This is a genomic window from Bradyrhizobium sp. 157 (assembly GCF_023073815.1).
GTDB lineage: Bacteria > Pseudomonadota > Alphaproteobacteria > Rhizobiales > Xanthobacteraceae > Bradyrhizobium.
This window is the reverse complement of record NZ_JADPKF010000090.1, coordinates 109,084-165,295: the sequence shown is the minus strand read 5'-3', so window position 1 is coordinate 165,295 and position 56,212 is coordinate 109,084. Positions and strand designations below refer to the sequence as shown.

Genomic DNA, 56,212 nt, shown 5'->3' with positions numbered 1-56,212 from the left:
ATTCGCTTTGGAATCGGCGGACATGCGTATTTGATATTACAGCCATGTGATTGCGCCGGGCATTTTGCGCGGCGAGGTGCAAAATTGATGCATCGTTGCGAGGTATTTGGTCTCGCATTTGTTGGTACCAATATCTATCTCTGAACCAGGGAAGGAGATTCGCCCAAGGACAACTCCGATAAAGGAGCCATCCATGGCGAACATACTCACCGCTGGGGGCTGGTTTTCTGCCCCGACCAGAAAAGCCTCGTTTTTAACCCGATTGTTGCGCGTTCAAATCGAAGCCCGTCAGCGACGGGCCGACCGTGTCGTCGAGCGGTACCTTGCCGCCCGCGGACTTAAACTGCCTGACGACGCCGAGCGTCAGACCGGGCGTCTGCTTGTTAAGGCGGGCCGGCAGCCATGATCACACTCATCCTCGTGCACTCCGCAACCAGGCTCGCTCGCTTTGGCAAGGCAGTTCTTGCGACATGGCAAGAAGCTCAGCGCCTGCGTCGTCTCCTTCCGGGACCGACCGAGGAGTAGCCCGGTTCGCTCGGACAGGCGCGCCAAAACAAAAATCTCGAGCTTCGGTTCGATCAGAACCGAAGCTCGAGCGACCCTCTTGACGCAAATACGCTTCAGGCCAGAATGGTGGCCAGCTTGCCGCGGGGAGCCGGTCATATGAGGTTTTTGATTACAGGGCAGGATACGGCGGGGAACGTAACTCTTAACCGGGAGTCGGTTCCAGCCGCGTTGAAAAAGGCCGAGGAGCTGATGTCGGACGGTTGCTGGAACGTCGAGATTGTGACGCCCGATGGGGCCATCTATCATCCCGGCGAGTTCGATCAGTTGAGAGAGGCGGGACACGATATGCGCCCTTCGTGATGTCCGCTGCTTCCAGAGCGGACATCACGCTGAGGCCCGGGGCGTGATCGTGGGTTGCGATCTCCGAAGCACCGGGTTTCGCGGAGATCGGAGAGCCCGTACTACCTTACCGCGATCGGTGACACCGTGGAGCCCGAGCCGCCCTGAATCTTGAGCGGCTGCATCACAAAGGCGAATTCGCCGACGCCCTTTTGCGCGAGCTCGTCGAGCTTGAGGTTCTCCAGCAGATGGATGCCGTTCACCACGAGCGCAATCTGGTGCACCGGAAGCGACAATTGCTTGTCGGGGTTGGGTGCGACCTCGACCGGCCAGTTGTCGGCGCCGAGCAGCATCGGGTCCTTTGCGGCTAACCAGAGCGCGGCCGGCACGCCGATACCCGGGCAGGATTTCACGTAGCGCGGGTTGTCCTTGCCGTAGAGCTTGCCCCAGCCGGTATGAATGATCACCGCATCGCCGGGCTGCAGCGTCAGGTTTTGCTTCTTCAGGGCGCCCTCAAGATCTTCCACCGTGATTTCGTAATTGTCGCCCAGAATGTCGACGCCCTTGAAGCCTGCGACGTCGATCAGGACGCCGCGCGTGAACAGCGTTCCCACATTATGGATGCCGAACTTCTTGAAGCCAGAGCGATCGGCGTTCTCGTCGACCTTCTGGCAATTGTACCAGCTATTGAGATGGGTCTGGTGCGCAAAGCCGTCGAACTGCGTGCCGACCTGGCCAAGCTCGGTGATGATGATCTCCTCATTCGAGCCGCGCATGTTGGAGAACTGGTTCATGAACGTGCGCTTGGTATGCATGTCGAAGCGCCGCGTTCCGAAGAACGCCATGCTCGGACCGAGCACGTGAGCCAGCTCGATCACCTCGCCGGTCTTGATCAATTTCGCGGCGTTCAACACGGCCGCCGGCTTCTGGTGATTGGCCGAACCGCGCTCGTCGGCCGCGCCCCATTTCGACGGACAGCGCTGGCTTTCGGACGGAACGGTCCATGTTGGTGCTTGCGCGTAGGCGGCGGTGGAAAACGCAAGCGCGATCGCCGCACCCAATGTGAATGCTTTCATCTGTACCTCCCAAGAGAGGGCGCTCAGAAGACGGCGCCCCTGGGACAAATAATGCTGGTCCGATTGAGGCGGTTCAAGCGACAATCCGCCTGATGACGGTGAGGTTGTGCTTCCACGCATGCCTCCATGTCCGTTATGATGAGCTCAAACGGGCGGAAGGCCGCTTTGCCCCGACGCCAATCGACTTTCATTTTAGGGAGCAAGCACATCATGAAACGCCGTACGTTCCTCAAAGGCAGCGCCGTGGTCGGCGCGACGACGCTGGTTGCAGCACCTGCGATCGCGCAAGCAGCGCCCGAGATCAAGTGGCGTTTGACCTCGAGCTTTCCGAAGTCGCTCGAAACCATCTTCGGCACCGCGCAGACCTTTGCGAAGTACGTGGCTGATGCCACCGACAACAAGTTTCAGATTCAAACCTTTGCGGCAGGCGAGATCGTGCCCGGCCTGCAGGCGCTTGATGCGGTGACCTCCGCGACCGTCGAGATCGCGCAGACGCCGCTCTATTTCTACATCGGCAAGGAGCCGGCGCTGACCTATGCGACCGGCGCGCCGTTTGGCATGAACCATCGCCATCAGCATTCCTGGTGGACGTTCGGCGGCGGCGCTGATCTCTGCAACGAGGCGCTGAAGCCTTTCAAGGCGCATGCGATTCTGTGCGGCAATTCCGGCACGCAGATGGGCGGCTGGTTCCGCAAGGAGATCAAGACCGTCGACGATCTCAAAGGCCTGAAATTCCGCATCGCAGGCATGGGTGGCCATGTGCTGGCAAAGCTCGGCGTCGTGCCGCAGCAGATCGCGGGCGGTGACGTATATCCGGCGCTCGAGCGAGGGACGATCGATGCCGCGGAGTTCGTCGGTCCCTACGATGATGAGAAGCTCGGCTTCTACAAGGTGGCGAAGTACTACTATTTCCCCGGCTGGTGGGAAGGCGGGGCCATGCTGCACATGGCCGTGAACGAGGAGAAATGGAATGCGCTTCCCAAGCCATACCAGGCGATCCTCAACCAGGCCGCTTCGGCAGCCGGCGCGTGGATGATCGAAAAATACGACAGCGTCAATCCTGCGTCGCTGAAGCGGCTTGTTGCCAACGGAGCGGAGCTGCGCGCGTTTCCGCAGCCGGTCCTGGAAGCCTGCTACAAGGCCACGCAGGACCATCTGAACGAGATCGCCGAGAAGAGCGCGCTGTTCAAGAAGACCAAGGAGAGCCACGACGCGTACATGAAGGAAGTGCTCTTCTATACGCAGATCGCGGAGAACTATTACGACAACTACCTGCTCAGCAAAATGCGCAAGGGGTGAGTGGGCCGATCGAAAAGTCGGAGTTGCTGGTTGGTTAAGGGCGGATTAGCGAAGCGTAATCCGCCATTTTACGTGAGGTGCGCCGGCGGATGACGCCTTCGGCTAAACGTATTGTGTCATAAGCCCCTGATGGTGAGGAGCGCCAACGGGTGCGCGCGTAGCGCGGCCCGATGACAGGCTCCGCGCGTCTCCGGACGATGCTTCGCATCGCCGGGAGAACCATGAGGCCCCGTCTGTGGCCTACGTCCTTCGAGACGCCCGCTCCGCGGGCTCCTCAGGATGAAGGGCACCCGGCATTCCCTGCACCCTCGTTCTCGAGGAGGGGACACCAAGATGAAAAGCTCGGAGCAGTGCGCCGCGAGAACGCTGACGCACATTCACCGTCATCGTCCGCCAACGGGTCGCGCGAACGCGCACCCGATGACAGGCTCCGGCGAACGATCCAGTATTCCAGAGACGTCAATGATCAAACCCATAGGCCGCGGCGTACTGGATGCCCCGCGTTCGCGGAGCATGACGACCTGTTGTGGCGCTTGCAATGACCGTGGAAGGACCACAGCGACATCCCGCATGTATGGGATGTGACGCTGCTTTGGCGAGGCGCAACATCATCCGAAGGGCAGCGCGATCGAGGGGATCTCCAGCCCGGGTCACGCCCATGTGAAGAGCCGCCCTCTGGTTCGAATTGACAGTGACTGACCAGTCAGTCATAACTGGCACATGACAAAAGAAGCTACCAAAACCGCCAGGAAATCAGCTTCGAAGCCGGTCAATCGCCGGACCGGGGCGAAGTCGTCGGCGTCCTCGAAGCCGCTGCCGGCCTCCAGCCGCGCCGAACGCGCTGCCGAGCGGCGCGGGGCCATCATCGAGGCGGCGATGGAGGAGTTCATTGCGCGCGGATTTGCGGCGACGAGGCTCGACGACATCGCCAAACGCGCGGGCGTGGCCAAGGGCACCATCTATCTGCACTTCAAGGACAAGGAATCGATGTTCGAGGAATTGATCCGGACCGCGATCGTGCCGCTGGTGACCCGCCTGTGGGCGACGCCGCCGCAGCCCGGAGCATCGGTGCGCGACATGATTGAGGGTTTCGCCAAAACCTTCATCGAGGAGGTAGCGACCACGCGGCGCGGCGACCTCGTGCGGCTGATCGTTGCCGAAGGCCCGCGATTTCCTGAGGTCGCCGACTTCTACTACCGCGAAGTGGTGTCGCGAGGCCTCGCTGGCATGCGTGCGCTGATCGAACTCGGCATCGCGCGCGGCGAGATTCAACATAAGGACCTGGCGCGGTTTCCACAAATCATGGTGGCGCCGGCGCTCATCGCCGTGATCTGGCAGAGCCTTTTCAGCAGACATGCGCCACTGGATGCCCTCGAAATGTTTCGGGTGCACCTCGATCTGATCTTTGGCGAACGGAGAACAGCATGACTTCGTCGCGAACGATAACGATCCTGGCCGCGCTGGCGCTGGCCACCGTACTCGCCGGTTGCAAGGAGCGCAGGGATCCGGGCTTTCAGGGCTGGGTGGAGGCGGACATGATCTTCGTCAGCCCCGATGAAAGCGGCCGCGTCATCAAGCTCAACGTGCGGGAGGGGGACGAGGTCAAGCCCGGCGATCTCCTCTATTCCGTCGACGACGATTTGCAACAGGCCGACCTCAATCAGAACAAGGCCACGCTTGCCAACGCGCAGCAGACCTATGATCGCGCGGCGTCGCTGAGCAAGACCGGCTCCGGCACGCAGGCCAACCTCGATTCGGCGACCTCGGCGTTGCGCGTCGCGGAAGCCCGCGTCAACACCTCGCAGACCCGGCTGGCGCGGCGCAGCGGCTTTGCGCCGGTCGGTGGCACCATCCAGCAGATCTATTTCCGCGAAGGCGAAATGGTGCCGGCGCAGCGGCCCGTGCTGTCGATCATGCCGCCCGGCAACATGAAGATTCGCTTCTTTGTGCCGGAGACGGAGCTGCCGAAGCTTGCGATCGGCGACGAGGTGAAGGTGACCTGCGACAATTGCGCGGCCGATCTCACCGCAAAAATCTACTTCATCGCGACGACGGCGGAATACACCCCGCCGGTCATCTACAGCCTCGATGAGCGCAACAAGCTGGTCTACCTGATCCAGGCACGGCCGAGCCGGCCAGACGCGCTGCGTGTCGGTCAGCCGATCAGCGTATTCCTCAACGCCCGGACGCCGGTAGCGGAGAAGAGATGAATTCGGTTTTGACGACATCTGGCGCGGATATTGCCATCAACGTCGAGGGCCTTTCAAAATCGTTCGGCGGCCGCGAGGTCGTGCATGATCTCTCGATGCAGGTGAGGCGCGGCTCGATCTACGGTTTCCTGGGCCCGAACGGCTCCGGCAAGACCACCACGATCCGCATGCTGTGCGGGCTGTTGACGCCGGATGCCGGCGAGGGCACCTGCCTCGGCTACGACATTCGCCGCGACGCCGACAAGATCAAGCGCCAGGTCGGCTACATGACGCAGCGCTTCAGCCTGTATCAGGATCTGTCGGTGCGCGAGAACCTCGAATTCGTCGCGCGGCTTTACGGCCTGCGCGACGCGCGCGGCGCCGCACGTGACATGATCCGGCGGATCGGCCTGAACGGCCGCGAGGAGCAGCTTGCCGGCGAGCTGTCCGGCGGCTGGAAGCAGCGGCTGGCGCTCGGCGCCTGCACGCTGCCCAATCCGCAATTGCTGCTATTGGACGAGCCGACCGCCGGCGTCGATCCCAAGGCGCGGCGCGATTTCTGGAACGAGATCCATGCGCTCGCCGCCGAAGGGCTGACGGTGCTGGTCTCCACTCACTACATGGACGAGGCCGAGCGCTGTCACGAGATCGCTTACATCGCCTACGGTCACCTGCTGGCGCACGGCACGGTGGACGAGGTAATCGCGAAATCGGCGTTGTCGACCTACACGGTTTCCGGCGACGACCTCAACGGGCTTGCGGCCGAGCTTGCCGGAAAGCCGGGCGTCGACATGGTGGCGCCCTTCGGTACCAGTCTGCACGTCTCCGGGCGCGACAAATCCGCGCTTGAGGCAACCATCGCGCCTTATCGCTATAAGAGGGGATGGCGCTGGGAGGACAGCGAGCCTTCGCTGGAAGACGTGTTCATCGATCTCATGAACCGCTCAAAGGACAATTTCCAATGAGTGCAACCGATGCTGCCAGCCAAAATCGGAGCGTGCCGGAGCCTGCTTTCGGCTTCTGGCGGCGCAGCTATGCGATGTTGGTCAAGGAATTCATCCAGCTCCGCCGCGACCGCGTCTCGTTCGCGATGATCGTGATGATCCCGGTGATGCAGCTGCTGCTATTCGGCTATGCCATCAACACCACGCCGCGCCACCTGCCGACGGCGGTGCTGATCCAGGAGGACAGCGATCTGGCGCGCTCGGTGCTGAAGGCGCTGGAGAATACCAAATATTTCCGCTTCACCCGCGAAGTACACAGCGTCGCCGAGTTCGACGATCTCCTGCAGTCGGGCAAGGTGCTGTTCGGGGTCGAGATCCCACGCGGCTTTGAGCGCGCGGTGCGGCGCGGCGACCGTCCGGCGCTGCTGGTCGCGGCCGACGCGACCGATCCGGTCGCGGCAGGCTCCGCGCTGGGCACGCTCGGTGCGGTGGTGCAGACCGCACTCGCGCACGACCTTCACATCGGCGATCCGCCCGCGATGCCGTTCGAGATCAGGGCACATGCTCGTTACAACCCGGCCGCGGAATCGCGGCTCAACATCGTGCCGGGCCTTGTCGGCACCATCCTGACCATGACCATGCTGATCTTCACCGCGCTGTCGGTGACGCGCGAAATCGAACGCGGCACCATGGAGAGCCTGTTGTCGATGCCGATCAGGCCGGTGGAGGTGATGTTCGGAAAGATCATTCCTTACGTGATCGTCGGCTTCATCCAGGCCTCGCTGATCGTCGGCATCGGGACCTTGCTGTTTGGGGTGCCGATTCTCGGCAGCGTGGCGCTGCTGGCGGCGCTGACGACGCTGTTCATCACCACCAACCTGTCGATCGGCTATACCTTCTCCACCATCGTGCAGAACCAGTTGCAGGCGATGCAGATGTCGATGATGTTTTTCCTGCCGAGCATTCTGTTGTCCGGCTTCATGTTTCCGTTCGCAGGCATGCCGGTGTGGGCGCAGTATCTCGGCGAGGCGCTGCCGCTGACTCACTACATCCGCATCGTCCGCGCCATCATGCTAAAGGGTGCGGCTCCTTCCAACCTGCAATACGACACGATTGCACTCATTGTACTGATGCTGGTGGCGATGACGATCGCCGTGACGCGCTTCCGTCGCACGCTCGATTGAGGCTATATCTTGCAGTCATTTCGGGGCGGCGCGAAGCGCCGAACTATTATGTGCTATCGCACATCTGAGAATCTCGAGATTCCGGGTTCACGCTGACGCGTGCCCCAGAATGACAAGGGGCTTCGATGGCAGGGTTCTGGGGCATGGGGAAGAGCGATCTAGACACAGGCGTGTCGGCTGACTTCCAGCGCGCGTTGATGCATGAGGTCATGATGACCGAGCTGTTGCGAATCAAGGCGCTGATCGCAACCACCGCACTGCTCGCCATCATTCTTGGGACGGTGTACCTGGTTGCGCCCGAAGCAGTCAGCCGCGTCTGGCACGGCAATCTGAAGCCGGAATACCTCTATGCGATCCTCGTGCCGTTCGTCCTGTTCGAACTGTGGGTGCATGGCCAGATCACCCGCCACATGCAGAAGGGTCGCGACCTACCCATAGTCCGCCGCTACCTCGGTGCGCTGATCGAGACCTCGATGCCGACGATCGCGTTGGCGCTGCACATCAACAGCATGGGATCAGTCGCGGCGCTCGGCTTTGTGACGCCGATGGTCTATTTCATCTTCATCATTCTCTCCACGCTGAGGCTGGATTTCTGGCTCTCCACCTTCACCGGCGCGGTCGCCGCCGTTCAGTTGTTTTGCATGGCGATGTTCTATCATCCGGCGACAGGCGACGCCGAGCCCAGCATTTACTACCACGCCGCGCGCAGTCTGATCATTCTGATCTGCGGCATGCTCGCTGGCGCTGTCGGCCATCAGTTGCGGCGACAGTTCGAGGCGAGCATCAAGGCCGCTACCGCGCGCGACCGCATCACCAATTTGTTCGGCCAGCACGTCTCGCCGCAGGTGGTCGAACGCCTGATGGCGGAGGGCGCCAAGACCGACAGCGACATCCGCCGGGTCGCCGTCATGTTCGTCGATTTCCGCAGCTTCACCGCCGGCGCGCGCACCCGCACGCCGCAGGAAGTGGTGGAGCGGCTCGACGGCGCCTTTGCGGTGCTGGTCGACATTCTCGACCGCCACGGCGGCATCGTGAACAAGTTTCTGGGTGACGGATTTTTGGCGTTGTTCGGAGCGCCCCTCCATGCGTCGGACCCGGCGCACCGGGCGGTTGCCGCGGCGCGCGAGATGCTGGAGGCCAATGCGCGGGCCAATGAAGCGACGAGCTGGCCGCTGCGCATCGGCATCGGCATTCACCTCGGCGAAGTCGTCGCCGGCAATATCGGCTCGCCACGGCGCAAGGAATACACGGTGATCGGCGACACCGTGAACTTCGCCTCGCGGCTCGAAGCGCTTAACAAGGACTTCAACTCGCAATTCCTGATCTCGGAGGCGGTTCGCGACGCGCTCGGCGAAGCGTGCCGCGATGCCGTCTCGCTCGGCGAGGTGGAGGTCAGGGGTTATGAGCGGCCGATGGCCGTGTGGCGGCTGGGATAAAGGGATAGCGACATGCAACGACGATACATCACCGTTGACGTTTTCACCGATCGCGCCTTCGGCGGCAATCCGCTGGCCGTCGTACTCGATGCCGGCGGGCTGTCGACCGGACAGATGCAGGCGATTGCCACTGAGTTCAACTATTCGGAGACAACCTTCGTGCTGCCGCCGCGCGAGAGCGCGAACGACGCGCAGGTTCGCATTTTCACGGTGAACCGGGAGATACCGTTCGCCGGCCATCCCAATGTCGGCACCGCCTTTGTGCTGGCGACGCTCGCCGAAAAGCCGCCGGCGCGGCTGTTGTTCGAGGAAGAGGCTGGTCTCGTGCCGGTCGAGGTCGTGACCGAGCAGGGCAGGGTCGTCAGCACCGAATTCACGGCGCCGCAGCCGTTGAAACGGATGTCGCATGTCAGTGTCGAACAAGCGGCGGCCTGTCTCTCGTTGTCGGCGAGTGACGTCAAGACCGAACGTCATCCGCCGCAGGTCATCTCGGTCGGGCTGGCCTTCCTCGCGGTGGAAGTGGCCTCCCGCGAGGCGCTGCGGCGGGCGAGGCCCGATGCTCCAGCGTTCGCAAGAACCTTTCCGTGCGACGGCAGCGACGCCGTCTACTTCTATACGCGCGACGTGCCGGCCGACGAAAAACCCTGCGACTTGCAGGCGCGGATGTTTCATCCCGGCGCCAGCGGCCTATCCGAGGACCCGGCCACCGGCAGCGCGACGGCCGCCTGCGCGGCGCTGCTTGCCGATCTCGATCCTACCAAGGATGGTGAAGTGAAATTGCGGATCGGGCAGGGCGTCGACATGGGCCGGCCGAGCCTGCTGCTGACCCGCGTCCGCAAGCAGAACGACGCAATTGCGTCCATTCACGTCGGTGGCAGCAGCGTGAAGATGATGGAAGGAACGTTCCGGCTGGATGGCAAGGCGTAAGCGTCTCGTAGCCCGGATGAGCGAAGCGATATCCGGGACCGGTGTTCGTGTCGACCCGGATGTCGCTGCGCTCATCCCGGGGCTACGGTTCTACACCTGCGGCGCGACCAGATTCTCCACCTTCACGCCGTCGCGGTCCTCGATGATTTCGGCGATCCATTGCCGATGACATTGGGTGTGGTCGCGCTCGTAGCAGAGAATGCACACGGGCCCCGACTTCCGCACCAGCGCCGACAGCTCGTCAAGCTGCTCCTTCGCCTGTACCGTCTTGAGGTGCGACGAGTAGATCCGGTGCAGCAGATCGAACTTGCCGCTGCGCGCCGCCTCGCGGCCGTCCTTCGGCGTCCCGAGCCCCTTCAGGTGCAGGTAGGAAATGCCGCGCTCATCGAGGCCAGCCGCGAGTTGATTCTTCGAAAAGCCGGGCCGACGCGACGCCGCCACCGCGCGCACGTCAACCAAAAGCTTGACGCCGGCGGCTTCCAGCTCGTCGAGCACCGCCTTCGCCGGCGTCTGCTCATAGCCGATGGTGAAGAGGCGTTTGGTCCTGCGGGCCATACCAATCCAGACATTATGTCGCTGCCGCAAGGCTACGGTAATGATCGACCGATTGCTACATCTGCATTGCCGATAGAGGCGTCATATCCCATAGTTCGGGGAAAGAGCCAGTCGATGGCCGTTGTCACGGGGGGAAAGCGATGAACCGAATTTGCAGCTCGCTAGCATGGATGTTCGCGTTCGTCGTGTTAAGCGTTGCCGCAACGCACGCACAGTCGGGTTATCCCGACCGTCCAGTGAAGATCATCGTGCCGATCGGGCCGGGCGGCAGCTACGATCTGATTGGGCGGCATCTGGCGGATGCGCTGTCGAAGCGGATGGGGCAGGCCTTTGTGGTCGAGAACAAGCCGGGCGCCGGCACCGTCGTCGGCACACAGGCCGCAAGCCAGAGCGAGCCGGACGGCTACACGCTAGTGGTCGGCGGGCTCTCCAACATGGCATTCAACTCGGCGCTCTATTCCAAGCTCGGCTACGATCCGCGCAAGGACTTCGTGCCGGTCGCGCTGGTCTACAAGTTCGGCTACGTCATGGTCGGCCGCAAGGATTTGCCGCACGGCAAGCTGGCGGACATCGTCGCCGCTGCAAAGGCCAATCCCGGCTCGATCTCGGTCGCGACGGCAGGCGTCGGCACCGGTCAGCAACTGGTAGCGGCTGCCTTCATGAAGGCTGCGGGCGTCAAATTCCTGGAGGTGCCCTACAAGGGCTCGCCGCCGGCCTTTACCGACCTGCTGGCGGGCCGCATCGACCTGTTCTTCGATTCGATTGCCGCCGGGCTGCCTTACGTGCAGTCCGGGCAGGCGAGGGGCATTGCGGTGCTGTCGTCGAAGCGAAGCCCGTTGGCGCCTGATGTACCGACGATGTCGGAAGCCGGTGTGCCCGGCCTCGACGTCGATTCCTGGCTCGGGATATTTGCACCTGCCAAGACGCCACCAGAGGCCATCGCCAAACTGCGCCGGGAAATCCGTGCCTCGCTGCCAGAGCTGAAGGAGCGCTTTGAGAAGAGCGGCGGGGAGCCGTGGGATCTGCCGGACGACAAGCTCGATGCTTTCGTCGCGTCCGAATACGACAACTGGACGAAACTGATCCGCGAGGCAGGCATCAAGCTCGACTGAGGATCACTTCACCCGCTCGATCAACTCCATCGCGCCGGCCGGCGCGCGCACCTTGCCCTCGTGGATCACGTAGGCGAACACGTCGCGCGGCATCTTCTTCGGCTTGGTCTTGTCGACGCGCGGCAGGTCGTCAGGCTCGCCGCCAGCGGCCCAGGCTTGAAACCGCTTGGCCCAGGCATCGAGCTGTTTTGGCGGATAGCAGGTCTTGATCTCGTCATTGCCCTTCTGTAGCCGCGCATAGACGAAATCGCTGACGACGTCGGCAATCGCGGGATATTTGCCGTGCTCGGCGAACACGACCGGCGTCTCGAATTGCCGCAGCAAGGTGATGAATTCCGGCACGCAGAAACTGTCATGCCGCACCTCAACGACATGACGCAGCGCGCGGCCGTCGAGTTTGCGCGGCAGCAGTTCGAGGAACTTGCCGAAATCGGCCGCGTCGAATTTTTTGGTCGGCGCGAATTGCCAGAGCACCGGGCCTAGTCGGTCACCAAGCTCCATCACGCCGGAATCGTAGAAGCGCTTTATGGAGTCTCCGGCCTCCGCCAGCACGCGACGGTTGGTCGCGAAGCGCGGTCCCTTCAACGAAAACACGAAGCCGTCGGGCACTTCACGCGCCCATTTGCGAAAACTTTCCGGCTTCTGCGAACCGTAATAGGTGCCGTTGATCTCGATCGAGGTCAGCTTCGAGGCGGCGTAGGACAGCTCCTTCGCCTGCGCGAGCTTCTCGGGATAAAAAACGCCGCGCCACGGCTCGAAGGTCCAGCCGCCGATGCCGATATAGATGCTGCCGCTGCTGGTTGCGGTCGACTTCGAGGGCTTGCTCACTGGGAAGACTCTTCGAAAAAGAGGAGGGCTCCGAGCGATGTTAACCAACTCGGCCCTGATTGGCCACGGTTCTAACCCGCAAGATCATGCGGAAGTGGGCCGGCCGCTACCGCCCGGAGCGACACTATATGCGCGGGACTGGACCGGCATCGAAGCGAGGCCAGAGCCAAGGCGCTGGCTCATAGGCGTAGCGCTTCGCAAGGAAAGGGCTCCGGAAGACCGGAGTCCTTTGCTTTCACGCATTTGCGCCGAAACGCGCGAACCTCAGGACTTGCCGTGCGTCGCCCGCGTAGTGCCCGTCAGTCCCTTGAAGGGTTCGAGGGTTTGCTTGGCAAGCCGGTTGTGAAGTTCGCAGATCTTCTGCGACTCGGCCACTGACGTCTCATAAGCCCGCTTCACAAATTCGCTTTGAACCATCATCGCCTTGTCGAGCGATCGAGCGCCGCTGAGCTGCTCGACAAAGGATCCGAAGTCCTCGAGCGATTTCCTTGTGTAGTCACGATAGGCGTTCGCAATAGTCTGCAGACTGACCGGCGCTGACTCCGCCGCGGGTTCGACTGGCGCGGACTGGATCGACGCGGCTTCGGCTGGCGCGGGCTCGGCCGGCGCGGGCTCGGCCGGCGAGGGCGCGGCGGCCGGGTGCGGCTCGGGCGACGTGGCGACAGCATCGACCGGCTCGTCGACGGCAGGCTGATCGACCTTCGGGCTTTCCGCGTGCGCCGGCTCCGGTTGCAGCGATGCTTCCTGATCCGGGCTTTGCAACTCAACCGGCGCCGGGCTCGCTGTCGCACTTACCGTCGGATTCTCTTGGGGAGCGGCTTTTTTTCCCCGCTCTCCCTTCCGGTTGCGCCGTCCGGATTTCCCGGCCGGTTTGCCCTGATCTGTATTCGACATCTGCTTCCCCTATTCCCTGCAAATCAAAGGTCGAGACTCCGCCATGTTTGCGATCTAATCGCGGTTCTTGCTTGTCGGTTGCGCGGCGCTCGCGTGGTCAGATTTTGAAGGGCGGAGTCGATGGCCGGTTTTCTCGATGGTCGACGCAGGGACTATTCCTCCACCCGCTTTTTCCATGATATCAGTTCCCGGTCAGGCGTAGGGGAACGTTGAGTATGAATTCGCAGTCAGTCGCCGGTCTTTTGGGAGCCATCGTCGCTTCGATCGTGCTGGTGGCCGCCGTCGCCTATGGGCCGATCGGCCAATATGGAAAACCCGCCAAACCGGCCAGCAGCCAGCAACCGGCGCCGGCGCAGCCGGCTCCTGCGGCGCCAGCGCCGCGCGGGCCGGTGATTCGGGAAGTGCCGAATTAGGAGGCGGACCGCCCCTTGCGGAACGCGGGCGGTGTTCCCATATCTAATTTAACGGCGATGTTGACGCTTCAAAGCTCCGACGCTGGGACGACCATGAATATTGGCTGCGCCGGATGTACGCGCGCCCTCTGTTCGTGGTCGTTGGCATTTTAGACGCTTTTTTAAGGCCGTTTTCCCCCATTGAGTGGCTGTTCCGGAACCCCCGCCTTGGCATGTGGGGCGGCGGCGGATATACGCTGGCGGCCATGAATGACGCCATCAAACCGGGCCCCGAAACCCCGTCGCAGGCCGGTTTGCCTGAGCTTTCGGTCGTCGTCCCGACTTTCAATGAACGCGACAACGTCACCGTGCTGTACCGGCGGCTGGAGGCGACGCTGGCCGGCATCGCCTGGGAAGTCGTCTTTGTCGACGACAATTCCCCTGACGGAACCTGGGAAGTGGTGCGGGGGCTGGCGCGAAAGGATCCCCGCGTCCGCTGCATCCGCCGAATCGGGCGACGCGGACTGTCGGGTGCCTGCATCGAGGGCATTCTGGCATCGAGCGCACCCTATGCGGCGGTGATCGATGCCGACCTGCAGCACGACGAAGCACAACTGCCGAAGATGGTGGCGCTGCTGCGCAGCGGCGAGGCGGAACTGGTCGTCGGCAGCCGCTATATCGAGGGCGGCAGCGCCGACAGTTTCAACAAAAAGCGGGCAGGGGCCAGTCAGCTTGCGACTGAGGTCGCCAAGCGCGCGCTGAAGATCGAGATTGCCGATCCCATGAGCGGCTTCTTCATGATTCGCCGCGACCGTTTCGAGCAGCTGGCGCCGCAACTTTCGACCCAGGGTTTCAAGATCCTGCTTGATATCGTCGCCTCCGCGCAGGGCAAATTGCGCACCATCGAAATTCCCTACACCTTCGGTTCGCGCCAGCACGGCGAGAGCAAGCTCGATTCCATGGTGGCGCTGGATTTCCTCGGCCTGGTGCTGGCGAAACTGACCCAGGACGTGGTGTCGCTGCGTTTCCTGTTGTTCGCGATGGTCGGAGGCACCGGCCTTGTCGTCCATCTCGTGGCGCTGTTCATCGCGCACGAAATCTTCAATGCCCCGTTTGCTGAGGCGCAGGCCATTGGCGCGCTGGTCGCCATGACCAGCAATTTCATCCTGAACAATTTCCTCACCTATCGGGACCAGCGGCTGAAGGGATTTGCGATCCTGCGCGGTCTGTTGCTGTTCTATCTGGTGTGCGGCGTCGGCCTGCTCGCTAATGTCGGCGTCGCGTTCGCCGTCTTCGACCAGGAACCGATCTGGTGGCTCGCGGGGCTTGCCGGCGCGCTGATGGGCGTGGTCTGGAACTACGCCATGTCCGGACTGTTCGTCTGGCGCAAGCGATGACCGATAGCGTTTTCGAGCGAAGTGGATACCAGTTCGCGAGAGGGATGATGGGATGACGCGCGCGCCTCACGTTCCGCTGTCATTGCCCGGCTTGACCGGGCGATCCGGTACGCCGCCGCCTTTCGATCTGGTTACTGGCTTCCCGGCGTACTGGATCCCCGCTTTCGCGGGGATGACGGGTGGCGGGCGGGACGACGAGTGGTGGGAAGGTCAAAACAACGAGTTGGAGCCCGGTCCTGATACAATTAGGACCGGTAGCGCTCCAAAATGAACTCGAACGAGGCGCGCGTTGCTCTCAACACGGGTCTTGCGATCCTGGCGCTGGTGGCGCTGCGGCTCGTAGCCGCGGCTTTCACGCCGATCACCTTCGACGAAGCCTATTACTGGATGTGGTCGAAGCATCTTGCCGGCGGCTATTACGATCATCCGCCGATGGTTGCCGCGGTGATCCGGCTCGGCACCCTGATCGCAGGCGATACCGAGTTCGGCGTGCGGCTGGTCTCGATCCTGCTGGCGCTGCCGATGAGCTGGGCGATCTACCAGGCCGCCGCCATCCTGTTCGGCAGCCGGCGCGTCGCCGCCTCGTCGGCGATCCTCCTAAACATTACGCTGATGGCCGCGGTCGGCACCATGATCGTGACGCCGGACGCGCCGCTCCTGGTGGCGTCCAGTCTCCTGCTGTTTGCGCTCGCCAAGGTGTTGCAGACCGGCCGAGGCGTGTGGTGGCTAGCGGTCGGCGCAGCGGCCGGCTGCGCGCTCTTGTCGAAATACACTGCACTGTTCTTCGGACCCGCCATCCTGATCTGGCTGATCGCGGTTCCCAAGCTGCGGCACTGGCTGGTCTCGCCCTGGCTTTATCTCGCTGGCCTCGTTGCCCTAGCGTTGTTTGCACCGGTCATTCTGTGGAACGCCGAGCACCACTGGGTGTCTTTCATCAAGCAGATGGGGCGGGCGCGGATCGAGGATTTTCGGCCCGTCTTCATCGCCGAACTGATCCCGACGCAGATCGCGTTCGCGACGCCGCTGGTGTGGATGCTCGGCGCGATGGGGCTCTACGCGCTTCTTCGCCGCCGGGCCGGCGCGCTGCCGGCGCGCGCGCTGGTCAATGTGATGTTCTGGATCATCGTCGCCTATTTCGTCTGGCATTCGCTACATGCGCGCGTCGAGGCCAACTGGTTTGCGCCGGTTTATCCTGCGTTTGCCATCGCCGCCGCCGTCGCCGCGCATCTGGTCGACTGGGAGCCGCGCTGGCAGCGCCTGGTCGATTTCTGCCGGCGCTGGGCAGTGCCGGGCGGCGTTCTGATGTTCGTGCTGCTGGTCGTGCAGGCCGACACCGGCGTGCTCTCGGGCTATCGCCGCGATGCCACGGTGCGCAGCGTCGGCATCGGCTGGCGCGAAACGGCCGCAGAGATCGAAGCGGCGAGGGCGCGAACGGGAGCCACATGCGTGCTGGCCTCGGATTACGGCACCACCGGCTGGCTCGCCTTCTATCTGCCGAAGGGCACCTGCGTCGCGCAGCAGAGCCAGCGCATCCGTTGGGTCAACATGCCCGAGCCCGACGCGGCGCAGCTCGCCGGACCGCTGCTTTATGTCCGCGAGGTCTGGCCGGGGGATCCTCCGTTAAGGGACAGGTTCGCCAGCGTGGAGAAGGTCGGCGAGGTCGAGCGCAGACGCGGTCCGCTCGTGGTCGAGACCTATGCGCTCCATCTCCTGCGCGGATCGAAGGGCGAGGTGTTCGACCGGACACCGCCGCCGGAACTGCAATAGGACGCACGGCTCCGGTCACTCGGCGGCGTCGGGATGCGTGCGTTGGTCCAACGCCGGATGTTCGCTCCGCCATAGCCAGACCGCGAGCGAGCCCGACCTGCCGCGAATCTGCGCCTCGACCGGGCCGGCAAGGCTGCCGGGCTTCAGCCGCGCGCCGGTGCGTTCGGCTGCGATGCGCAGCGTATCGCTCACCGCCAGCCGGACATCGTGGCGTGCCGCCACTTCCATCAGACGGCTTGCCACATTCACGGTGTCGCCGGTCGCGGTGATGTGCTGATGGTTGCGGCCGCCGAGCCGGGAGGCGACGATCGGCCCGAAATGCGCGCCGATCTTGAATCCGATTCGATGCGCGATTGCCGGCGGCAACGCTTCGATCCAGCGTTCGGTCTTGACGCAGAGCGCGATCGAACATTCTGCCGCGCGTGTAGCGTCATCCTCCGCCGGCTCCGGCAGGCCGAACAGGATCATAGCGCCGTCGCCGAGAAAACTCGTGATCATGCCACCGCATCCCGTCGCTTCCTTGTCGACCAGCGCGTGAAATTCCTTCAATAGCCCCCGTGTGGCATCCGGATCGAGCGTTTCGCTGAGCGAGGTAAATCCAGAGAGATCGATGAACACGACCGCGGCATTCTGCCGGACCGGCGCCAGCAGGAAGTCAGGATCGCGTGTCAGCCATTGCTGCAGGCCCGGCGTCTGGAATTGTTCGAGCAACCTGTTTTGTACGGCGAGGTGCTGGGCACTGCGTCGGCCCGACCATAGCTGGACCGCCCCGAACAGCATGAGCGGCGGCGCTGTTGCGGCAATGGTGGTCGCGGCGTCGAGCCAGATGCCGTGCGCGAAAGCAACCGTATTTGCGGTCGCCCATGCCAGCACGACCGCGCTGACCGCCACGAGACCGATTGGGTTTCGCCGCCACACCAGCAAGCCGACCAGCAACATCGGGAGCAGGATCGCCGTGATCGCCCCGGCGATACGAACCGTTTGGTTGCGCACGAGGCCGTCTCCCGCGACCAGATGCGTAATCGCAGTGGAAATGATTTCCACCCCAGGCATCAGTGAATCGAACGGCGTCGGAAAGAAGTCGCCGGCGCCGGTTGCGGTCGCGCCGAGCACGATGATGCGGCCCTGGATGGCTTGCTTGTCGACATGGCCGTCGACCAGACTGGCGGCGCTGATCGTGCGAATGGTCTGGCGTGGGCCGTAATAGGAAATCGGCAGCGCATAGTGGGAGGCGGTTGGGATCGGCCGATCGCCGAACCTGAGGCGGTCGGGCTCGATCGTCAGCGGTTGGTCGATCGCGATCGATGCGACCCGGAGCGGAAGCGACAATTCGATCTTGTCGCCCGTCCGGAACAGCATCGGGACCGAGAGCGGCGTGCCGGTCTGGCCGGTCGCCACATTGGCGATACCGACTTCCGCGCGGTCGGCGAATGCCGGCAGCGGCAGTAGGAAGCGGCTGGCCTTCGGCAGACGGGCCAGGGGCCCGTCGTTGTCAGCGGAAGGCTGAACGGTGTTCGAAAATACCGCAGCCGCTGCAAGCACTGTCGGACTCGCCGCGAGCGATTTCGCGAGCGCCGCATCGCCGTCGGCGGGTCCCTTGTCGATCAGCAAGAGATCAATCGCGATGACTTTCGGCTCCAGCCGCGCGATCGCCTCGACGATTTTGGCTATCTCCGCGCGCGGCAGCGGATAGGTGCCGACGAGTTTGACGATAGTGTCGTCGATCGCAACGATCGTGACGAGGTCCGGCGGCGCCTTCACGCCGCGCACCAGCGTGCGCACGTCGGTCAATGCCGACTCGAGCCGGTCGAGGAACCGCAGATGGCCGGCCGAATGGCCGAGCCACATCGCGCCTGCCCACAATCCCGTGCAAAGCAACACAACCAGAATATGAAGGCGTCGACGGCTCATCCGCTCGGCTTCTATTGTCCCAATCTTGCCATCAAGGCCGCAACGCGCGCGGGCGGCCAGCGTTTGACGATCAACTCGCCGGACGGCTCGACATCGACGCCATCACCGGCGCCGAGTACGACGCTGCCGCGGCCGACGGGGCGCGCCACGCGCACGCGGCCATCGACGACGAAGACCGATGTCTTCGCCCCTTCGGCGTCCACCGTCCATTTGGTACCGCGCACCGCGGCAATCGCCTGCGGTGTCATAACCTCGAACCTGACGCGGCCCGGCTTCTTCGGCACTTCGAGCAGCAGGGCCTTGTTGCTGAGTTCAACGGAATCGACCTGGCCATCACGGTTGCGATCCCTGAGTTCGAACTTCGCGCCGCTTTCGGCCACGATCGTGATCGCGTTCTGGCAACGCAGCGTTTGCGTTCCCTGGGCCGTCGATGCGGACATGCAGCCTGATTTTGCCGGCTGCGCCGCCGCAGGTCCGGCGAACAGCAGCATGCCTGCCAAGGCGATCGATCCGGCGCGTGCCAGCATTATCATAGCGGCCCCCTTTGGGGTACGGCGAAACAGAAGGAGTAAGGTGATACGGTACCGTATCAAGCGCCGCGATCCAGCGCAAAGCCAATAATAGATGATATTATGTCTGCCTTCGGCGGGTAAGGTTCGGCGAAATCTTCCGGTCCGGCAGTTCAGCAAAAAGATCCGGTAAATCAGCACGGAAACGGCTCGAAAGTGGACCCAAACGGCGGCTGGAACATCGAAATTTCCGTTGCGCAGGTGTCGGACCGACGAGGCGCGAAACGTCTTGTAACCAGAAACGTCTTGTAACCACTCGACCACAACCGAGGTGTTGCCATGTCCAGTTCCGCACTGAAACCTGCCGCCGAACTCGCAAGCACAAGCCGCGTGCGCCTTCCTAACGAGAGCACCGAATATCGCCGCGCCCGCGAACAATTGCTGGCCGAGGAGATCGAACTGCGCCGTCACATCGAGCGGGTCGCCGAGTTGCGCCGCGCGTTGCCGCCGGGCGGCGCGGTGACGAAGAACTATGAATTCGAAGGCGAGGGCAGCAAGGTCACCTTGTCGGACCTGTTCGGCGACAAGCAGACGCTCGTGATCTACAGTTACATGTTTGGTCCGCAGCGCGAGCAGCCGTGCCCGATGTGCACCTCGTTCATGAGCACGTGGGAGGGCAAGCTGCCCGACGTCGAACAGCGCATCGCCTTCGTGTTCGTGGCGCGCTCGCCGATCGCACGATTGATCGAAGCGAAGAAGGCGCGCGGCTGGACACGGCATAAAATCTATTCGGACGCGTCGGGCGATTACACGCGCGATTATGTCAGCGCGGCAGATGCCGATGTGCCCGGCTACACCGTGTTCACGCGCCGCGACGGCAGCATCCGCCATTTCTGGTCCGGCGAGATGGGACCATCGACCGCCGACCCCGGACAGGACCCGCGCGGCGCGCCCGATATCGATCCGCTGTGGACCATTCTCGACACCACGCCGGAAGGGCGCGGCAAGGACTGGTATCCGCGGTTCAGCTATTAGCGAGGTGCTCGCGGCTGACGCCGACCCATTTACAAATCCGGAAATTGATGTAAGTGATCGCGCGCTTCCGCCGATCATGGAAAGACGATGCCTCGTATAGAAACCAATCCGTCACGTTGTGCAGGCCAGCCGGTCGTCCGGCATGGTCGTGCCTTGGCGTGCGCAATTGGCGTGTATTCGATTGGGGCATCGTATCCGCAAGGCAAACTACCAGCGTAACGCGGCAGCGGTCTCCCTCTGCCGCCGAGGCAGGGAATGATCCGCGGTGTGCCATTCGTGGCAAGCTCGACTTCGTAATTCCTCCCTGCCTGCAAAACCAACCCGACCTGTGTCGCGATTGACGCAGGTCCTTCCGAAGTCCTGAGCGGCCTGCGGAACGAAGTATGCAGTGAAGGAGAGTGAGATGCGATCCGATCCCTACCAGGAGCGCGCCAGGGCCTTGGCCGTTGAAGCCGGGCTCGACCCCGATGCGAAGATCGACAGGCCCGGCCAGCGGCCGATGCCGACCTGGTGCCTGTTCCGTGATGCCGCGCGCAAAGAGAAGCTTGCACGCGATGCGGAGGCTATTGCTTCCGATATCGCGCTCAGGCCGCAGGCGGCGCAATACCAGAACAGCCCGCTCAAGATCTTCGGCAAGCACGAGGACGCCACGATTGCGCAGATGCGCAATTGCATGTCGGTTGGCAACGCAGTCGCCGGCGTCATTTGCGCGGACGGCCATCTCGGCTATGCCCAGCCGGTCGGCGGCGTGATCGCCTATGAGAGGCAGATCAGCATCTCCGGTGTCGGCTTCGACATCGGCTGCGGCAACATGGCTGTGCGCCTCGACACGCCGTTCAGCCAGATCGAGAGCAACGTCGGAACGATCATCAAGGACGTGCACAGCGTGATTTCGTTCGGCGTCGGACGTACCAACGACGAGCGCGTCGAGCATGACCTGTTCGACGATGATGACGCGTGGCGTGAATCCGACATGGGCGCCTACCGGCAGAAGGCAGCGTCGCAACTCGGCACCGTCGGTTCGGGCAACCACTATGTCGACCTGCTGCGCGACGAGGAAGGCTTTGTCTGGATCGGTGTGCACTTCGGCAGCCGTGGCCTCGGCCACACCAGCGCGACCCGCTACCTCAAGGCCGCGGGCGGTAAGGACGGCATGAACGTGCCGCCCGCCGTCATCGATGAGGACAGCGAGATCGGGCGGCGCTACACCGCGGCGATGCAACTCGCCGGGCGCTACTCCTATGCCGGCCGCGAATGGGTGGTCGAGCGCGTGCGTCGGATCATCGGCGGCGTGATCACCGACATGGTTCACAACCACCACAATTACGCGTGGCGGGAGAACCATGGCGGCAAGGATTTGTGGGTAGTTCGCAAGGGCGCGACCCCGGCATTTCCGGGACAGCGTGGCTTCATCGGCGGATCGATGGGCGACGAGGCTGTCATCGTCGAAGGTGTCGACAGCGAGGAGGCGAAGGCTTCGCTCTACTCGACAGTGCACGGCGCGGGCCGCTTGTTTGGCCGCAGGGAGGCCAAGCGCCGGTTCACTCGTGCCGAGATGGACGCATGGTTGCAATCGCGTGGCGTGACGTTGATCGGCGCGGACCTCGATGAAAGCCCGATGGCCTATCGCCGCCTGCCGGAGGTGATCGCGGAGCACGCCGGCTCGATCAAGGTGCAGCATACGCTGCGTCCGTTCGCAGTGGCGATGGCCGGCGAGAACGAGTTCGACCCGTTCAAGGATTGAGGCCGAACTTGGCCCGTTATGGGACATCCGGTGTTGCGTCACGCCGGGTGTCCCTGATTGGCACCAATTCCCGCATCACTACGGGGGTGATTTCCCCAATTATTCCATGGATTTGAGCCCGCCTTACATCTGCCCGCGTTTAAGCCCGATTTAACTAAAAGTCGCCTTAATGACGCTCTGTGCCTCTGCGAGATGCTGCAGGGAACGTCTCCGGACGCAGCATCAATAGGGGACTTGGTGGAATTGTTCTGGGCGTTGTGTGAATGAGTAAGCGTACGCGTGCGTTCGGTCCTGCGGCCCGCAGCCGCGGGAAATCCTCCCGCAAAGGCATTCTCCAATATTTTCTCGGCGGTGTCGCGGTCGCAGGCCTCGTGCTGGGCTGCGCCTGGACCGTTTACAGCAACGTGCTCGGCGCCAGCATCTATCCATCCGTGAACAACGCCGGCTTCGAGGCGCCCGCCGTCAACAACCCGAGCACCGTCACTGCGCATGCCGTGCGGCCGGCCTTCAATGAGATTTTCGCGTCGCTGCCGCAGCAGTCGCTGGTAATTCCCGCGCCGGAGAACGTCGCGATGTCGCTGATGTTCAACGAAAGGTTCGCAGCCGCCGCCGCGCAAGGCGAGCCCTCGAGAGCGGCCGAATCCAAGCCCGTCGAACCGACGAGACTGGCGGAAGCTTCGCCGCCGGCCGAAGCGCCGAAAGCCGTTCAAGCTTCGAAGCCCGTGGAAGCGACGAAGCCGAAGATTTCCGCTCCTGCCACCAAGCTCGCGTTGAACGCACCCGCGCCGGTCCCGGCGGAGACCGAGGCCAAGACCGCGAAGGCATCCGGCTCCACCGTTCGCGACATGGCACAGCGCGCCAAGGCCGCCGTGATGTCGATTGCTTCCAACGACAGGCAGACCATGGTTGAAAAACTGTGGGGCAAGCAGCCTTCGCAGAACTCGTTGCTCGCTTTTGCATCCGCCGACGCCAACGTCACCGGCAGCATCATCGATACGCGAAGCCAGAACCCGATGATGGGCGGCTCGCCGCCCTATGATCGCCAGACCGCGGTCTACGACATTTCCGCGAAGACAGTCTATCTGCCTGACGGCACCAGGCTGGAGGCGCATTCGGGCCTCGGCTCCAAGATGGATGACGTACGCTATTCGCATGTACGGATGCAGGGCGTGACGCCGCCGCACATTTACGAACTGAAGCCGCGCGAGGCGCTGTTTCACGGCGTGCCGGCGCTGCGGCTGACGCCGATCGGCGGCGAAGAAAAAATCTTCGGCCGCGACGGGCTGCTCGCGCACACCTACATGCTCGGGCCGAGCGGCCAGTCCAATGGCTGCGTGTCGTTCAAGGACTACTATGCGTTCCTCGACGCCTATCGCAACAAGGGCATCCGCCGCCTCGCAGTGCTGGCGAAGATCCAGTAAGCGCGGAGCGTAGCGCTGCTGCGCTCGACGGTCAGATCCAATTTTCCAACAACTGCATAACGCTGTCATGCCCCGCCACCGGGTCTCGCCTTCGGCGAGCCCGATGACAAGCTCCGGTGGGGCATCCAGTAGGCTGCGGCTTCTCGGCTCAATCGTTGACGTCTCTGGAATACTGGGCCACCCGCTCATGACGGTTCCGTAGAATGGGTGGAGCGAAGCGATACCCATCAATGCCGTTGCAAGGCGATGGGTATCGCTGCGCTCCACCCATCCTACAATTCGGAGTATGACTTCGCGATCTCGCGGCGCTTTGCGCCCGAGGTTTGCTCTTCATTTCCCGCCCTCTTATTCAGAGGGCGCAGGGAAGACCGGGTGCTTGCTGCACCCGCGGTCTCGCGTGCGATTTGCGCAAACAAAAGTGCACACGAGCATACAGGTACAGCGGGAGCATCCCGGCCTTCCCTGCGCAATGGTTTTACGGCTTACTTCGTGCTCTCCCCGGTGAACGGCTTTCTTGCCACCGTCGCCCCTGAGAAGCTTCGCTTCCAAAGGACTTAACGCCAGCACCGCGGCGCCAGAACCACACGACTTCGCCGTACGCGTCGGGCGCGTACGTCTAGCGCGCCATCAGCGTCCATCGCATCTCACCGCACGTTCGTGACGATCGCGAGCCGCCCCTCCATCGGGTGAGACGGGCGGAGTTATGCGGCTGATTTGCCCCTCGCGTGAAGCGAAATATTTTTGATTCCCGGCCTTGACACGATTTCTGAAAATCAGAAGTGATTTGCCCGACAGGTGATTTGTCGCGTCTTGCCAACCGTCACTCTCCGATGTGCAATTGAACATCGTAGGCTCGCGACATCGTTGCGTCCGGAACGACGGAGAGAGTCCTTAGCCTGGGCAAAGCGACGACCTCGACCTCCGTCAACCCTGAGAAGGGCAGAAGCATGCCCACCATCTGGAGGCAGGCTCGACGTTAGGTTTCCTCGCACCTTTAGCGACCGCAACCGTGCTCGTCGGCATTCCGCATTCTCGCGTTGGCATGTCAATGCAGCCTCTGATAAAGCGATCTGCGTGGCCGCTACCTTGGGGGCCGGTCAAACGTGTGATTGCAATGTCTGATATGCCGTTCGATGCCGATGTGCGACAGACGTCGCCGTTCATTTCCATCTGGTTGAGTCCGCGGCAAACCATCGAACGCATAGCGGCCAGTCGGCCCGATTATCTGGTTCTGCCATTGGCCGCGCTTGGTGGAACGGCCTCGGCTGCCGGCATGTTGACGACATATGGGGCAGCTAGCGAACTCATTGGCTGGCGGGCATTGCTGGCGTGCGGCGTCGGCGGCGGCATTCTTGGGGTCATCAATCTTTATCTGTTCGCAGCCGTCACCGGCTGGCTGGGGCGAAAGATGGGAGGCGAGGCCTCGGCTGCTGCGGTGCGCGCCGTATTCGCCTGGGGCACCTTGCCGAACGTTCTGGGGCTCGCGATCGTCCTGTCGATTTCCGTCGGTTGGCGAATCGCGGGTGGGGGAGGCGCTGAACCGCGGTCGCTTGCGACGTTGGGCGACTACGCGATCGGTGCATGTGGGCTATGGTCGATCGTCTTGACCCTGCTGATGCTGTCGCGCGTCGAACGGTTCGGCTTCTGGCGTACGATTGCGGCTTATGCCGCCGGGGCGTTGCTGCCGTCGTCGGTTCTCGCACTCATTGTAAGGACGTTCTTGTTTCACCCGTTCAATCTTCCGGCCGCCTCCATGAGCCCGACCTTGCTTTCGGGCGATTACGTTTTCGCCTCTAAGTACCCCTACGGCTACACACGGTATTCGTTTCCGTTCTCGCCGCCGCTGTTTTCGGGACGCATCTTCGGCTCCGTTCCTGGCCGCGGCGATGTGATCGTCTTCCGCCTGCCAAAGGACACGTCGACCGACTATGTCAAGCGGGTGGTAGGTCTTCCCGGCGATCGCATCCAGATGAAGGAGGGAGAGCTTTATATCAATGGCACGGCCGTCAGGCGCGAGCGCATGGAGGATTTCGACGGGAGCGATGCGTGCGGAGGCGGATCGATCAAGGTGAAACGCTGGCGCGAGACATTGCCGGATGGAGCGAGCTACACGACGCTTGATTGCGTCGACAGAGGATTTTACGACGGCACCAATGTTCTCACTGTGCCAGCCGGCCACCTGTTCGTGCTAGGCGACAACCGCGATAATTCTACTGACAGCCGCGTCCTTTCGGCCGTCGGATACATTCCGCTGGAGAATGTCATCGGCCGCGTGGGCATGATTTTCTTCTCTCTGGAACGCGGCGGCAACGGCACGCAGCCCGCCATTCGTTACGGGCGGATCGGCACGGTGGTGCAATAGCCACTCCTCGATCGCGAGCCGCCCTGCCGTGCGCCGAAATTGGAACCGTGCATCCCCGTACGCTTACGGTGTTACCCATGCGCATTTTGCAGTTGCGTCCGGCGGCCCATTTGCATCTAACTTCTTAGAAGGCTGCGAGCAGTCCGCCTCGCGGCCGCGTATTTGGGCTTTGTTGTGTGAGAGTATGTTTGAGTGAGTGCGCGTACAGAAAGCAGATTTGAACTTGCGTTGAGGCTCCCGTTACCGGACGCGCCAGATGGCGATCGTCGCGGAAGGCGTGCCTCGGGTTCCCCATGGTGACACCTCGCCGCGGAATGGGAAATCGCCTTCTTGCAGCATTGCCGGCATCGGACTTCGATCTGCTGGAGCCCGAGCTTGAGACGATTGCGCTCGATCAGGACGCGGTCCTTTCGCGGGCGGGTGACGCAATCGAGTACGTCTACTTCCCTCATAGCGGCGCCATCTCGCTAATGATCGACATGGCGGACGGGCATACAGTTGCCACCGCCGCAGTCGGGCGCGAGGGGGCGGTAGGTATTCTTTCAGTGCTCGGGCCTTCTCCTTCAGACAATAGCGCGGTCGTTCGTGCGGCGGGCACCGCCGCCAGGATTTCCGCATCGCGATTTCACACTGCTTTCAACCGCAGTCCAGCGATACGGCACGCGGTCCAGATTCACGTGAGGGCGATGCTGATGCAGCTTCAGCTTGGTTCGGCATGCAATGCGCTTCACCCGGTCGAAGCCAGAATGGCTCGCTGGTTGCTGCAGCTTCGCGACCGCATCGACCATGACGTGCTTCCGCTGACTCAGCAGGCACTCTCGCAAATACTCGGGGTACGACGCACGACCGTAACACTGCTGATGCGCAAGCTGCGCGCGCGTGGCGCGATAAGGTCCGATCGGCGAGGCCTGATCGAGATCGATCAGGCGCGGCTCGCGACGGTAGCATGCGAATGCCACAGCGTCATGCGCCTCGAAGTCGAGGAGATGTTCGCGCTCCATTCGGCCCGATCTCGCGCCGCGGTTCTGTCCGAAGATCGGCGCGTTCGCGGAAATTGAATCGGGCAGTACCAGGTGAAGCGCCTTTCGCGCGGTCGCTCGTCGTTCCGCATCGTGACTTGCTGCTATGGCGTTCTGGAACGCCCATCGACGGGCGGATCCTTCGCCCGATCAGGTTCTCTGCCGCCAGCCGCGGTCGAGTGCCGACCCGGATCCCGCCTCGAGCTTCGCAATCTCTCGCAGCACCTTCGCCGTCTGCCGCAATTCGTTGCGCTCGGGGCCCGGCTTCAACCGCCGAGCTTCTTCAAGAAAGTCCTTGGCCTGCAGCAGCCAGGCGGACGTTCCAATTGAAATTTGCTCTCGCGCCATGGTGTCCCTCCATCGCGACTATCGCGTGATCTGTATCGACGCGGATTCTTTGATTTGAAGTATTGTGTTTGCGAAATGGTCGCCGCCCTCGGATCAAGTCCGAGGGCACGCTTCGCTTGAAAACGCTAGACCGAGCCGGCGCTGCGTCGCCGCACACGGATGCTTGGCTCGTCGACCCAGGCTTCCCGGGCAAACCAGGCGTGATCGGCGTGGCAGATCACGCAACGGGTCCGCGCGAAGAACACTGCGCTGCGGCTAAAGCTCTCGCGATCAGTCTTGATGCCGGTGGGAATCGCATGTCCGGTTCGCGGACATTTGACCATGACCATTCCCATATCGCCCTCCCTTGAGATTGGCTTTCATTGTCGATTGAAAAAGTACCGGCCGGTTGGAAATGCGCCTCTTGTCGGTGCGGGTTACTTGGGGGGCATCGCGCACCTGATTTGGTCGAGCATCGGCCAGTGGGGGCTGCGTGCTCGCTACTGGGCTTATTCCAACCGGCCGGATCCCTCCTCAAACGAACCTTGGACGTGAACTAGACGCGGCTTTTAGCCGGCCGGGTGGAGACTCTTGGTGAAGTGCTTCCTGATCGGCTCGCCCGATTCCGTTGCAAGCTTCTGGGCAAGCGTCCACAATTCCTTGTTCTGGTCGGATGCGGTCTCAAACGCCTTGCGCGCTTGCGTCGCGGACAAGGTCAAGACATCGCTGGGCGACTTGCTGCCGACGAGATGGGCGAAGAAGTCGAGCGCCGCGGCGGCATTGGCGTTGGAGATTTCGAACACCTTCAGCCCGTAATCGGTCGCGCCTCTGGCGTTGCTCGAATAGGTCTCGCGCACCGCTTCCGTCATCTCCGCCGACGCGGCCTTGATCTTCTCGTAGTTTTCCCGGGCGCGGGCGAAACCCTGCTCGGCAAGCTCGCCGCTTACGCCGGGCCAGGCGATCTTCGAGAAGTCCGGCAACGGCATGCCGAAGACATTGGTTCCATTCAGTGTGACTTTCATTTCGCTTTCACTCACAGAGCATTACTCCTTCGCGAGCGAAAGCATTCCCCGCGACGCACGCTCGCGTCACGAGAGCTCACGCTCCGTGTTGGACCTGATTTGGATGAGCTTTGATTTAGCCCCGAACCGATACAACTTTGCTTGAGGAGAGCGGCACTGTCGGTTCGGTTTGCGACTCTCGCGAGAAGTTTTTTGAAAATTGTCAACGCATACGCTGGTATAATTTACACCGCGCTGTGTATAACCGGGATATCTCAAACAGCGGGAAGGTTTTGCTTCAGCGTCACGTTGCAGTGACATCAGCGCTCTGGCCGTCGGCGTCGCCGTCAAAGCAAAAACCCCGGCATCGCTGCCGGGGTTCTGCATTCGTATCGCCTGAGAGGCTGGCTCAGAAATCCATGCCGCCCATGCCGCCGCCCGGAGGCATTGCGGGGCCGCCGGCGTTCTTCTTCGGCAGTTCGGCGATCATGGCTTCGGTGGTGATCAGGAGAGCCGCGACGGAGGCCGCGTTCTGGATCGCCGCACGAACGACCTTGGTCGGGTCGATGATGCCCTTGGAGACCAAATTGCCGTATTCGCCGGTCTGCGAGTCGAAACCATAATTGTACTGCTCCTTCTCGAGGATCTTGCCGACGATGACGGAGCCGTCTTCACCGGCGTTGATCGCGATCTGGCGGGCCGGTGCGGACAGCGCCTTGCGCACGATCTCGACACCGGTCTTCTGGTCGTCGTTGGCGGTCTTGATGCGCTTGAGCTGCTCGGACGCGCGGAGCAGGGCGACGCCGCCACCCGGCACGATGCCTTCTTCAACCGCCGCACGGGTCGCATGCATCGCGTCATCCACGCGATCCTTGCGCTCCTTGACTTCGACTTCGGTCGCGCCGCCGACGCGGATCACCGCGACGCCGCCCGCGAGCTTGGCCAGACGCTCCTGCAGCTTCTCGCGGTCGTAGTCCGAGGTGGTTTCCTCGATCTGCGCCTTGATCTGCTGCACGCGCGCCTCGATGTCGGCCTTCTTGCCGGCGCCGTTGACGATGGTGGTGTTTTCCTTGTCGATCATCACCTTCTTGGCGCGGCCGAGCATCTGCAGCGTGACGTTCTCAAGCTTGATGCCGAGGTCTTCCGAGATCGCCTGACCACCGGTCAGGATCGCGATGTCCTGCAGCATGGCCTTGCGGCGATCGCCGAAGCCCGGAGCCTTGACGGCAGCGACTTTCAGACCACCGCGCAGACGGTTGACGACGAGGGTGGCGAGGGCTTCGCCTTCGACGTCTTCGGCGACGATCACCAGCGGCTTGCCGGTCTGCACCACGGCTTCCAGCAGCGGCAGCAGCTCGTTCAGCGAGGACAGCTTCTTCTCGTTGATCAAGATGTAGGCATCGTCCATCTCGACGCGCATCTTGTCGGCGTTGGTAACGAAGTAGGGGGAGATGTAGCCGCGGTCAAACTGCATGCCTTCGACGACGTCGAGTTCGGTCTCGAGCGACTTGGCTTCCTCAACCGTGATGACACCCTCGTTGCCGACCTTCTTCATGGCGTCGGCGAGGAACTTGCCGATTTCGGCGTCGCCGTTGGCGGAGATGGTGCCGACCTGGGCGATTTCCTCGTTCGAGGTGACCTTCTTGGAGTTCTTGACGAGGTCGGCGACCACGGCTTCCACCGCCAGGTCGATACCGCGCTTCAGGTCCATCGGGTTCATGCCGGCGGCAACGGACTTGGCGCCTTCACGGACGATCGCAGCCGCGAGAACGGTCGCGGTGGTGGTGCCGTCGCCGGCAGCGTCAGCGGACTTGGAGGCGACTTCGCGCACCATCTGCGCGCCCATGTTCTCGAACTTGTCGTCGAGCTCGATCTCCTTGGCGACGGTGACGCCGTCCTTGGTGATGCGGGGAGCGCCGAACGACTTGTCGAGCACCACGTTGCGGCCCTTCGGGCCGAGCGTGACCTTCACGGCGTTGTTGAGGATGTCGACGCCGCGCAGCATGCGGTCGCGGGCATCGACGCCGAATTTGACTTCTTTGGCTGACATATTTGTTTCCCTGAGTTGATCTTTGTTTCTCACCCTGTCGGGGAGGCGCCTTGCGGGCGCTCCTCAGGGTGAGCGTGGCAGGCGGTGTCTTAGGCGGCCTTCTTCTTGGCGGCGGAGGCGTCGAGCACGCCCATGATGTCGGACTCCTTCATGATCAGGAGCTCCTGGCCGTCGATCTTGACTTCGGTGCCCGACCACTTGCCGAACAGGACGCGGTCGCCGACCTTGAGGTCAATCGGGATCAGCTTGCCGGTTTCGTCACGGCCGCCGGGGCCGACGGCGACGACTTCGCCCTGGGAGGGCTTTTCCTTGGCAGTGTCCGGAATGATGATGCCGCCAGCGGTCTTCTCTTCGGCGTCGATGCGTTTGACCACGACGCGGTCGTGAAGCGGACGGAAGTTCATGCAGTCCTCCTAAACGTCTGGGAATGTTGTAGAATTCTGGAATTTTGGCAGTCCGGACTAGCGAGTGCCAACCCGGCTGGGGCTGATTTAGGCCAGTATTCTTCGGGGGACAAGGGCTTCTAGCAGAAAAATTAGCACTCAAGTATGTCGTCTGCCAATTTTGTTCGGCATGATTAACGCGGCGACGGAAGCCTCCGGACCCCGTATTAGCACGTGCGGTAAGCTGCTGCTAACGCGGGAATTTTCAATAATTCGTTAAACATTTAGGCTTGTGATAGGTTGGTATCGTGCGTCACATTTCTCTCATGTGAGCGCATCTCCGCCGGGGCGGCTCGGTGTGTGGCCACCACGTGAAATGCGCTTCCAGCAATGGAGGTTTGGCATGGTCTCGCGGGTTGGAGTTGCTTCCGACGACTTCCGGAAGCAGGTGCTGGGTTACGGGCTGACGACGGCGCAAATTCTGTATCGGATGCCGGATCATCCTTCGTTGCTGCAGACCTATGTCTGGCAGAATTACGATCTGTTTCCGAAATTCCCGGCGCTGAAGGACTTCCTCGCGTTCTGGCAGGAAAAGCTCGATGGCCCGCTATATTCCGTGACGGTGGCGCATTCCAGGCTGATCAAGCCGACGGAGCTGCGCGCCGTCGACGGGGTGTTCAGGCTGCATTGACCGAGCTGCTGTAGAGCTGCCGTAGGGTGGGCAAAGCGAAGCGTGCCCACCATCTGACACTCCGCTCGCGGTGGTGGGCACGCCGCGCTTTGCCCACCCTACGAAAATATTCTGTGTTAGCCTCCTGCGACAAACAAAAAGGGAGGCACCCATGGCCAAGAAGAAAGCGGCATCACGTCCCGCGGCGCAGCTCGCCGTGAAGAAGAAGTGGTCGGGTCACAAGGCGGCAGCCAAATCCGCAGCCCGCAAGGCCGTCAAGTCGAAGGCGAGGGGCGCGCCGGCGGTCAAGGCCAAACCGGCCAGGAAGGCCCGGCCGAAGCAGCGCATCGCCATCAGCCATCACCGCGAAGAGGATTTCAAGGCCGATGGTCTGCGAACTTACGCCAAATACCGCGACCTCGGCATCGCGGACGCGACGCATGGCCTGGCGCAGGCGCATGTCATCCGCCTGATCGGCCCGTGCAACCCGGCAGAAGTTTCCAAGCTGCACTACCACGACGTCGAATTCCAGATGGTCTATGTGCTCAAGGGCTGGGTGAAGACCTACATGGAAGGGCAGGGCGAGACACTGATGAAAGAAGGCAGCGCCTGGACCCAGCCGCCGCGCATCAAGCATCTGATCATGGATTATTCCGATGACGTCGAGTTGCTGGAGGTGATCATGCCGGCGGAGTTCAAGACGGTGGAATTGGCGGGTTGATCTCGTAGCCCGGATGGAGCCAACGGGTCGCGAATGCGCGCCGATGACAGGCTCCGCGAAATCCGGGGCCGACCTCGCAGGCTGATGAACTGATCCCGGATTGCGCTTCGCTCCATCCGGGCTACGGACTTACGTCAACACCCCCACCACCGCCCCCATCAAACACGTCGCCAGCGTGCCTGACACGATCGACTTCAATCCCAACGCATTGATCTCCTCGCGCCGATCTGGTGCCATGGTGCCGAGGCCGCCGATCATGATGCCGAGGCTGGCGAAGTTGGCAAAGCCGCACATCGCGTAGAGCATGATCAGCCGCGAGCGCGGATCGAGCGTTTCAGTGCCGAGTTTCGAGAGCTCAAGATAGGCGATCAGCTCGTTGAGCACCGTCTTGGTGCCCATCAGGCTTCCGGCCGTGACGGCTTGCGGCCAGGGCAGGCCCATCAGCCAGCACACCGGCGCCATCACAAGCCCCAGCAGCCGCTGTAGCGAAATTTTGGCGCCGCCGATCTCGGGCAACAGCCCGAGGATCGCATTGACGAGATAAACCAGCGCCACCAGCACCAAGAGCATCGCGACGATGTTGAGCAGCAGTTCGAGCCCGGCCGCCGTGCCCTTGGTGATTGCATCCATGGTCGAGGACGCATCCATGTCGGGATCTCTGAGCGAGCCGCCAGTGCGCTTATCGGAAGTCTCCGGCACCATGATCAGGCTGATCAGGATCGCGGCCGGTGCGCCCAGCACGGATGCGATGACGAAATGCGCGGCCGCATCGGGAATCAGCGGCGCCAGGAACGTGGCGTAAAGCACCAGCACGGTGCCTGCGATGCCGGCCATGCCGCCGGTCATCACCAGGAACAATTCGCTGCGCGTGAGCTGCGCCAAATAGGGGCGGATAAACAGCGGTGCCTCGACCATGCCGAGAAAGATATTGGCCGCGGCCGACAGCCCGACCGCGCCGCCGACGCCGAGCGTGCGCTCCAACAGCCACGCCATGCCGCGCACGATCGGGGGCAGCACGCGCCAGTAGAACAGGAGCGTGGTCAGAACGCTCATGACGAGCACGATCGGCAGCGCCTGGAAAGCCAGGATGAAATCCGCGCCCGGTGCTTTGAGGTCAAACGGCAGCGCGCCGCCGCCGACATAGCCGAACACGAAGGAAGTGCCGGCGCGCGTCGCCGCCGCGATCGTGCCGACGGCGTCGTTGATGGCGCCGAACGCCTTGGCCACCGGCGGCAGCTTGAGCAGCACCAGCGCGGTGACGATGGTGACGGCCAGCCCGATCGCCACCTGACGGAGCGACACGGCGCGGCGGTTCTCGCCGCACGCCCATGCGATCGCCAGCAACGCCAGCACGCCAAACGCCGATTGCAGTTGCAGCATGAATCCCCCGAAAACCTCGGGAGCGATTATGTCAACCTTGTCGATTTGTGAAAGCCCAACTCGTGTCCCGGACGCGGTGCGGCGCCACTTCATGCCGCGCTGCAGAGCCGCGACCTTGTCGTGACGCGAGGAAAGCTTGGCCCCGGTTCAGCAGCGCAGCACGTTGTACTGCGCTGCGCCCGGGGCACGAGATCAACCCCGGCCGACGAACGGCATTTTGGTCGCCATGACCGTCATGAACAGTACATTGGCATCGAGAGGCAGGCCGGCCATGTAGGCGACCGCATCGCCGACGGCCTTCGCGTCCATGCGCGGTTCGTGCTTCATCGTGCCATCGGGCTGCATCACACCGGGGCCGGCGACCATGCGGTCGGTCATTGGCGTTGCGGCATTGCCGATGTCGATTTGGCCGACCGCGATGTCGTACATGCGGCCGTCGAGGTTGGAAGCCTTGGTGAGACCCGTGATCGCGTGTTTGGTCGAGGTATAGGCCGCCGAGAACGGCCGCGGCGCGTGCGCCGAGATCGAGCCGTTATTGATGATACGGCCGCCGCGCGGGGTCTGGTCCTTCATGATGCGGAAAGCATGCTGGGTGCACAGAAACGGGCCGGTGAGGTTGGTGTTCACCACCGCCTGCCACTGCTCCAGGCTGAGATCCTCGAGATTGACCGGCGGCGCGCCCATACCGGCATTGTTGAAGAGCACGTCGAGCCGGCCATAGGTGTCCTTGACCTCCTGAAACAGGGTTGCGATCGAGGCCGGGCTGGTCATGTCGGCCGAGACGCACAGGCTCTTGCCGATGTTTTCACCGAGCTTTTTGGTTTCTTCCAGCATCTCCATGCGACGCCCGGCGAGCACCACGGTGAAGCCGGCATTCATCAGCGCCAGCGATGCCGCGCGTCCGACGCCGGTGCCGGCACCGGTCACGAGAGCGATCTTGTTGGTTGCGTCGGCCATTGTTTCCTCGCCTTCATTTCTTGGTTTCTGTTTCGGATTTGTAGGGTGGTCTCGGAATATTCTGATGCGCCGCACGCAACGCCGCCGACCAGCGCGAACGCAGGTCGTGGAAATAGGGCTCGCCGGCCTCGATGCGGTGGTTGAGATCGGCCTCGCAGGCATCTGTGCGCACCACCAGCACGTCGATCGGCAGGCCGACGCCGAGATTGGACCGCATGGTCGAGTCCATCGAGATCAGGCCGGTCTTCAGCGCCTCGTAGAGTTCGACATCGTAATGCATCGCGCGATCAAGCACCGGCTTGCCGTATTTGTGCTCGCCGATCTGCAAGTAAGGCGTGTCGGTGGTGCATTCGATGAAATTGCCGGCGGTGTAGACCATGAACAGCCGCATCCGCGAGCCCTTGATCTGGCCGCCGAACAGGAAGGAGACGTCGAAGGATACGTCTTCGGATCGCAGCGCCTCGCCTTCGGTGGCGTGCACGGCGCGGATGGCGCGGCCGATGCGCTGCGCGGCCTGGAACATCGTCGGCGCGTTCATCAGCGTTTCGAGCTCGCCAGTGTGCGGATCTTCCATGCCCTCGGTGAGCGTCGACAGCACCGACTGGCTGATCGCCAGATTGCCGGCGCTGGCGATCGCCATGATGCGCTCGCCGGGTTTTGAGAAAATATGGAGCTTGCGGAAGGTCGAGACGTTGTCGAGGCCGGCATTGGTACGGGTGTCCGCGATCATGACGAGACCGTCCCGCACCAGAATTCCGCAACAATAGGTCATTCCCGATCCCCAAACGCGCCTGATTTTTCGGCGCCAACTAGTAGCTAATTTCGAGGGGCCATCCAACCCCAATTCCCCCGTGGCGCGGCATGCGCCCGGCGGGTAAAACCTCCAACCGAAGGCGGGGGAACGCATGCGGAAATCAGCGCTGATTGGCTCGATTGCAGCCTTGTCACTGCTGGGCAGCGTGGGCGCCCAGGTAGGTCCCTGGGAAGCCGGCATGGTGGCCTACAACCGCGGCGACTATGTTCCAGCGATCCGGCTGTTCCGCGCGCTGGCGGAGGCCGGCAATGCCAAGGCGCAAACCCAGAGTAGCTGGATAAATGAGCAAGGGTAGGCAAAGTGAAGCGTGCTCACCATTGAACATTGATCGTGGACATGTGGTGGGCATCGGCGCGATGCGCCTTTGCCCACCCTTGTATTAGCGCGCCATGTTACGGCCGCCCCCGTCATTGCGAGCGAAGCGAAGCAATCCAGAAATCGTTCCGTGGGCGAGATCTCTGGATTGCTTCGTCGCGGAGCCTGTCATCGGGCGCGCATTCGCGCGACCCGTTGGCTCCTCGCAATGACGGCGTAAGTCCTATTGTGACTGCGACTGGCCTTGCCACTGTCCCGGCCGCCCGGCCTGTTCGACCTTGACCGCCACCGTCAGCGTCTCCGCACCGCCGCCATAGCGGGTGCCGCGCACCGGGGCCGCGCCGAGGTAATCGAGCCCGATCGCGACGCGGGCATGGGCATCGGTGGTGCAAATGCCGTTGGCGGCATCGAAGCCGACCCAGCCGAGGTCTGGCACGAAGGCTTCCGTCCAGGCGTGGCCGGCCCCCTGATGAGTCAAGCCGTCGGAGCGCAGGAAGTGCCCCGAGACGAAGCGCGCCGGCACGCCGCCGGAGCGGGCGCAGGCGATGAAGATGTGCGCATAGTCCTGGCAAACGCCGCGCTTGAGCGCAAACGCCTCCGCCGCCGAGGTGCCTGAGTTGGTAGGGTCTTCGTCGAACGTCATATGCTCGTTGATCTGCACCATCAGCGCATGCAGGAAACCGAGCACGTCGCCATCGGACTCCGACCGTAGCTCGCGGGCAAAAATCGCCATCGCCGGATTGACTTCGGTCAGCGCGGTTTGGCGCAGGAACAGGCTCGGCGGAAAGCGCTCGTCGGTGCCGCGCAGCACGCCGCCGGTGTCATGGGTCTCGATCAGGCCCTCGACACGGATGGTGAGGTCGGCGATCGACCCGTGCGTCAACACGTGCGTAATGTTGCCGAACGCGTCCTGGTGCATGTCGAGGCGCGAGTCCGTGGAGACGTCGATCTGCCATTCGGCGACATACTGCCCGTCATGGCTGCTGGGTGTCATGCGCAGGATCTGGATCACGCCGGTGGCCGGCGGCTCGTAGCGATAGCTGGTGGAGTGGGCAATTCGCAGGCGCATGGCGAGCCAGTTCAGGTTGGGATCGTCATGCCCGGCCTTGTGCCGGGCATCCACGTCTTCCTTACCCCTCAAAGCAAGACGTGGATGGCCGGGTCAAGCCCGGCCATGACGAAGAGTGCATCAAATCAAATACTGCTTGGTGATGATCTCACCGAGCCGCGAATTGTCCGCGATGAATTCCTGGATGAACTCATGCACACCGTGCTGGAAGATATCGTCCATATGGCTGTGTTCAAGCCGGTTGCGGACGCCGCGGGCGTGGCGCTGGGCGGCGCCCTGGCGGCCGTAGGCGACGCCGATCTGGTCGAGATTGCGCACCAGATTGCTGTAGCAACTTGCCAGCGAGCGCGGCAGCGTGTCGTTCAGGATCAGGAGATCGGCGATCAGCCACGGCTTCAGCGTTTCGCGGTAGACCCAGTGATAGGCGGTCAGCGCGGAGACCGAGCGCAGGATTGAGGTCCACTGGTAGTAGTCCAGGGGACCACCGACGTGCTCTTCCTCGGGCAGCAGCACGTGATATTTAACGTCGAGAATGCGGGCGGTGTTGTCGGCGCGCTCCAGATGCAGCCCAAGCCGCGAGAACCAGTAGGCATCGTTGCGCAGCATGGTCCGGTAGGCCGAGCCGTCGAACCGCAGCGAGGTCTCCTGCACGAAACGCAGGAACCGCGCCAGTTCCTCGCGGCTCGACGTGCCCTTGCCCCAGACTTCCTGTAATTCGATCCAGGCCGAGTTGATGGTGTCCCACATCTCCGAGGTCAGCGCGGTTCTCACCGAGCGCGAATTGAGCCGCGCCGCCTCGATGCAGTTCTTGATCGAGGAGGGATTGGAAGGCGAGAACGCCAGATATTCGACGACGTTCTGCTCGGTGGCTTCCGGATAGGCCTCGTAGAAGCTTGCGCTGACCCCGGCCGTCAGCAGCGCCGATTCCCACTCATTGGTCTTGCCGATATAGGCGGCGGGAAGCGCGGTGACTCGCAAGGTCGCATCGATGGTGCGTGCGATATATTCGGCGCGCTCGACATAGCGGGCCAGCCAGTACAGGTTTTCGGCAGTGCGCGACAGCATACGAAAATTTCGCTCTCTATTCGTCCAGTATCCAGGTGTCCTTGGTGCCACCGCCCTGGCTCGAATTCACCACGAGCGAGCCTTCCTTCAGCGCCACCCGCGTCAGCCCGCCTGGCACGATGGTGACGTGCTTGCTGCCGGTCAGTACGAACGGCCTGAGATCGACATGGCGCGGCGCGAGGCCGGAGGCTGTGCAGGTCGGGCAGGTCGACAGCGCCAGCGTCGGCTGGGCGATAAAACCCTCCGGCTCGCGCTTGAGCTTGTCCCGGAACGCCTCGATCGTCGCTTTGGTCGCGGCCGGGCCGATCAGCATGCCGTAGCCGCCGGAGCCGTGGACTTCCTTCACCACCAGCTCACTCAAATTGTCGAGCACATAGGACAGGTCCTTCGGCTCGCGGCAGCGCCAGGTCGGCACGTTCTTCAGGATCGGCTCTTCGCCGAGATAGAATTTCACGACCTCCGGCATGTAGGAATAGATCGCCTTGTCGTCGGCAATCCCGGTGCCGACCGCGTTCGCCAGCGTGATATTGCCGGCCGCATAGGCCGACATCAGCCCGGGCACGCCGAGCGCCGAATCCGGGCGGAAGGTGAGGGGATCGAGGAAATCGTCGTCGACGCGTCGGTAGATCACGTCAACGCGTTTCAGCCCCTCGGTGGTGCGCATGAACACCTCGTCGTTCTTGACGATGAGGTCGCGGCCCTCGACCAGCTCGATGCCGAGCTTGTCGGCAAGGAAAGAGTGTTCGTAATAGGCGGAATTGTAGACGCCCGGCGTCATCAGTGCGACCGTCGGCTCGGCCGAGGCAGAGAGCGGCGCCACCGAACGCAACGCCGAGAGCAACTCGTCCGGGTATCGCTCTACAGGTGCTACGCGATGGCGGGCAAACAGGTCCGGAAACAGCCGCATCATGATTTCGCGGTTTTCCAGCATGTAGGAGACGCCTGAGGGCGTGCGCGCGTTGTCCTCCAGCACGATGAAATTGTCGGCGTCGACGCGAACGATATCGATCCCGGCGATGTGGACATAGACGTCGTGCGGCACGCTCTGGCCGTTCATCTCGGGACGGAATACCGGGTTCTGGAAGATCAGGTCGTCGGGAATGATGTTGGCGCGCAGGATGTCGCGGCCGTGATAGATGTCGCGCAGGAACATGTTGAGCGCGCGGACCCGCTGCTTCAGGCCCTTTTCCAGCACGGACCATTCTTTCGCCGACATGATTCGCGGGATCACGTCGAAGGGGATCAGCCGCTCCTGGGCTTCGGCGTCGCCATAGACGGCGAAGGTGATGCCGATCCGGCGGAACAGCAGTTCCGCCTCCTGTCGGCGATACTCAAGGGCGTCCGGAGGCGTCTCCTTCAGCCAGCGGGAGAGCTCCCGATAGGCCGGGCGGAGATCGCCGCCGGGCCCGTTCATTTCATCGAAGGCAACTGCCATAAATCCTGACTATCTCTCGAAGCCATGCGGCACGGTGCATGAGTTCACAGGATGGTAGCAAGGCTCGGGCCAGCGCGATATGCATTGGCTTGCGGCATTTCGTGTGGGTAGCCGGCCGCGCTGCCCTAAAAAAAGGCTGCTGGGTGCTTATTTCGGCAGCAAACCCCCGTGACTTCAATGCGTTGCTTGCGCAAAGTACGGGGCAGGTGGGGAGAAGTCATGAGCGAGATCGTCACGGCGGGTATTCTGGTCATCGGCGACGAGATCCTGTCCGGCCGTACCAAGGACAAGAACATCGGCTTCATCGCCGAGTACCTGACCAATATCGGGATCGATCTCAAGGAGGTCCGCATCGTCGCCGACGACGAGACCGACATTGTCGACGCCCTTAATGCATTGCGAAATCGCTACACCTACGTCTTCACCACCGGCGGCATCGGCCCGACCCATGACGACATCACCGCCGACAGCGTCGCCAAGGCCTTCGGTGTCGGGATCGGTCATCATCCGGAGGTGGTCGCGCGCTTCCGCGAGCGCTGGAGCGAGCAGGATCTGAACGAGGCGCGGCTGCGCATGGCCCGCGTGCCTGACGGAGCCGAACTGATCCAGAGCGCCACCATCCTGGCGCCCGGCTTCAAGCTCGGCAATGTCATCGTCATGGCCGGCATCCCCTCGATCATGCAGGCGATGATGGACATCGTAGCGCCCAAACTGAAATCGGGCGTGCGGATGCTATCCGATTCCGTGAGGGCCAATGCCCGTGAAGGCGACATTGGTGGGCCGCTGCGGGAGATTGCCATTGCCCATCCGGACACCATCATCGGCAGTTATCCGTTCATGGATGAGGACAAGAAGCCGAACACCAATCTCGTCGTGCGCTCGCGCGATCCCGAAAAGCTCAACGCCGCGATGACCGCGGTGAAGGAGATGCTGACGAACCTGAACATCACCGCCCGGTAGCGGCGAAGCGGGTGCTCTAATTTCGAACTTCGCAATACGGAGAACAAAGTGACAGATCGTTCTGGAGCGCGCCCATGACGGCGCCACCGGAGAAGGCCTTTCCGGTCTCCTGGGACCAATTTCACCGCGATTGCCGGGCGCTGACCTGGCGGCTCAACGAGGTCGGGCCGTTTAAAGCCATCATCGCGATTACCCGGGGCGGGCTCGTGCCGGCGGCCATTGTCGCGCGTGAGCTTGGCATTCGCATCATTGATACCGTCTGCATTGCCAGCTACGACCACACCAGACAGGGCGACCTGCAGGCGCTCAAGGGTGTTTCGGCCGACGTGGCAAAGCTCGGTGGCGGCACAGGGAAGGGGCTGTTGATCGTCGACGACCTCGTCGACACCGGAAAGACCGGGCGGCTGGTGCGCTCGATGATGCCGGATGCGCATTTCGCAGCCGTCTATGCCAAGCCGCAGGGCAAGCCACTGGTCGATACGTTCATCACCGAAGTGTCGCAGGACACCTGGATTCATTTTCCGTGGGATACCGCGCTGTCGTTCCAGCCGCCGATCCGCGACGGGGCGTGACCCGCCGTCATTGCGAGGAGCGAAGCGACGAAGCAATCCATGCCTCCACTTGCGGCGCGATGGATTGCTTCGCTGAGCCTGTCATCGGGCGCATTCGCGCGACCAGTTGGCTCGCAATGACGAGGCGAAAGATCGAGCTAATCGCATGCCCCTGCAAAACCGCGTCACCCCGACTGGCGACATCATCGCCACCCCGCATCGCGGTATGTTCACCGGTAACCGCGGCATCATCCACGACCCCGCGACGAAGACGTTGCTGAAAAAGCGCTGGTCGAGCCCGGCCTGGATCACCTGCCTCTGCGAATTCAGAGGCTGGCGGCGGCCCGTGATGGGCCGGCGGAGCTGGACCGAGCTGTTCTTTCTCGACGAGGCGACCGCCTTCGCCGCCGGGCACCGCCCATGCTTCTTCTGCCGGCGTGGCGATGCCACCCGCTTTCGCGCTGCGTGGGAAGAGGGCAATGGCGTGAAGAACATTCGTGCGCGGGAGATCGATGCAGTGCTGCACGGTGAGCGGCTGGAGCGCGGCAAGAAGCGGCTGCATCCGCTGCCAGTGCCGGTGGCGCGGTTGCCTGACGGCGCGATGGTGCAGCAAGGCGAAGAGTCGTTTTTGATCGTGCAGGGCAGGGCGCTGCGATGGTCGATGGACGGGTATCGCAAGATGGAAGGCGCAGTCGTGGACGTAGTGCTGCTGACGCCGCCATCAACGCTGCGCGTGCTTGGCGCCGGATATCAGCCGGTACTTCATCCAACTGCCAGTTAGTTTAGTGAGGCGATGCCGCTTGCGCGGTCTGCCCTCTCTCCCGCTTGCGGGGGAGAGCGGGAGTGGGGCTCTCTCCGCGATTTGCGCTCGTGGAGAGAGCCCCCACCCTAACCCTCCCCCGCAAGCGGGAGAGGGGACATCATCCCAGCCGCTGCCGCGCCAGCTTTGCACCTGCGCCGAGCGCCGTGAGCTTGGCTTCCGCGATATCCCGCCGCATCGGTGCCATGCCGCAATTGGTGGTCGCGACGATATTGCTGAGCGGCACGAATTTCGACACCGCCTCGATCACCTTGACGACATCCTCGGCCGTCTCCACCGTATCGCTGGCGACGTCGATCACACCGGCTTGCACCACCTTGCCGGGGAGCAGCGCCAACAGATCCAGCGGCACTTTCGAATTGCGGCACTCGATCGCGACCTGCTGGATCGGGCTCTTGGCGATGGCCGGGAAAATATCCTCGTATTGGCGCCACTCGCTGCCCAGCGTCTCTTTCCAGTCGGTGTTGGCCTTGATGCCATAGCCGTAGCAGATGTGAACGGCGGTGGTGCAGGTCAGGCCTTCGGCGGCGCGCTCCAGTGCTCTTATGCCCCAGTCGGAGACCTCGTCCATGAAGACGTTGAAGGCGGGCTCGTCAAACTGGATCACGTCGACGCCATCCGCCTGCAACGCCTTGGCCTCGTTGTTGAGCAGTTCGGCAAAGGCGAAGGCCATCTTGACCTTGTCGCCGTAATACCGGTCGGCGACGGTGTCGGCGATAGTCATCGGACCGGGCAGGGTGAATTTCAGTTTGCGCGTGGTATGGGTGCGGGCGACGCGAGCTTCGTCCGCATGGACACGCCCCTTGAGCGTCAGCGGTGTTATCACCTGCGGCACCATCGCCTTGTAGCGGTCTTTGCGGATGCCCATTTCGACCTTGTGGGCGAAATCGATGCCCTCGACTTTCTCCAGGAAGCCGTGAACGAAATGCTGGCGGGCCTGCTCGCCCTCGGTAACGATATCGACGCCGGCGTCCTCCTGTAGCTTCACGGCAAGAATGGTAGCGTCGCGCTTGGCGCGGGCGAGTTCGTCGCCCTTTGATTTCCAGGGCGCCCACAGCGTGTTCGGCTCGGCCAGCCATTCCGGCTTCGGCAAGGAGCCTGCGATGGTGGTTGGAAACAGCATGGGTGCCTCCCGGTCGGTTCTGATTGAGCGTCTGTCTGCCATGTCTTATGGTCGAGGTACAGAACAACAAAAGTCGCCATGGCCTGAAAAATCTCGATCATACTGGAGGAACTGGGGCTTTCGTAGGCCGCGAGGCAGCCGCCGCGGAGCAAGCAGTATTAGTCCCTCATGGTGAGGAGGCGCTTGCGCCGTCTCCGGACCATGCTTTGCATCGCCGGGCGAACCATGAGGCCCCTCCTTCGCTTCGAGACGCGCCTTCCGCGCCCGTCAGGATGAGGCTCGAGAACTAACAAAAGGAAATTCCATGCTCGAATTCTTCTTCGATTGCTCCAGTCCCTGGACCTATCTCGCCTTTCACAACATCCAGCCGCTGGCAAAAGAACTCGGCGTCGAAATCAGCTGGCGGCCGATCCTGGTCGGCGGCATCTTCAACACCGTCAACCCTAGCGTCTATGCCGCGCGCGAGACGCCGGTGCCCTTGAAGGCGCGCTACATGAAGAAGGACCTCGCTGACTGGGCGCGCTCAGCGGGGCTTGCGATCAAGATGCCGCCGACGGTATTTCCGGTGAACAGCGTCAAGGCGATGCGCGGCTGCATCTGGGTTTCCCAGCAATATGGCGAACGCATGGTGCCGTTCGCGCGTGCCGTGTTCGAGGCCTATTGGGGCGACGACAAGGACATTTCAAAGGATTCGGTGCTGTCGGAGATTTGCCAGAAGGTCGGCGTCGCCCCCGAAAAGTTCTTCGAAGGCATCGGCCAGCAGGCGATCAAGGACCAGCTCAAGGCCAACACGGACGAGGTGATGGCGCGCGGCGGATTCGGTTCGCCGACGATCTTCGTCGGCAAGACCGACATGTATTTCGGCAACGACCGAATGCCGCTGATCCGCGAGGCGCTGGAGCGGCTGAAAGCGCGGGCCGCCTGATGCCGAAAGCCGTCGTCTGCCGCGAACTCGGCCCGCCCGAGAAGCTGCGCCTGGAAACATTTGGCTCAGTACCGCTGGCGCCGGGGCAGGTGCGCGTCGCCATTCGTGCTGCCGGGATCAATTTCCCTGATATTTTGATGGCGGCGGGCGAGTATCAGCTCAAGCCGCCACTGCCGTTCACGCCGGGCGTCGAAGCCGCGGGCGATATTGTCGAGATCAATCACGCCGAAGGCGTTGCGGTCGGCGACCGCGTGATCGTCAAGATGCGGCACGGCGCCTATGCCGACGAGGTCGTGGCTGTGCCCTCGCAACTCGTGCCCCTGCCGTCGACATTCGACTATGCCGAGGGCGCAACGTTTCTGGCCGGCCATGGCACCGCCTATCACGCGCTGATCGATCGCGGCCAGCTTCAACCGGGCGAGGTACTGCTGGTGCACGGCGCCGGCGGCGGCGTTGGCCTTGCCGCCGTCGAAATCGGCAAGATGCTTGGCGCCACCGTGATTGCGACCGCGTCGAGCGACGAGAAGCTTGCAATTGCGAAAGCGAGGGGCGCCGATCATCTGGTGCGCTACGATCAGGAGCCGTTTCGCGATGCCGTCAAACGCATCACCGACGGGCAGGGCGCGGACGTGGTGTTCGATCCCGTCGGCGGTGAAGTGTTCGAGAACTCGATGCGCTGCATCAACTGGGGCGCGCGGCTCTTGGTCATCGGCTTTACCGGCGGCATCGGGCTTGCCAAGACCAATCTGTTGATGATCAAGGGCGCCAGTGTGCTTGGCGTTCGTGCCGGCGAAGCGGTGCGGAGAAATCCCGCGCTCGGCGAGATCAGGATCAAGGCGCTGACGGAATGGGCGGAGGCCGGAAAAATCCGCCCCAACATCTCGCATCGGCTGCCGCTGGAGGATTATGCGAAAGCGATGCGGTTGTTGATCGACCGCAAAGCGATCGGCAGGGTGGCGTTGGTGATGGGGTAGTCTCCCGTCATGCCTCGCGAAGGCAGGGCATCCAGTACGCCGCGGCTCATCGGCTCAATTGCGCTCGTCTCGGATTACTGGGTCACCCGCCTTCGCGGGTGACGACAGCGTCAGGTAGGATAACCGCACTTATTTATACTCCCGTTCCGTCCACCACGGGAAATAGTCCGGCATATCGCTCGATACCTTGTTCTTGAACTCGGCCGGGCGCTTTTCCAGGAACGACACCACGCCCTCCTTGACGTCTTCCGAGCGGCCGCGGGCATAGATGCCGCGGCTGTCGACCTTGTGGGCTTCCATCGGATCGTCGGCACCCAGCATGCGCCACATCATCTGCCGGATCAGCGCCACCGAGACCGGCGCGGTCTTGGCGGTGAATTCCTTGGCGAGTGCGCGCGCGGTTGGCAACAGATCGTCCGGCGGCACCACCTTGCTGACGAGACGGCCGGCGAGCGCTTCCTGCGCCGGGAACACGCGGCCCGAGTAGCACCATTCCAGCGCCTGCGAGATGCCGACGATGCGCGGCAGGAACCAGCTCGAGGCCGCCTCCGGCACGATGCCGCGCTGGGAGAACACGAAGCCGAAGCGCGCGGCCTCACTCGCGATACGGATATCCATCGCGAGCTGCATGGTGACGCCGATGCCGACCGCTGGCCCGTTCACGGCCGCGATCACCGGTTTTAAGCACCTGAAGATGCGCAGCGTCACCTGGCCGCCACCATCGCGCACCTGAGGATCGCTGTAGTCGACCGAACCGTCGGCGAGCCGCTTCACCGGGCCGCGCCGCGCGTCGCGGTCAAACGTGTTGGCGCCAGAAGAAAGATCGGCGCCTGCGCAGAAGCCGCGGCCCGCGCCGGTCACGATGATGGCGCGGACATCGTCGTCCTTGTCGGCGGCGTCGAACGCGTCGATCAGTTCCTGCTGCATGGTGCCGTTGAAGGCGTTGAGCTTGTCGGGCCGGTTCAGCGTGATGGTGAGAATCTGATCGTCGACCTCGTATTTGATGGTCTCATACGCCATGGGGGTGCGGTTCCTTCCTGTGTGTTCTTTCGATTGCTCTCAACACATCGTCATGCCCGGCCTTGTGCCGGGCATCCACGACTTTACTGTCCATCGACAGCGTAAAGACGTGGATGGCCGGGACAAGCCCGGCCATGACGGAGGCTGTTAGCCGGTTACTTCGGCGGCGTCGGCCACGGCCGCTGCGCGCCGCGCAGGCCCTCGAATGCCTTGGCCATGCCGAGCACGCCGAGATCGTCGAAACGGCGGCCGATGATCTGCACGCCGATCGGAAAACCCTTGGCATCGTATCCGCCGTTGATCGAGAGCGCCGGGTTTTCCGCCATATTCCACGGCACGGTGTAGCAGATATGCTCGAATGGCCTGTCCGGGTCATTGATGGGGGCTGCGAACTCGGCCGGGAAGTTCACCACCGGCGAGACCGGGGAGATCACGTAGTCGAGTTCGTGGAATAGTTTTGCAGCCGCGGCACGGATCGCCATGGTGGCGTTAAAACCCCTGACGACGTCGACACCGGAAAGCTTTGCGCCGGCTTCTGCCCATCTGTGGATGTAAGGCAGCGTCTTGCCGCGCTCCTCGGGCGAAAGCTTCGAGAGATCGTCCCACAACCGAGCCCGCCAGAAGTTATCGAGCCCGTCGAGCATCTCGCGCGTCAGGATGCCGTTGACTTCGGTGACGATCGCGCCGGCAGATTCAAACGCCTTGGCGGCCATGACGGCTACATCACGCACTTCCTTCTCAAGCGGCTGGCCGGCGCCGGGATCGAGCATCAGGCCGATGCGCAGCTTGCGCGGCGACTTATCGAGTGTCTTCCAGTGGATGCTGCTGTCAGCCGGCAGACTCATGCCGTCGCGGCGATCCGGCTTCGACAACACGCACATCATCAGCGCGGCGTCATCGACGGTGCGGGTGATGGGACCTGCGACCCGGCCGAGATAGGGTGGATCGATCGGAACGCGCCCGAGGCTCGGCTTCAGCGCGACGAGACCGCACCAACAGGCCGGCAGCCGCACCGAACCGCCAATATCGGTGCCTAGATGCAGCGGGCCGTAGCCGGCCGCGCCCGCTGCGCCAGCGCCGGAAGATGAGCCGCCGGGGTTCTTGCTGAGATCCCAGGGGTTGCGGGTGAGGGGGTGGAAGCTGGAGAGGCCCGATGAAAGCATGCCGTAGTCTGGCATCGTGGTTTTGGAGAAGATGATCGCGCCGGCTTCGCGTAGCCGTGCGGCGGGCGGCGCGTCCTTCTCTGCCGGTACCAGCTTCACGCTGGCGGCGCCGAGCGGAATCGGCTGGCCTTTAGTGGCGATATTGTCCTTGATCGTAACCGGCACGCCGTCGAGCGTGCTCACAGGTTCGCCCTTCTGCCAGCGGTCGGTCGACGCCTTCGCGACCGCGCGCGCGCCGTCGGGATCGAACAGATAGAGCGCCTTGATGTGCGGCTCCCAGGCCGCGACATGCTCGATCACTTCCTCCAGCACTTCCGAGGGCGAGAACTGCTTGGCGCGATAGCCGGCGATCAGGTCGGTGGCGGAGAGGTCATGCAGCGAGGTGACCTCTTCCTCGGGGGCTGGTTTCTGCATGCTAACCTACCGGGAGCCGGGTTTCGATGATGCGGGCGAACATGCTGGCGCCGATCGGCAAGATCTTGTCGTCGAGCACATAGCCGGGATTGTGCACGGGCACCGAGCCGTCATGGCCGATCCAGAAATAGGCGCCGGGCACCACCTGCATCATGTCGGCGAAATCCTCGCTGCCCATCTTTGGCGTCGCGCGCGTGAAGACGTTGGCGGGATCGACGATCGTCTTCGCCACCGCTTCGACCACCCTGGACTGCTCTTCCTCGTTGACGAGGACGCTGAACGTGTCGCGGATGTCGACGGTTATTTCGCACTCGAAGGTCGCGGCAACACCGGTACAGATCTTGCGCATGCGGTCGCGGATCAGTGCGCGCACGCCGTCGTCGAAGGCGCGCACCGTGCCGCCGAGCCTGGCCTCGCCGGGGATCACGTTGTTGGCGGAGCCGGCATGGATCTGTGTGACCGACAGCACCGCAGACTTCAACGGATCGACGTTGCGGCTGACGATGGTCTGCAGGGCTTGCGCCAGCGTGGTCGCGATCACTACCGCATCCTTGGAGCGCTCCGGCATCGCGCCATGCGCGCCATAGCCCTGGACAGTAATGTCAAAGAAGTCGGCGCCAGCCATCGCCGGCCCCGGCAGGATCGCGATCTCGCCGTGATTGAGATCCGGCGCGTTGTGCAGGCCATAGACCTCGTCGCAGGGAAATTTTTCGAACAGCCCATCCTTGATCATGGCGCGCGCGCCGCCGAGGCCTTCCTCGGCGGGCTGGAAGATGAAGTGCACCGTGCCGTCAAAATTCTTCGTCTCGGCCAGATAGCGCGCGGTGCCGAGCAGCATCGTGGTGTGACCATCATGGCCGCAGCCGTGGAAACGGCCGGGAATGGTCGAGCGCCATTTCAGATTGGTGTTTTCTTCCATCGGCAGCGCGTCCATGTCGGCGCGCAGGCCGATGCGCTTGCCGCCGTCGCCCTTGCCCTTGAGCACGCCGATCACGCCGGTGCCGCCGAGGCCGCGATGCACCTCGATGCCCCAACCCTTCAGCTTCTCGGCGACGATACCCGAGGTGCGCACTTCCTCGAAGCCGATCTCGGGATGGGCATGCAGATCGCGGCGGATCGCGGTGAGTTCCTCGGCATAGCCGTCGATACGTTCAATGGTGGGCATGTCTTTTTATCCCGTGACTGAGGATTTTGAGCGTGAGGGAGCGAATGGGGTAAAGGCGGGGCCGTTCGGCTTGAGGCGGATGCCCGGGCGCAGCCGCGTCCAGGGTAGCGTTGCGGTATCGGCCGGCATCGCGCCGGGGGCGGCGCAGATCAAAAGCTTTTCGGCAATCGGCTCAAAGTCGGCACGGAAATGCACCGAGCTCTTGTTGACGAGGATTTTCTGTTCGGTCGGCTCGATGCCGACATAGCGATACATCGCTTGATCGGCGAGTTGCGCCTTGTAGGAGCCGACGACGACCCTGACATCACCGATGCGCAGGCAGGCCGAGGGGCCCATGTCCATGTCGCGGCCGCCGTAGTACGGGCCGGGCGCCACGAATTTGCCGTCCGACAATTTTTCGACGACAAACGTTTCCTTGTATGGGGCATCGCCCGGGATGCCCGATTTGCCGCCGAGCGCCAGCGTCACGGTGGCGCCGACGCCCGCCGCGTGCGCCGCCTTGGCCGACTCCGGATCGTAGATCACGCCCGTCGCGGCACGGGACGCCTTGTTGCGCACCAGGGCGCGCAGCATGCCGGTGGTGTCGGAATCGCCGCCGGCGCCAGGATTGTCCTGGGTGTCGGCGATGATGATCGGCTTCTTCGCCGTTTTCGCAAGCTCGATGGCGAGGCGCACGCCATCATCGGGCGAATAGATGGGGCCGTCGAAATCGTCTTCATGGCCCTCAACGAGCGCGACGATGTTGTCGGCGGCGGCATACGCGTCGGCCTGCGTCCTTCCATAGGCGAACACGCTCGGCCCGCAATGGGGAAAATCCGCAGCCGGGAAACCCGGCGCGAACGACAGCGTGGGTACCGCGTCGCTTTCGAGCGCCGCGACCTTTTCGTAAATGCTCCTGGTCGGCTGGTCGTTGGTGCATTGCCAGGAGATCGGGATCAGAAACGGCAATTGCCGGAACGCTTTTGCAAGGCGTTGGCCTGTCTTCAGCAGCAGCGCGAGGTGTTTGGCGCAGGCGCGGCCGGTGTCGGCCATGTCGATGTGGGGATAGGTGCGGTAGGCAATCAGCGCATCCGCATGCGCGATCATTTCGGGCGAGACGTTGGCATGGAGATCGAGGCTTACGACCAGCGGCAGATCGGGGCCGATCACCTTGCGCACGCGCGCGAGGATTTCACCTTCGCCATCGTCATGCTGCTCGGTCACCATGGCGCCGTGCAGATCGAGATAGACGGCATCGATCGGCCCGGCATTGGCGATGCCGTCGACCATTTCTTTCATGACGCGCTCGAAGGCATCCGTCGTGACATGCGCCGACGGGCTTGCGGCTGCGGAGATGGTCGGGACCAGCTCCCAACCATGGGCTTCGGCCGCCTCGACGAAGCCGGCAAGGCCGACATTGATCTTGCGCATGACCTTGAGGACCTCAGGCCCATGCGCCATAGCCGGCCAGCCGCCGCCATGAACGAAATCCTGATAGGTCGCCTTGGTCGGCGCGAAGGTGTTGGTCTCGTGCAGGAAGCCGCCGACGGCGATGCGGGTCATAGTGCCTCAGCCAGTGTTTTTGCTTGGGGGACGTTAAGCGGGACATCGTGGCAAGCGCAAGGAGTGAAGCAATTCCGTTTTGCATGCCGCCCCACCGTCATTGCGAGCGGAGCGAAGCAATCCATCTCGCGGCATAACGGATAGATGGATTGCTTCCGCCTTCGCTCTTCGAGCTACGGCGGACAAGTCGTCGCTTCGCTCCTCGCAATGACGGGGAAAGGCCGTCGCTATTCCGCCGCCACTTGCACCGGTCGGAAATTGGCAAAATCCCACCCGCGGCCGGGGGCGGCATCGAGCAGGGCGCGGGTATAGGCCTGCTGCGGATGGGTCAGCACCTGCGCGGCGGGGCCCTGTTCCACAATCCGGCCATGTTGCATCACGGCGACGTCGTCGCAGATTTGCGCCGCGACGCGAAGATCATGGGTGATGAACAACAGTGCAATGCCCAGCCGCTGCTGGATTTCGTCGAGCAGTTCGAGCACCTGTGCCTGTACGGAGACGTCGAGCGCCGACACGGCTTCGTCCGCAACCAGAACGGCGGGGTCGAGCGCGAGTGCGCGTGCGATCGCAATACGCTGGCGCTGGCCGCCCGAGAATTGATGCGGGTAGCGCGACACTGCATCGGTCGGCAGATCGACCAGTTCGAGCAGATCGCGCGCCTTCGCCAGCGCTTCGGCACGCGGCATGCCGTAATTGATCGGACCTTCGGCAATGGTTTCGCCGACGGTGACGCGCGGATTGAGCGAGCGGTAGGGGTCCTGGAAGATGATCTGGATCTTCTTGCGGTGCGGCTGCAACAGCCGCCGCGAGAGGTCGGAGATCTCGCGGCCCGCCAGCCGCACGCCGCCGGAAGTGGGATCGATCAGGCGAACGATGCAGCGCGCCACCGTCGATTTCCCGGAGCCGCTTTCGCCGACGATGCCGAGCGTGCGGCCCTTGCGCAAAGTGAGGGTGACGTCCTTGGCGGCGGCGACTTCGCGTGTCTTTCCGAGGAAGGAACGCTCGCGATAGACCTTGCCCAGCTCGTTGGCTTCCAGCACCACCGGTTCTTCGGTCTCCGCGCGGGACGCCCGCGGCACCAGGCTCGGCACAGAGGAGAGCAGGTTGCGGGTGTACTCCATGGTCGGCGTGCGCAAAATGCTGTCGAGCGTGCCGGTCTCGACCAGCTGGCCGTAGCGCATCACGGCGACACGGTCGGCGATCTCGGCGACCACGCCCATGTCGTGGGTGATGAACAGCACCGCGGTGCCATGATCGCGCTGCAGGTCGCGGATCAGCGTCAGTATCTGCTTCTGCGTGGTAACGTCGAGCGCGGTGGTCGGCTCGTCCGCAATCAACAGCTTTGGCTCCAACACCAGCGCCATTGCGATCATGATGCGCTGGCGCTGGCCGCCCGACAGCCGGTGCGGGTAGGAGGCAAAGATGCGCTCCACGTCAGGCAGCCGGACATGCTCCATCATCGCCAGTATCTTCTGGCGGCGGGCACGGGCGTCGAGATCGGTATGGGCGCGCAAGACCTCGTCGATCTGGCGGCCGACCGGCACCACCGGATTGAGCGCCGTCATCGGCTCCTGAAAGATCATCGCCATCCGGGTGGCGCGCAACTGCCGCAGGCGCTTGTCGGTGGCGGTGAGCAGTTCCTCGCCGACCAGCTTGACGCTGCCGCTTGAGGGCACCAGCGCGCCCTTTTGCAAGAGCCCCATCACGGTCAGCGCCGTCACCGATTTGCCGGAGCCGCTTTCGCCGACGACGCAGAGGGTTTCGCGCTCATGCACCTGCAGCGATACGCCGTCGATGATGCGCTGGGCAGAAGGGTTCTTGCCGAGGCCGACGACGAGGTTGTCGATGTCGAGGACGATGTTGGTCATGCTGCAGCTCTCTCAGACGTCATTGCGAGGAGCCAACGGGTCGCGCGAATGCGCGCCCGATGACAGGCTCCGCGACGAAGCAATCCATTCTTTCTTCGTGCGGCGAGATGGATTGCTTCGCTTCGCTCGCAATGACGGGGTGAGGTCTTCGTCACTTCCCGGCCTCCCGCTGCTTCATGCGCGGATCGAGCGCATCGCGAGCGGCGTCGCCGATCAGGTTGACGCTGAGGATCGCGATCGACAGCAACAGGCCCGGCCAGAAGATCAGCGACGGCTTGACCTGGAAGTAGGCGCGGCCCTCGGCCATGATGTTGCCCCAGGTCGGCGTTTCCGGGCTGATGCCGGCGCCGAGGAACGACAGGATCGCTTCGGTGAGGATGGCCGAAGCACAGACATAGGTGCCTTGCACGATCAGCGGCGCCACCGTGTTCGGCATCAGATGCCGCCACATGATCTTTGGCAGGCTGGTGCCGACCGAGATCGCGGCCTCAACATAAGGCTCTTCCCGCGCCGACAGCACGACCGAGCGCACCAGCCGCGCCACGCGCGGAATTTCGGGAATGGTGATGGCGACCAGCACGGTCATCAGGCTGGCGCCCGACAGCGACACCACCGCGATCGCGAGCAGGATCGACGGGATCGCCATCAAGCCGTCCATCACCCGCATCATCACGGCGTCGACCCACCTGAAGAAGCCGGAGACGAGGCCGATCACGAGCCCGATACCGATCGAGAAAACTGCAGCCCCCAGGCCGATCAACAGCGAAATTCGCCCACCATAGATGATACGCGACAGCACGTCGCGGCCGTAGGCGTCGGTGCCGAGCAGGAACTGCGCGCTTGATGGTTTCAGCCGCTGTGCCGGCGCCAGCAATTGCGGATCGTGCGGCGCGAGCAGGGGGGCCGCGATCGCCATCGCGATGACGAGTGCGAGGCAGACGGTCGCGGTGGCGATGATCGGCGTCGCAGTCAGGAATCCCAATCGTGGCCGGAACGGCGTGGTGACAGGGATTGACGGTTCGGGAAGGGTTTCGATCGCCATCAGTAGCGAATCCTCGGATCAAGCAGGGTGTAGGCGACGTCGATCAGGAGATTGACGGTGACATAGATCAGCGACGTCAACAGGATCATCGCCTGGATGACGGGATAATCGCGCGCCAGCACGGCATCGACGGTGAGGCGACCGATGCCGGGCAGGTTGAACACGCTCTCGGTGACGACGACGCCGGAAATCAGCAGCGCGAATCCCGTTCCGATCACGGTGATGACGGGCACGGCGGCGTTGCGCAGCGCGTGGCGCAGCAGCACGCCCGTTTCGGTGATGCCTTTTGCGCGCGCGGTGCGGACATAATCCTCGCCGAGCACATCCAGCATCGCCGCCCGGGTCATGCGCGCAATCAGCGCGACATAGATAAAGGAGAGCGTACAAGTCGGCAGGATGATGCGCTCGAAGAACGGACCAAAGCCGGCCGTGATGCTGCGGAAACCCTGCACCGGCACCCAGCGCAGTTCGATGGCAAAGATCTGGATCAGGACATAGCCGATCACGAACACCGGCACGGAGAAGCCGACCACCGACAGGCCCATGACGAAGCGGTCGATCCAGGTGCCGTGCTTCCACGCCGCAATCACGCCGAGCGGCACCGCAACGACAATAGCCAGAATGATGGTGGAAAGGGCAATCGAGATCGACGGCTCGACGCGCTGGCTGATCATCTTCAAGACCGGCACGTTCGAGATCAAGGACACGCCGAGGTCGCCTTGCAGCAGCTTGCCGATCCAGGTGAAGAATTGAGTGTAGAGCGGCTCGTTGAGGCCTAGCGAGGTGCGGATGCGCTCGAGCTGTTCGGGCGTTGCGTTGTCGCCGGCCAGAATCGCGGCGGGATCGCCGGGCGTTAGCCGCAGCAGCAAGAACACAAACAGCGCCACCACGCCCATCACGGGAATGGCGGCGAGAATGCGGCGAAGCAGATATCCGAGCATCTTGATCCGTCAGTTGTGGGTGAATTGGGCAGCGCCGCCCTTAGACCTGGTTTCCGCGCCACCAGCGTAGCATTTCAGCAAGTCCCGTGCCATTGCGCCTGCGTTTTTTGCGATGCAGCTAGGCGGTTCAGAAGGCCTACAGCCGTCATTGCGAGCGAAGCGAAGCAATCCATTCTTCCTGTATGCGGCACGATGGATTGCTTCGTCGCAAGTGCTCCTCGTAATGACGTTATAGAGCGCACCATCACTCCAGCGTCGCCAATAATCCCGCCATCAGGCGGCCCCGTTCGGCGAGGCTGTCGACCTCGATATGTTCGTTCAGCGTATGCGCATCGGCGCCGCGGACGCCGAGGCCATCGAGCGTCGGTATGCCCATGGCGCCGGTAAAATTGCCGTCGGATCCACCACCGGCGCTGCCATGGGGCAGTTCGAGGCCCATCTGCGCGGCAACTCCGCGCGCCTTTTCATACAACGCCATGGTGCCGGCATCTGGTTCCCACACCGGGCGGGTGACGCCGCGGGTTACCGTGAACGTCACGTCGTTGCTGGTGCCTGACAGCGCCAGCATGCGCTCGACACCGCGGTCGAGATCGGCCTGGCGCTTGGCCATGCTGAGTGCTTCGCCGGTGCAGGTGGTGGCAACGCAATTGACCCATTGGCCGCCATGCACGATGCCGACGGAAAACGTACAATCTTCGGTCGTCATGCCGTCGATCGCGATAATCTGGCGTGCCATTTCGCGGATCGCGGACCGGCCCGAGGACAGCGTGGCGCCGGCATGGCTCGGCTTGCCGACGGCCTCCAGATTAAAGCGGGCAATCGCGTAGCGTCCGGTGACCACGCCGTTATTGGGCCGACCCGGCTCCGGCACCAGCACGTATTTATTGCGCGCGGCTTCCGCCTCAATAAGGTCGCGGGTCGAGGGCGTGCCGACTTCCTCGTCGGGCGTGAACAGCACCGTGATCGGCAGCGGCGTCGTGAACGCGGCGCGGGCCAGTTGCCGGATCGCTTCCAGCGAGAGGAAATTGCCGCCCTTCATATCGAAGATGCCGGGGCCGAAGCATTTATTGCCTTCGCGCCGCCATTGCAGCTTTTCGATGGTGCCGACGGGATGGACGGTATCCATGTGGCCGGCGATCAGGATGCCGGGTTCGCCCTGCTTCGGATGCGGAAAGCGGGCGCGGACACAGCCGGCAAACCCTTGCCGGCCCGCGATGCGCTCGATGGTCGCACCCATGATGGCCATGTCGCGCGCGGCGAGGTCGAGCATGCGCTCCACTGCAGCCTTGTCCCAAGTCGGGCTTTCGCACTCCACCCAGCCGCGGAGCCCTTGCAGCATGGCCTCGGAATCGAAGGGAAGATTGGCTGGGTTCATGGACTTCTCTTGGTTTTCTTGCTCTTGGGTTTCGACCGGCCGGCACCGGCCTTGCCGCGTACGAGAATGATGTCGTGCGGATTTGTAAAGTGAAACATGAACGCGCGTCCCGCGCTATTCGCAGCGCGGTGGCCGCCTCAAAGCGGATTGACGCGCCGCGCGCTTGATGCAAGTCTTCAAATAGTCAGGATTTACAGCGTGTTAGTTCGCACAAATAACGAACCGCATGCATAATGAATCAGCGGACTTTGAACAGTTTCACGTCAGGAGAGATCGAATGTTCCACATCATGCGTTGGAAACGTCCCACGATAGCGACTGCTTTGTCGGTGCTTGCGCTGTCGGCGGCGCTGACGTCGCTAGGCCCGACTTCGCAGGCCACGGCCGCCAGCAAGAAGACCATCACCGCCGTGATGCATTCCGACCTGCGCGTCATCGATCCCGGCTTCACCACCGCCTACATCACCCGCGACCACGGATACATGGTCTACGACACGCTGCTGGCGACCGATTCCAACTTCAAGGTCCAGCCGCAGATGGCAGACTGGAAAGTCTCAGATGACAAGCTGACTTACACCTTCACCTTGCGCGACGGTTTGAAGTGGCATGACGGCACGCCGGTGACCGCGGAGGACTGTGTCGCCTCGCTGAAGCGCTGGGGCAGGAACGACAATATGGGCCAGAAGCTGATGGACTTTACCGCCAGCATCGAGCCGATCGACGCCAAGAGCTTTGCGCTGAAACTAAAGGAGCCCTACGGCCTGGTCTTGGAATCGATCGGCAAACCGTCGTCCTACACGCCGTTCATGATGCCGAAGCGGCTCGCAGAAACCCCCGCCGGCCAGCAGATCAAGGAGCAGGTCGGCTCCGGTCCCTTCAAGTTCGTGCAGGCTGAATTTCAGCCGGGCGTGAAGGCCGTCTACGAAAAGAACCCTGATTACGTGCCACGCAAGGAGCCGGCGAGCTGGACCTCCGGTGGCAAGGTGGTGAAGGTCGATCGCGTCGAGTGGATCACCATGCCGGATGCGCAGACCGCGGTGAACTCGCTGCAGTCGGGCGACATTGATTTCGTAGAGACTCCGTCCTTCGACCTGTTGCCGGTGATAGCCGCCAACAAAGACATCAAGGTCGAGATATTGAACAAGCTCGGCTTCCAGACGCTCGGCCGGATGAATTTCCTCCACCCGCCGTTCGACAACGTCAAGGTTCGCCGTGCTGCGTTGCTGGCGATGAACCAGAAGAACGTGCTGGATGCGCTGGTCGGCAATCCCGAATACTACAAGACCTGCGGCGCGT

General features: G+C 62.8%; 53 protein-coding genes and 1 pseudogene (1 of these 54 cut by a window edge). 28 read left to right on the top strand and 26 right to left on the bottom strand.

Features of this window, described 5'->3' with window-relative positions; translation table 11 throughout:
* Positions 1-193 precede the first annotated feature (193 nt).
* Both IVA95_RS26555 and IVA95_RS26550 read left to right on the top strand, forming a co-directional pair.
* The gene (locus IVA95_RS26555; RefSeq protein ID WP_247513183.1) at positions 194-406 is read left to right on the top strand and encodes a hypothetical protein; all 213 of its coding nucleotides are present in this window, start codon (positions 194-196) and stop codon (positions 404-406) included.
* A 257-nt stretch (positions 407-663) separates the two neighbouring features.
* On the top strand, positions 664-867 hold the full coding sequence (locus IVA95_RS26550) for a hypothetical protein (protein WP_213245864.1): 204 nt from the start codon (positions 664-666) through the stop codon (positions 865-867).
* A gap of 101 nt (positions 868-968) precedes the next feature.
* Here the strand turns inward: IVA95_RS26550 and IVA95_RS26545 are convergent, their stop codons facing one another.
* Positions 969-1,922: a cyclase family protein gene (locus IVA95_RS26545; protein WP_247513182.1), complete on the bottom strand. Its 954-nt coding sequence runs from the start codon at positions 1,920-1,922 to the stop codon at positions 969-971.
* Positions 1,923-2,132: 210 nt separating this feature from the next.
* Between IVA95_RS26545 and IVA95_RS26540 the strand changes: the two genes are divergently transcribed.
* From IVA95_RS26540 to IVA95_RS26510, 7 genes are all read left to right on the top strand, one after another.
* Entirely contained in the window at positions 2,133-3,221 is a 1,089-nt protein-coding gene (locus tag IVA95_RS26540) for a substrate-binding domain-containing protein (RefSeq protein WP_247513181.1), read from the top strand.
* A 720-nt stretch (positions 3,222-3,941) separates the two neighbouring features.
* Positions 3,942-4,649, top strand: a complete 708-nt coding sequence (locus IVA95_RS26535) for a TetR/AcrR family transcriptional regulator (RefSeq protein ID WP_247513180.1) — start codon at positions 3,942-3,944, stop codon at positions 4,647-4,649.
* Positions 4,646-5,431, top strand: coding sequence for an efflux RND transporter periplasmic adaptor subunit (locus tag IVA95_RS26530; protein ID WP_247513179.1), 786 nt, complete (start codon positions 4,646-4,648; stop codon positions 5,429-5,431). The genes IVA95_RS26535 and IVA95_RS26530 overlap by 4 nt, the downstream gene beginning before the upstream one ends.
* Positions 5,428-6,375 (top strand): ABC transporter ATP-binding protein, encoded by a 948-nt coding sequence (locus IVA95_RS26525; protein ID WP_247513178.1) that lies wholly within the window; start codon positions 5,428-5,430, stop codon positions 6,373-6,375. Before IVA95_RS26530 ends, IVA95_RS26525 begins: the two co-directional genes overlap by 4 nt.
* Positions 6,372-7,538: an ABC transporter permease gene (locus tag IVA95_RS26520; protein WP_247513177.1), complete on the top strand. Its 1,167-nt coding sequence runs from the start codon at positions 6,372-6,374 to the stop codon at positions 7,536-7,538. The genes IVA95_RS26525 and IVA95_RS26520 overlap by 4 nt, the downstream gene beginning before the upstream one ends.
* Positions 7,539-7,663: 125 nt before the next feature.
* Positions 7,664-8,974 (top strand): adenylate/guanylate cyclase domain-containing protein, encoded by a 1,311-nt coding sequence (locus IVA95_RS26515; protein ID WP_247513176.1) that lies wholly within the window; start codon positions 7,664-7,666, stop codon positions 8,972-8,974.
* 12 nt (positions 8,975-8,986) lie between these two features.
* Entirely contained in the window at positions 8,987-9,901 is a 915-nt protein-coding gene (locus tag IVA95_RS26510; protein WP_247513175.1) for a PhzF family phenazine biosynthesis protein, read from the top strand.
* 90 nt (positions 9,902-9,991) lie between these two features.
* On the opposite strand, the gene IVA95_RS26505 is transcribed toward IVA95_RS26510, so the two are convergent.
* A complete protein-coding gene (locus IVA95_RS26505) occupies positions 9,992-10,456 on the bottom strand; it encodes a DUF488 domain-containing protein (protein WP_247513174.1) in 465 nt (154 codons plus the stop codon).
* Between the two features lie 140 nt (positions 10,457-10,596).
* On the opposite strand from IVA95_RS26505, the gene IVA95_RS26500 reads away from it, so the two are divergent.
* Positions 10,597-11,568 carry a tripartite tricarboxylate transporter substrate binding protein gene (locus tag IVA95_RS26500; protein ID WP_247513173.1) on the top strand — a complete coding sequence of 324 codons (972 nt, stop codon included), beginning with the start codon at positions 10,597-10,599 and terminating at the stop codon, positions 11,566-11,568.
* A 3-nt stretch (positions 11,569-11,571) separates the two neighbouring features.
* On the opposite strand, the gene IVA95_RS26495 is transcribed toward IVA95_RS26500, so the two are convergent.
* A complete protein-coding gene (locus IVA95_RS26495) occupies positions 11,572-12,396 on the bottom strand; it encodes a DUF72 domain-containing protein (RefSeq protein WP_247513172.1) in 825 nt (274 codons plus the stop codon).
* A gap of 264 nt (positions 12,397-12,660) precedes the next feature.
* Positions 12,661-13,290, bottom strand: coding sequence for a phasin family protein (locus IVA95_RS26490; protein ID WP_247513171.1), 630 nt, complete (start codon positions 13,288-13,290; stop codon positions 12,661-12,663).
* A gap of 215 nt (positions 13,291-13,505) precedes the next feature.
* Here IVA95_RS26490 and IVA95_RS26485 point away from each other — a divergent pair, with 215 nt between their 5' ends.
* From IVA95_RS26485 to IVA95_RS26475, 3 genes are all read left to right on the top strand, one after another.
* On the top strand, positions 13,506-13,703 hold the full coding sequence (locus tag IVA95_RS26485) for a hypothetical protein (RefSeq protein WP_213245840.1): 198 nt from the start codon (positions 13,506-13,508) through the stop codon (positions 13,701-13,703).
* Positions 13,704-13,948: 245 nt separating this feature from the next.
* Positions 13,949-15,079 (top strand): glycosyltransferase family 2 protein, encoded by a 1,131-nt coding sequence (locus IVA95_RS26480; protein ID WP_247513170.1) that lies wholly within the window; start codon positions 13,949-13,951, stop codon positions 15,077-15,079.
* A 267-nt stretch (positions 15,080-15,346) separates the two neighbouring features.
* The gene (locus tag IVA95_RS26475) at positions 15,347-16,846 is read left to right on the top strand and encodes a glycosyltransferase family 39 protein (RefSeq protein WP_247513169.1); all 1,500 of its coding nucleotides are present in this window, start codon (positions 15,347-15,349) and stop codon (positions 16,844-16,846) included.
* 15 nt (positions 16,847-16,861) lie between these two features.
* Here IVA95_RS26475 and IVA95_RS26470 read toward each other — a convergent pair whose 3' ends face one another.
* Positions 16,862-18,757, bottom strand: coding sequence for an adenylate/guanylate cyclase domain-containing protein (locus IVA95_RS26470; RefSeq protein WP_247513168.1), 1,896 nt, complete (start codon positions 18,755-18,757; stop codon positions 16,862-16,864).
* An 11-nt stretch (positions 18,758-18,768) separates the two neighbouring features.
* Positions 18,769-19,290, bottom strand: a complete 522-nt coding sequence (locus IVA95_RS26465) for a FecR family protein (RefSeq protein WP_247513167.1) — start codon at positions 19,288-19,290, stop codon at positions 18,769-18,771.
* Positions 19,291-19,605: 315 nt separating this feature from the next.
* On the opposite strand from IVA95_RS26465, the gene IVA95_RS26460 reads away from it, so the two are divergent.
* The 6 genes and pseudogenes from IVA95_RS26460 to IVA95_RS26435 all read left to right on the top strand — a co-directional run bounded on the left by IVA95_RS26460 (position 19,606) and on the right by IVA95_RS26435 (position 26,886).
* Positions 19,606-20,301 (top strand): DUF899 family protein, encoded by a 696-nt coding sequence (locus IVA95_RS26460; protein WP_247513166.1) that lies wholly within the window; start codon positions 19,606-19,608, stop codon positions 20,299-20,301.
* A 403-nt stretch (positions 20,302-20,704) separates the two neighbouring features.
* A complete protein-coding gene (locus IVA95_RS26455) occupies positions 20,705-22,045 on the top strand; it encodes an RtcB family protein (RefSeq protein ID WP_247513165.1) in 1,341 nt (446 codons plus the stop codon).
* 263 nt (positions 22,046-22,308) lie between these two features.
* Positions 22,309-23,466: a DUF2778 domain-containing protein gene (locus tag IVA95_RS26450; protein ID WP_247513164.1), complete on the top strand. Its 1,158-nt coding sequence runs from the start codon at positions 22,309-22,311 to the stop codon at positions 23,464-23,466.
* 1,042 nt (positions 23,467-24,508) lie between these two features.
* Positions 24,509-25,138 (top strand): annotated as a pseudogene (locus tag IVA95_RS26445) (Yip1 family protein); the annotation flags it as partial.
* A 6-nt stretch (positions 25,139-25,144) separates the two neighbouring features.
* Complete coding sequence (gene lepB, locus IVA95_RS26440; protein ID WP_256470297.1) at positions 25,145-25,828, top strand: signal peptidase I; 684 nt, start codon at positions 25,145-25,147, stop codon at positions 25,826-25,828.
* 314 nt (positions 25,829-26,142) lie between these two features.
* Positions 26,143-26,886, top strand: coding sequence for a Crp/Fnr family transcriptional regulator (locus IVA95_RS26435; RefSeq protein ID WP_213245824.1), 744 nt, complete (start codon positions 26,143-26,145; stop codon positions 26,884-26,886).
* A gap of 111 nt (positions 26,887-26,997) precedes the next feature.
* Here the strand turns inward: IVA95_RS26435 and IVA95_RS26430 are convergent, their stop codons facing one another.
* From IVA95_RS26430 to groES, 5 genes are all read right to left on the bottom strand, one after another.
* Positions 26,998-27,195, bottom strand: a complete 198-nt coding sequence (locus IVA95_RS26430; RefSeq protein ID WP_247513163.1) for a hypothetical protein — start codon at positions 27,193-27,195, stop codon at positions 26,998-27,000.
* Between the two features lie 125 nt (positions 27,196-27,320).
* The gene (locus IVA95_RS26425; RefSeq protein WP_247513162.1) at positions 27,321-27,530 is read right to left on the bottom strand and encodes a hypothetical protein; all 210 of its coding nucleotides are present in this window, start codon (positions 27,528-27,530) and stop codon (positions 27,321-27,323) included.
* Positions 27,531-27,743: 213 nt separating this feature from the next.
* Positions 27,744-28,196, bottom strand: a complete 453-nt coding sequence (locus tag IVA95_RS26420) for a phasin (RefSeq protein WP_247513161.1) — start codon at positions 28,194-28,196, stop codon at positions 27,744-27,746.
* Between the two features lie 388 nt (positions 28,197-28,584).
* Positions 28,585-30,225 (bottom strand): chaperonin GroEL, encoded by a 1,641-nt coding sequence (groL, locus tag IVA95_RS26415; protein WP_213245818.1) that lies wholly within the window; start codon positions 30,223-30,225, stop codon positions 28,585-28,587.
* 89 nt (positions 30,226-30,314) lie between these two features.
* The gene (groES, locus tag IVA95_RS26410; protein ID WP_213245816.1) at positions 30,315-30,629 is read right to left on the bottom strand and encodes a co-chaperone GroES; all 315 of its coding nucleotides are present in this window, start codon (positions 30,627-30,629) and stop codon (positions 30,315-30,317) included.
* A gap of 382 nt (positions 30,630-31,011) precedes the next feature.
* Between groES and IVA95_RS26405 the strand changes: the two genes are divergently transcribed.
* Together IVA95_RS26405 and IVA95_RS26400 are read left to right on the top strand one after the other, a co-directional pair.
* Positions 31,012-31,299 (top strand): usg protein, encoded by a 288-nt coding sequence (locus IVA95_RS26405; protein WP_213245814.1) that lies wholly within the window; start codon positions 31,012-31,014, stop codon positions 31,297-31,299.
* 151 nt (positions 31,300-31,450) lie between these two features.
* Positions 31,451-31,999, top strand: coding sequence for a cupin domain-containing protein (locus IVA95_RS26400; protein ID WP_247513160.1), 549 nt, complete (start codon positions 31,451-31,453; stop codon positions 31,997-31,999).
* 129 nt (positions 32,000-32,128) lie between these two features.
* Here IVA95_RS26400 and IVA95_RS26395 read toward each other — a convergent pair whose 3' ends face one another.
* The 3 genes from IVA95_RS26395 to IVA95_RS26385 all read right to left on the bottom strand — a co-directional run bounded on the left by IVA95_RS26395 (position 32,129) and on the right by IVA95_RS26385 (position 35,108).
* Positions 32,129-33,379 carry a nucleoside transporter C-terminal domain-containing protein gene (locus IVA95_RS26395; protein ID WP_247513159.1) on the bottom strand — a complete coding sequence of 417 codons (1,251 nt, stop codon included), beginning with the start codon at positions 33,377-33,379 and terminating at the stop codon, positions 32,129-32,131.
* Between the two features lie 192 nt (positions 33,380-33,571).
* Positions 33,572-34,336, bottom strand: coding sequence for an SDR family oxidoreductase (locus IVA95_RS26390; RefSeq protein ID WP_247513158.1), 765 nt, complete (start codon positions 34,334-34,336; stop codon positions 33,572-33,574).
* A 13-nt stretch (positions 34,337-34,349) separates the two neighbouring features.
* Positions 34,350-35,108: a proteasome-type protease gene (locus IVA95_RS26385; RefSeq protein ID WP_213245806.1), complete on the bottom strand. Its 759-nt coding sequence runs from the start codon at positions 35,106-35,108 to the stop codon at positions 34,350-34,352.
* A 133-nt stretch (positions 35,109-35,241) separates the two neighbouring features.
* Between IVA95_RS26385 and IVA95_RS26380 the strand changes: the two genes are divergently transcribed.
* Positions 35,242-35,445 carry a hypothetical protein gene (locus IVA95_RS26380; RefSeq protein ID WP_247513157.1) on the top strand — a complete coding sequence of 68 codons (204 nt, stop codon included), beginning with the start codon at positions 35,242-35,244 and terminating at the stop codon, positions 35,443-35,445.
* Between the two features lie 243 nt (positions 35,446-35,688).
* Here IVA95_RS26380 and IVA95_RS26375 read toward each other — a convergent pair whose 3' ends face one another.
* The 3 genes from IVA95_RS26375 to IVA95_RS26365 all read right to left on the bottom strand — a co-directional run bounded on the left by IVA95_RS26375 (position 35,689) and on the right by IVA95_RS26365 (position 39,034).
* The gene (locus IVA95_RS26375) at positions 35,689-36,534 is read right to left on the bottom strand and encodes a transglutaminase family protein (RefSeq protein WP_247513249.1); all 846 of its coding nucleotides are present in this window, start codon (positions 36,532-36,534) and stop codon (positions 35,689-35,691) included.
* Between the two features lie 120 nt (positions 36,535-36,654).
* Positions 36,655-37,599: an alpha-E domain-containing protein gene (locus tag IVA95_RS26370; RefSeq protein WP_065748002.1), complete on the bottom strand. Its 945-nt coding sequence runs from the start codon at positions 37,597-37,599 to the stop codon at positions 36,655-36,657.
* Between the two features lie 16 nt (positions 37,600-37,615).
* Positions 37,616-39,034 carry a circularly permuted type 2 ATP-grasp protein gene (locus IVA95_RS26365; RefSeq protein ID WP_247513156.1) on the bottom strand — a complete coding sequence of 473 codons (1,419 nt, stop codon included), beginning with the start codon at positions 39,032-39,034 and terminating at the stop codon, positions 37,616-37,618.
* 219 nt (positions 39,035-39,253) lie between these two features.
* Between IVA95_RS26365 and IVA95_RS26360 the strand changes: the two genes are divergently transcribed.
* From IVA95_RS26360 to IVA95_RS26350, 3 genes are all read left to right on the top strand, one after another.
* On the top strand, positions 39,254-39,994 hold the full coding sequence (locus IVA95_RS26360; RefSeq protein ID WP_247513155.1) for a molybdopterin-binding protein: 741 nt from the start codon (positions 39,254-39,256) through the stop codon (positions 39,992-39,994).
* A gap of 74 nt (positions 39,995-40,068) precedes the next feature.
* A complete protein-coding gene (gpt, locus tag IVA95_RS26355; protein ID WP_247513154.1) occupies positions 40,069-40,566 on the top strand; it encodes a xanthine phosphoribosyltransferase in 498 nt (165 codons plus the stop codon).
* 145 nt (positions 40,567-40,711) lie between these two features.
* A complete protein-coding gene (locus IVA95_RS26350) occupies positions 40,712-41,326 on the top strand; it encodes a hypothetical protein (protein WP_247513153.1) in 615 nt (204 codons plus the stop codon).
* 139 nt (positions 41,327-41,465) lie between these two features.
* Here the strand turns inward: IVA95_RS26350 and IVA95_RS26345 are convergent, their stop codons facing one another.
* Entirely contained in the window at positions 41,466-42,488 is a 1,023-nt protein-coding gene (locus tag IVA95_RS26345) for a methionine synthase (protein WP_247513152.1), read from the bottom strand.
* A gap of 304 nt (positions 42,489-42,792) precedes the next feature.
* Between IVA95_RS26345 and IVA95_RS26340 the strand changes: the two genes are divergently transcribed.
* Both IVA95_RS26340 and IVA95_RS26335 read left to right on the top strand, forming a co-directional pair.
* A complete protein-coding gene (locus tag IVA95_RS26340; RefSeq protein WP_247513151.1) occupies positions 42,793-43,413 on the top strand; it encodes a 2-hydroxychromene-2-carboxylate isomerase in 621 nt (206 codons plus the stop codon).
* Positions 43,413-44,387 carry an NADPH:quinone oxidoreductase family protein gene (locus IVA95_RS26335; RefSeq protein WP_247513150.1) on the top strand — a complete coding sequence of 325 codons (975 nt, stop codon included), beginning with the start codon at positions 43,413-43,415 and terminating at the stop codon, positions 44,385-44,387. Before IVA95_RS26340 ends, IVA95_RS26335 begins: the two co-directional genes overlap by 1 nt.
* 129 nt (positions 44,388-44,516) lie before the next feature.
* On the opposite strand, the gene IVA95_RS26330 is transcribed toward IVA95_RS26335, so the two are convergent.
* From IVA95_RS26330 to IVA95_RS26295, 8 genes are all read right to left on the bottom strand, one after another.
* A complete protein-coding gene (locus IVA95_RS26330) occupies positions 44,517-45,407 on the bottom strand; it encodes a crotonase/enoyl-CoA hydratase family protein (protein ID WP_247513149.1) in 891 nt (296 codons plus the stop codon).
* A 155-nt stretch (positions 45,408-45,562) separates the two neighbouring features.
* On the bottom strand, positions 45,563-46,984 hold the full coding sequence (locus IVA95_RS26325; RefSeq protein ID WP_247513148.1) for an amidase: 1,422 nt from the start codon (positions 46,982-46,984) through the stop codon (positions 45,563-45,565).
* A 1-nt stretch (position 46,985) separates the two neighbouring features.
* Positions 46,986-48,149 (bottom strand): M20 aminoacylase family protein, encoded by a 1,164-nt coding sequence (locus IVA95_RS26320; protein WP_247513147.1) that lies wholly within the window; start codon positions 48,147-48,149, stop codon positions 46,986-46,988.
* 6 nt (positions 48,150-48,155) lie between these two features.
* Entirely contained in the window at positions 48,156-49,691 is a 1,536-nt protein-coding gene (locus tag IVA95_RS26315) for a M81 family metallopeptidase (protein WP_247513146.1), read from the bottom strand.
* A 227-nt stretch (positions 49,692-49,918) separates the two neighbouring features.
* The gene (locus IVA95_RS26310) at positions 49,919-51,559 is read right to left on the bottom strand and encodes an ABC transporter ATP-binding protein (protein WP_247513145.1); all 1,641 of its coding nucleotides are present in this window, start codon (positions 51,557-51,559) and stop codon (positions 49,919-49,921) included.
* A 151-nt stretch (positions 51,560-51,710) separates the two neighbouring features.
* A complete protein-coding gene (locus tag IVA95_RS26305) occupies positions 51,711-52,601 on the bottom strand; it encodes an ABC transporter permease (RefSeq protein ID WP_247513144.1) in 891 nt (296 codons plus the stop codon).
* A complete protein-coding gene (locus tag IVA95_RS26300; protein ID WP_213245774.1) occupies positions 52,601-53,542 on the bottom strand; it encodes an ABC transporter permease in 942 nt (313 codons plus the stop codon). Before IVA95_RS26300 ends, IVA95_RS26305 begins: the two co-directional genes overlap by 1 nt.
* 244 nt (positions 53,543-53,786) lie before the next feature.
* On the bottom strand, positions 53,787-54,917 hold the full coding sequence (locus IVA95_RS26295) for a M20/M25/M40 family metallo-hydrolase (RefSeq protein ID WP_247513143.1): 1,131 nt from the start codon (positions 54,915-54,917) through the stop codon (positions 53,787-53,789).
* A 277-nt stretch (positions 54,918-55,194) separates the two neighbouring features.
* Here IVA95_RS26295 and IVA95_RS26290 point away from each other — a divergent pair, with 277 nt between their 5' ends.
* Positions 55,195-56,212, top strand: partial view of an ABC transporter substrate-binding protein gene (locus IVA95_RS26290; protein ID WP_247513142.1) — the 5' portion only. Its footprint extends 605 nt past the window's final position; only the first 1,018 of its 1,623 coding nucleotides appear in the window; the start codon lies at positions 55,195-55,197; the stop codon falls past the right edge of the window.

Coding starts and splice junctions, on each gene's coding strand:
- IVA95_RS26310 (WP_247513145.1), bottom strand. CDS start 51,559: ATGACCAACATCGTCCTCGACATCGACAACCTCGTCGTCGGCCTCGGC.
- IVA95_RS26425 (WP_247513162.1), bottom strand. CDS start 27,530: ATGGGAATGGTCATGGTCAAATGTCCGCGAACCGGACATGCGATTCCC.
- IVA95_RS26520 (WP_247513177.1), top strand. CDS start 6,372: ATGAGTGCAACCGATGCTGCCAGCCAAAATCGGAGCGTGCCGGAGCCT.
- IVA95_RS26500 (WP_247513173.1), top strand. CDS start 10,597: ATGAACCGAATTTGCAGCTCGCTAGCATGGATGTTCGCGTTCGTCGTG.
- IVA95_RS26335 (WP_247513150.1), top strand. CDS start 43,413: ATGCCGAAAGCCGTCGTCTGCCGCGAACTCGGCCCGCCCGAGAAGCTG.
- IVA95_RS26405 (WP_213245814.1), top strand. CDS start 31,012: ATGGTCTCGCGGGTTGGAGTTGCTTCCGACGACTTCCGGAAGCAGGTG.
- IVA95_RS26540 (WP_247513181.1), top strand. CDS start 2,133: ATGAAACGCCGTACGTTCCTCAAAGGCAGCGCCGTGGTCGGCGCGACG.
- IVA95_RS26300 (WP_213245774.1), bottom strand. CDS start 53,542: ATGCTCGGATATCTGCTTCGCCGCATTCTCGCCGCCATTCCCGTGATG.
- IVA95_RS26365 (WP_247513156.1), bottom strand. CDS start 39,034: ATGGCAGTTGCCTTCGATGAAATGAACGGGCCCGGCGGCGATCTCCGC.
- IVA95_RS26435 (WP_213245824.1), top strand. CDS start 26,143: ATGGGAAATCGCCTTCTTGCAGCATTGCCGGCATCGGACTTCGATCTG.
- IVA95_RS26295 (WP_247513143.1), bottom strand. CDS start 54,917: ATGAACCCAGCCAATCTTCCCTTCGATTCCGAGGCCATGCTGCAAGGG.
- IVA95_RS26545 (WP_247513182.1), bottom strand. CDS start 1,922: ATGAAAGCATTCACATTGGGTGCGGCGATCGCGCTTGCGTTTTCCACC.
- IVA95_RS26525 (WP_247513178.1), top strand. CDS start 5,428: ATGAATTCGGTTTTGACGACATCTGGCGCGGATATTGCCATCAACGTC.
- IVA95_RS26380 (WP_247513157.1), top strand. CDS start 35,242: ATGCGGAAATCAGCGCTGATTGGCTCGATTGCAGCCTTGTCACTGCTG.
- IVA95_RS26395 (WP_247513159.1), bottom strand. CDS start 33,379: ATGCTGCAACTGCAATCGGCGTTTGGCGTGCTGGCGTTGCTGGCGATC.
- IVA95_RS26420 (WP_247513161.1), bottom strand. CDS start 28,196: ATGAAAGTCACACTGAATGGAACCAATGTCTTCGGCATGCCGTTGCCG.
- IVA95_RS26385 (WP_213245806.1), bottom strand. CDS start 35,108: ATGACCTATTGTTGCGGAATTCTGGTGCGGGACGGTCTCGTCATGATC.
- IVA95_RS26485 (WP_213245840.1), top strand. CDS start 13,506: ATGAATTCGCAGTCAGTCGCCGGTCTTTTGGGAGCCATCGTCGCTTCG.
- IVA95_RS26450 (WP_247513164.1), top strand. CDS start 22,309: ATGAGTAAGCGTACGCGTGCGTTCGGTCCTGCGGCCCGCAGCCGCGGG.
- groES (WP_213245816.1), bottom strand. CDS start 30,629: ATGAACTTCCGTCCGCTTCACGACCGCGTCGTGGTCAAACGCATCGAC.
- IVA95_RS26475 (WP_247513169.1), top strand. CDS start 15,347: ATGAACTCGAACGAGGCGCGCGTTGCTCTCAACACGGGTCTTGCGATC.
- IVA95_RS26370 (WP_065748002.1), bottom strand. CDS start 37,599: ATGCTGTCGCGCACTGCCGAAAACCTGTACTGGCTGGCCCGCTATGTC.
- IVA95_RS26305 (WP_247513144.1), bottom strand. CDS start 52,601: ATGGCGATCGAAACCCTTCCCGAACCGTCAATCCCTGTCACCACGCCG.
- IVA95_RS26465 (WP_247513167.1), bottom strand. CDS start 19,290: ATGATAATGCTGGCACGCGCCGGATCGATCGCCTTGGCAGGCATGCTG.
- IVA95_RS26470 (WP_247513168.1), bottom strand. CDS start 18,757: ATGAGCCGTCGACGCCTTCATATTCTGGTTGTGTTGCTTTGCACGGGA.
- IVA95_RS26510 (WP_247513175.1), top strand. CDS start 8,987: ATGCAACGACGATACATCACCGTTGACGTTTTCACCGATCGCGCCTTC.
- IVA95_RS26350 (WP_247513153.1), top strand. CDS start 40,712: ATGCCCCTGCAAAACCGCGTCACCCCGACTGGCGACATCATCGCCACC.
- IVA95_RS26340 (WP_247513151.1), top strand. CDS start 42,793: ATGCTCGAATTCTTCTTCGATTGCTCCAGTCCCTGGACCTATCTCGCC.
- IVA95_RS26555 (WP_247513183.1), top strand. CDS start 194: ATGGCGAACATACTCACCGCTGGGGGCTGGTTTTCTGCCCCGACCAGA.
- IVA95_RS26345 (WP_247513152.1), bottom strand. CDS start 42,488: ATGCTGTTTCCAACCACCATCGCAGGCTCCTTGCCGAAGCCGGAATGG.
- IVA95_RS26480 (WP_247513170.1), top strand. CDS start 13,949: ATGAATGACGCCATCAAACCGGGCCCCGAAACCCCGTCGCAGGCCGGT.
- IVA95_RS26390 (WP_247513158.1), bottom strand. CDS start 34,336: ATGGCCGACGCAACCAACAAGATCGCTCTCGTGACCGGTGCCGGCACC.
- IVA95_RS26455 (WP_247513165.1), top strand. CDS start 20,705: ATGCGATCCGATCCCTACCAGGAGCGCGCCAGGGCCTTGGCCGTTGAA.
- IVA95_RS26315 (WP_247513146.1), bottom strand. CDS start 49,691: ATGACCCGCATCGCCGTCGGCGGCTTCCTGCACGAGACCAACACCTTC.
- IVA95_RS26490 (WP_247513171.1), bottom strand. CDS start 13,290: ATGTCGAATACAGATCAGGGCAAACCGGCCGGGAAATCCGGACGGCGC.
- IVA95_RS26550 (WP_213245864.1), top strand. CDS start 664: ATGAGGTTTTTGATTACAGGGCAGGATACGGCGGGGAACGTAACTCTT.
- IVA95_RS26460 (WP_247513166.1), top strand. CDS start 19,606: ATGTCCAGTTCCGCACTGAAACCTGCCGCCGAACTCGCAAGCACAAGC.
- IVA95_RS26325 (WP_247513148.1), bottom strand. CDS start 46,984: ATGCAGAAACCAGCCCCCGAGGAAGAGGTCACCTCGCTGCATGACCTC.
- IVA95_RS26505 (WP_247513174.1), bottom strand. CDS start 10,456: ATGGCCCGCAGGACCAAACGCCTCTTCACCATCGGCTATGAGCAGACG.
- IVA95_RS26400 (WP_247513160.1), top strand. CDS start 31,451: ATGGCCAAGAAGAAAGCGGCATCACGTCCCGCGGCGCAGCTCGCCGTG.
- IVA95_RS26320 (WP_247513147.1), bottom strand. CDS start 48,149: ATGCCCACCATTGAACGTATCGACGGCTATGCCGAGGAACTCACCGCG.
- IVA95_RS26430 (WP_247513163.1), bottom strand. CDS start 27,195: ATGGCGCGAGAGCAAATTTCAATTGGAACGTCCGCCTGGCTGCTGCAG.
- IVA95_RS26530 (WP_247513179.1), top strand. CDS start 4,646: ATGACTTCGTCGCGAACGATAACGATCCTGGCCGCGCTGGCGCTGGCC.
- IVA95_RS26330 (WP_247513149.1), bottom strand. CDS start 45,407: ATGGCGTATGAGACCATCAAATACGAGGTCGACGATCAGATTCTCACC.
- groL (WP_213245818.1), bottom strand. CDS start 30,225: ATGTCAGCCAAAGAAGTCAAATTCGGCGTCGATGCCCGCGACCGCATG.
- IVA95_RS26375 (WP_247513249.1), bottom strand. CDS start 36,534: ATGCGCCTGCGAATTGCCCACTCCACCAGCTATCGCTACGAGCCGCCG.
- IVA95_RS26515 (WP_247513176.1), top strand. CDS start 7,664: ATGGCAGGGTTCTGGGGCATGGGGAAGAGCGATCTAGACACAGGCGTG.
- gpt (WP_247513154.1), top strand. CDS start 40,069: ATGACGGCGCCACCGGAGAAGGCCTTTCCGGTCTCCTGGGACCAATTT.
- IVA95_RS26360 (WP_247513155.1), top strand. CDS start 39,254: ATGAGCGAGATCGTCACGGCGGGTATTCTGGTCATCGGCGACGAGATC.
- IVA95_RS26535 (WP_247513180.1), top strand. CDS start 3,942: ATGACAAAAGAAGCTACCAAAACCGCCAGGAAATCAGCTTCGAAGCCG.